The 57,671-nt window shown below is 64.9% G+C and carries 46 protein-coding genes and 1 pseudogene (1 of these 47 running past the window's edge); 20 read left to right on the top strand and 27 right to left on the bottom strand.

The genetic code is table 11. The features are described from left to right. Positions 1-586: the 5' portion of an ATP-binding cassette domain-containing protein gene (locus ABZ004_RS33705; protein ID WP_355685353.1), read on the bottom strand. It extends 398 nt beyond the left edge of the window; 586 of the gene's 984 nt are visible here — the first part of the coding sequence; its start codon is at positions 584-586; its stop codon lies off the left edge, out of view. Positions 587-807: 221 nt separating this feature from the next. After that, the gene (locus ABZ004_RS33700; RefSeq protein ID WP_355685352.1) at positions 808-1,308 is read right to left on the bottom strand and encodes a helix-turn-helix domain-containing protein; all 501 of its coding nucleotides are present in this window, start codon (positions 1,306-1,308) and stop codon (positions 808-810) included. 780 nt (positions 1,309-2,088) lie between these two features. Between ABZ004_RS33700 and ABZ004_RS33695 the strand changes: the two genes are divergently transcribed. Further along, a complete protein-coding gene (locus ABZ004_RS33695; RefSeq protein ID WP_355685350.1) occupies positions 2,089-3,801 on the top strand; it encodes a hypothetical protein in 1,713 nt (570 codons plus the stop codon). A gap of 71 nt (positions 3,802-3,872) precedes the next feature. On the opposite strand, the gene ABZ004_RS33690 is transcribed toward ABZ004_RS33695, so the two are convergent. From ABZ004_RS33690 to ABZ004_RS33665, 6 genes are all read right to left on the bottom strand, one after another. After that, the gene (locus tag ABZ004_RS33690; protein ID WP_355685348.1) at positions 3,873-4,568 is read right to left on the bottom strand and encodes a GAF and ANTAR domain-containing protein; all 696 of its coding nucleotides are present in this window, start codon (positions 4,566-4,568) and stop codon (positions 3,873-3,875) included. Positions 4,569-6,607: 2,039 nt separating this feature from the next. After that, a complete protein-coding gene (locus ABZ004_RS33685; RefSeq protein WP_355685347.1) occupies positions 6,608-7,204 on the bottom strand; it encodes a hypothetical protein in 597 nt (198 codons plus the stop codon). Between the two features lie 446 nt (positions 7,205-7,650). Then, entirely contained in the window at positions 7,651-8,472 is an 822-nt protein-coding gene (locus ABZ004_RS33680) for a GAF and ANTAR domain-containing protein (RefSeq protein ID WP_355685346.1), read from the bottom strand. Between the two features lie 195 nt (positions 8,473-8,667). Continuing rightward, entirely contained in the window at positions 8,668-8,910 is a 243-nt protein-coding gene (locus tag ABZ004_RS33675) for a hypothetical protein (RefSeq protein WP_355685344.1), read from the bottom strand. Positions 8,911-9,176: 266 nt separating this feature from the next. Beyond that, positions 9,177-10,139, bottom strand: coding sequence for an SDR family NAD(P)-dependent oxidoreductase (locus ABZ004_RS33670; protein WP_355685342.1), 963 nt, complete (start codon positions 10,137-10,139; stop codon positions 9,177-9,179). A gap of 28 nt (positions 10,140-10,167) precedes the next feature. Then, the gene (locus tag ABZ004_RS33665) at positions 10,168-10,959 is read right to left on the bottom strand and encodes an SDR family oxidoreductase (protein ID WP_355685340.1); all 792 of its coding nucleotides are present in this window, start codon (positions 10,957-10,959) and stop codon (positions 10,168-10,170) included. A 147-nt stretch (positions 10,960-11,106) separates the two neighbouring features. Here ABZ004_RS33665 and ABZ004_RS33660 point away from each other — a divergent pair, with 147 nt between their 5' ends. Then, positions 11,107-11,979, top strand: coding sequence for a helix-turn-helix domain-containing protein (locus tag ABZ004_RS33660; RefSeq protein WP_355685338.1), 873 nt, complete (start codon positions 11,107-11,109; stop codon positions 11,977-11,979). 1,021 nt (positions 11,980-13,000) lie between these two features. On the opposite strand, the gene ABZ004_RS33655 is transcribed toward ABZ004_RS33660, so the two are convergent. Next, a complete protein-coding gene (locus tag ABZ004_RS33655) occupies positions 13,001-13,435 on the bottom strand; it encodes an FCD domain-containing protein (protein ID WP_355685336.1) in 435 nt (144 codons plus the stop codon). 12 nt (positions 13,436-13,447) lie between these two features. On the opposite strand from ABZ004_RS33655, the gene ABZ004_RS33650 reads away from it, so the two are divergent. The 3 genes from ABZ004_RS33650 (at position 13,448) to ABZ004_RS33640 (ending at position 18,590) form a co-directional block, all read left to right on the top strand. Next, positions 13,448-13,747 (top strand): hypothetical protein, encoded by a 300-nt coding sequence (locus ABZ004_RS33650; protein ID WP_355685409.1) that lies wholly within the window; start codon positions 13,448-13,450, stop codon positions 13,745-13,747. Between the two features lie 591 nt (positions 13,748-14,338). Then, positions 14,339-15,283, top strand: a complete 945-nt coding sequence (locus tag ABZ004_RS33645; RefSeq protein WP_355685407.1) for a DUF2971 domain-containing protein — start codon at positions 14,339-14,341, stop codon at positions 15,281-15,283. Positions 15,284-15,623: 340 nt separating this feature from the next. Continuing rightward, a complete protein-coding gene (locus ABZ004_RS33640; protein ID WP_355685335.1) occupies positions 15,624-18,590 on the top strand; it encodes a DEAD/DEAH box helicase family protein in 2,967 nt (988 codons plus the stop codon). 19 nt (positions 18,591-18,609) lie between these two features. Here the strand turns inward: ABZ004_RS33640 and ABZ004_RS33635 are convergent, their stop codons facing one another. From ABZ004_RS33635 to ABZ004_RS33615, 5 genes are all read right to left on the bottom strand, one after another. Next, positions 18,610-19,767 carry a Wadjet anti-phage system protein JetD domain-containing protein gene (locus tag ABZ004_RS33635; RefSeq protein ID WP_355685333.1) on the bottom strand — a complete coding sequence of 386 codons (1,158 nt, stop codon included), beginning with the start codon at positions 19,765-19,767 and terminating at the stop codon, positions 18,610-18,612. Next, on the bottom strand, positions 19,764-21,395 hold the full coding sequence (locus ABZ004_RS33630; RefSeq protein ID WP_355685331.1) for an SbcC/MukB-like Walker B domain-containing protein: 1,632 nt from the start codon (positions 21,393-21,395) through the stop codon (positions 19,764-19,766). The genes ABZ004_RS33635 and ABZ004_RS33630 overlap by 4 nt, the downstream gene beginning before the upstream one ends. Positions 21,396-21,473: 78 nt before the next feature. After that, on the bottom strand, positions 21,474-23,129 hold the full coding sequence (locus ABZ004_RS33625; RefSeq protein ID WP_355685329.1) for an ATP-binding protein: 1,656 nt from the start codon (positions 23,127-23,129) through the stop codon (positions 21,474-21,476). Then, the gene (locus ABZ004_RS33620; RefSeq protein ID WP_355685328.1) at positions 23,126-23,701 is read right to left on the bottom strand and encodes a DUF4194 domain-containing protein; all 576 of its coding nucleotides are present in this window, start codon (positions 23,699-23,701) and stop codon (positions 23,126-23,128) included. The genes ABZ004_RS33625 and ABZ004_RS33620 overlap by 4 nt, the downstream gene beginning before the upstream one ends. Positions 23,702-23,784: 83 nt before the next feature. After that, positions 23,785-25,269 (bottom strand): DUF3375 family protein, encoded by a 1,485-nt coding sequence (locus ABZ004_RS33615; RefSeq protein ID WP_355685327.1) that lies wholly within the window; start codon positions 25,267-25,269, stop codon positions 23,785-23,787. Between the two features lie 122 nt (positions 25,270-25,391). On the opposite strand from ABZ004_RS33615, the gene ABZ004_RS33610 reads away from it, so the two are divergent. Then, positions 25,392-25,994, top strand: coding sequence for an OB-fold nucleic acid binding domain-containing protein (locus ABZ004_RS33610; RefSeq protein WP_355685326.1), 603 nt, complete (start codon positions 25,392-25,394; stop codon positions 25,992-25,994). A 162-nt stretch (positions 25,995-26,156) separates the two neighbouring features. On the opposite strand, the gene ABZ004_RS33605 is transcribed toward ABZ004_RS33610, so the two are convergent. After that, the gene (locus ABZ004_RS33605; RefSeq protein ID WP_355685325.1) at positions 26,157-27,014 is read right to left on the bottom strand and encodes a hypothetical protein; all 858 of its coding nucleotides are present in this window, start codon (positions 27,012-27,014) and stop codon (positions 26,157-26,159) included. Positions 27,015-27,584: 570 nt separating this feature from the next. Between ABZ004_RS33605 and ABZ004_RS33600 the strand changes: the two genes are divergently transcribed. From ABZ004_RS33600 to ABZ004_RS33585, 4 genes are all read left to right on the top strand, one after another. After that, positions 27,585-28,088, top strand: a complete 504-nt coding sequence (locus tag ABZ004_RS33600; protein WP_355685324.1) for a hypothetical protein — start codon at positions 27,585-27,587, stop codon at positions 28,086-28,088. Between the two features lie 140 nt (positions 28,089-28,228). Beyond that, the gene (locus ABZ004_RS33595) at positions 28,229-28,522 is read left to right on the top strand and encodes a hypothetical protein (RefSeq protein ID WP_355685322.1); all 294 of its coding nucleotides are present in this window, start codon (positions 28,229-28,231) and stop codon (positions 28,520-28,522) included. A 1,112-nt stretch (positions 28,523-29,634) separates the two neighbouring features. Beyond that, entirely contained in the window at positions 29,635-31,356 is a 1,722-nt protein-coding gene (locus tag ABZ004_RS33590; RefSeq protein ID WP_355685320.1) for a HEAT repeat domain-containing protein, read from the top strand. Between the two features lie 252 nt (positions 31,357-31,608). Beyond that, on the top strand, positions 31,609-31,758 hold the full coding sequence (locus tag ABZ004_RS33585) for a hypothetical protein (protein WP_355685318.1): 150 nt from the start codon (positions 31,609-31,611) through the stop codon (positions 31,756-31,758). 327 nt (positions 31,759-32,085) lie between these two features. On the opposite strand, the gene ABZ004_RS33580 is transcribed toward ABZ004_RS33585, so the two are convergent. Beyond that, complete coding sequence (locus tag ABZ004_RS33580) at positions 32,086-32,322, bottom strand: hypothetical protein (RefSeq protein WP_355685317.1); 237 nt, start codon at positions 32,320-32,322, stop codon at positions 32,086-32,088. 625 nt (positions 32,323-32,947) lie between these two features. Then, complete coding sequence (locus tag ABZ004_RS33575; protein WP_355685316.1) at positions 32,948-33,616, bottom strand: hypothetical protein; 669 nt, start codon at positions 33,614-33,616, stop codon at positions 32,948-32,950. Between the two features lie 436 nt (positions 33,617-34,052). Here ABZ004_RS33575 and ABZ004_RS33570 point away from each other — a divergent pair, with 436 nt between their 5' ends. Beyond that, the gene (locus tag ABZ004_RS33570) at positions 34,053-35,054 is read left to right on the top strand and encodes a helix-turn-helix transcriptional regulator (protein WP_355685315.1); all 1,002 of its coding nucleotides are present in this window, start codon (positions 34,053-34,055) and stop codon (positions 35,052-35,054) included. Between the two features lie 199 nt (positions 35,055-35,253). Here the strand turns inward: ABZ004_RS33570 and ABZ004_RS33565 are convergent, their stop codons facing one another. Then, positions 35,254-35,805, bottom strand: a complete 552-nt coding sequence (locus ABZ004_RS33565; RefSeq protein ID WP_355685405.1) for a pyridoxal-phosphate dependent enzyme — start codon at positions 35,803-35,805, stop codon at positions 35,254-35,256. Positions 35,806-35,859: 54 nt separating this feature from the next. Continuing rightward, on the bottom strand, positions 35,860-36,882 hold the full coding sequence (locus tag ABZ004_RS33560; RefSeq protein WP_355685404.1) for a DUF5937 family protein: 1,023 nt from the start codon (positions 36,880-36,882) through the stop codon (positions 35,860-35,862). 377 nt (positions 36,883-37,259) lie between these two features. On the opposite strand from ABZ004_RS33560, the gene ABZ004_RS33555 reads away from it, so the two are divergent. Next, the gene (locus tag ABZ004_RS33555) at positions 37,260-41,015 is read left to right on the top strand and encodes a hypothetical protein (protein WP_355685313.1); all 3,756 of its coding nucleotides are present in this window, start codon (positions 37,260-37,262) and stop codon (positions 41,013-41,015) included. Positions 41,016-41,049: 34 nt separating this feature from the next. Next, on the top strand, positions 41,050-41,793 hold the full coding sequence (locus tag ABZ004_RS33550; RefSeq protein WP_355685312.1) for a hypothetical protein: 744 nt from the start codon (positions 41,050-41,052) through the stop codon (positions 41,791-41,793). Positions 41,794-41,931: 138 nt separating this feature from the next. On the opposite strand, the gene ABZ004_RS33545 is transcribed toward ABZ004_RS33550, so the two are convergent. After that, complete coding sequence (locus tag ABZ004_RS33545; RefSeq protein ID WP_355685310.1) at positions 41,932-44,580, bottom strand: hypothetical protein; 2,649 nt, start codon at positions 44,578-44,580, stop codon at positions 41,932-41,934. A gap of 877 nt (positions 44,581-45,457) precedes the next feature. On the opposite strand from ABZ004_RS33545, the gene ABZ004_RS33540 reads away from it, so the two are divergent. Next, the gene (locus tag ABZ004_RS33540) at positions 45,458-45,592 is read left to right on the top strand and encodes a hypothetical protein (protein WP_355685308.1); all 135 of its coding nucleotides are present in this window, start codon (positions 45,458-45,460) and stop codon (positions 45,590-45,592) included. A 24-nt stretch (positions 45,593-45,616) separates the two neighbouring features. Here the strand turns inward: ABZ004_RS33540 and ABZ004_RS33535 are convergent, their stop codons facing one another. The 4 genes from ABZ004_RS33535 to ABZ004_RS33520 all read right to left on the bottom strand — a co-directional run bounded on the left by ABZ004_RS33535 (position 45,617) and on the right by ABZ004_RS33520 (position 50,321). After that, a complete protein-coding gene (locus ABZ004_RS33535; RefSeq protein ID WP_355685307.1) occupies positions 45,617-46,306 on the bottom strand; it encodes a hypothetical protein in 690 nt (229 codons plus the stop codon). A 318-nt stretch (positions 46,307-46,624) separates the two neighbouring features. Beyond that, entirely contained in the window at positions 46,625-47,437 is an 813-nt protein-coding gene (locus tag ABZ004_RS33530; protein ID WP_355685305.1) for a hypothetical protein, read from the bottom strand. Positions 47,438-47,615: 178 nt separating this feature from the next. Further along, complete coding sequence (locus ABZ004_RS33525; protein ID WP_355685303.1) at positions 47,616-48,560, bottom strand: hypothetical protein; 945 nt, start codon at positions 48,558-48,560, stop codon at positions 47,616-47,618. A 72-nt stretch (positions 48,561-48,632) separates the two neighbouring features. Continuing rightward, on the bottom strand, positions 48,633-50,321 hold the full coding sequence (locus tag ABZ004_RS33520; protein WP_355685302.1) for a histidine kinase: 1,689 nt from the start codon (positions 50,319-50,321) through the stop codon (positions 48,633-48,635). 115 nt (positions 50,322-50,436) lie between these two features. Here ABZ004_RS33520 and ABZ004_RS33515 point away from each other — a divergent pair, with 115 nt between their 5' ends. The 5 genes from ABZ004_RS33515 (at position 50,437) to ABZ004_RS33495 (ending at position 55,538) form a co-directional block, all read left to right on the top strand. Continuing rightward, on the top strand, positions 50,437-51,855 hold the full coding sequence (locus ABZ004_RS33515; RefSeq protein ID WP_355685300.1) for a hypothetical protein: 1,419 nt from the start codon (positions 50,437-50,439) through the stop codon (positions 51,853-51,855). Then, complete coding sequence (locus tag ABZ004_RS33510; RefSeq protein WP_355685299.1) at positions 51,852-53,330, top strand: ATP-binding protein; 1,479 nt, start codon at positions 51,852-51,854, stop codon at positions 53,328-53,330. The genes ABZ004_RS33515 and ABZ004_RS33510 overlap by 4 nt, the downstream gene beginning before the upstream one ends. After that, a complete protein-coding gene (locus ABZ004_RS33505) occupies positions 53,327-54,028 on the top strand; it encodes a response regulator transcription factor (RefSeq protein ID WP_355685297.1) in 702 nt (233 codons plus the stop codon). The genes ABZ004_RS33510 and ABZ004_RS33505 overlap by 4 nt, the downstream gene beginning before the upstream one ends. 357 nt (positions 54,029-54,385) lie before the next feature. After that, the gene (locus ABZ004_RS33500) at positions 54,386-54,778 is read left to right on the top strand and encodes a VOC family protein (RefSeq protein WP_355685296.1); all 393 of its coding nucleotides are present in this window, start codon (positions 54,386-54,388) and stop codon (positions 54,776-54,778) included. Between the two features lie 19 nt (positions 54,779-54,797). Next, positions 54,798-55,538, top strand: coding sequence for an endonuclease/exonuclease/phosphatase family protein (locus tag ABZ004_RS33495; RefSeq protein ID WP_355685294.1), 741 nt, complete (start codon positions 54,798-54,800; stop codon positions 55,536-55,538). Between the two features lie 12 nt (positions 55,539-55,550). On the opposite strand, the gene ABZ004_RS33490 is transcribed toward ABZ004_RS33495, so the two are convergent. The 3 genes from ABZ004_RS33490 to ABZ004_RS33480 all read right to left on the bottom strand — a co-directional run bounded on the left by ABZ004_RS33490 (position 55,551) and on the right by ABZ004_RS33480 (position 57,259). Beyond that, positions 55,551-56,255 carry a fumarylacetoacetate hydrolase family protein gene (locus ABZ004_RS33490; protein WP_355685293.1) on the bottom strand — a complete coding sequence of 235 codons (705 nt, stop codon included), beginning with the start codon at positions 56,253-56,255 and terminating at the stop codon, positions 55,551-55,553. 77 nt (positions 56,256-56,332) lie between these two features. Next, a complete protein-coding gene (locus tag ABZ004_RS33485) occupies positions 56,333-56,683 on the bottom strand; it encodes a DUF3140 domain-containing protein (RefSeq protein ID WP_355685291.1) in 351 nt (116 codons plus the stop codon). 96 nt (positions 56,684-56,779) lie between these two features. Next, positions 56,780-57,259: a DUF6098 family protein gene (locus ABZ004_RS33480; protein WP_355685290.1), complete on the bottom strand. Its 480-nt coding sequence runs from the start codon at positions 57,257-57,259 to the stop codon at positions 56,780-56,782. Between the two features lie 173 nt (positions 57,260-57,432). On the opposite strand from ABZ004_RS33480, the pseudogene ABZ004_RS33475 reads away from it, so the two are divergent. Further along, positions 57,433-57,671 (top strand): annotated as a pseudogene (locus tag ABZ004_RS33475) (transcription antitermination regulator); the annotation flags it as partial.

The following is a 57,671-nucleotide window of genomic DNA, read 5'->3' as shown; positions in this document are numbered from 1 at the left end:
TGGTGAGGAAGATCGTCGTGCCCTGTGCTGCGAGGCCGCGCACGATGTCCCACATGACGGCGCGTCCTCGCGGGTCGACGCCGGTGGTCGGCTCGTCGAGGAACACGATGGCCGGGTCCAGCATGAGGGACATGGCCAGGTCAAGGCGGCGACGCATCCCGCCGGAGTACAGCGCCGTCCCCGTCTTCGCCGACTCGCCGAGGTCGAACTGCTCGATGAGTTCCGCGGCGCGAGCCTTGGCACGTTTGGTGTCGAGGTGCGCGAGGCGGGCCATCATCCGCAGGTTCTCCTCGCCGGTGAGCATCCCGTCGACTGCCGCGAACTGCCCGGTGACACCGATAGACGCGCGCACCGCGTTGGAAGCGGTAACCACATCGTGACCGGCGACGCGAACGGTCCCGGCGTCGAGGGCGAGCAGGGTGGTGAGAATGTTGATCGCGGTCGTCTTGCCGGCGCCGTTCGCCCCGAGCAGGGCGAACACGATCCCGGACGGGATGTCGATATCGATGCCGCGCAGGACGTGCTTGTCCCTGAACGACTTGTGAAGTCCGGCGATCTGGACCGCCGGGGTATGGCTTTCGGGCATGGGGTTCCTTTCGATTGAATGTGGATTAGCGGTGGAAGGGCGCGCGACAAGTGAGAACCCCGCGGAGCGTTTGGCGTGCGGCATCGCATCGAAGTCACCAGGAATGTTTCAGGGCGTACTCGACCCCGGCATCGCACTTGTTCGGGTGCGCGGTGTGAAAGTGGCGCTCGCGTCCCGCTCGGGTTATCGGGCGGGATAGGCGCTATCGGTGCTCAGCAGAATCAGCTGCCCGGCACCTCCTCTGAGGAGGAAGCGACCTGGCTCGCGCGGTAGGCCAGCCATTCCTCCTTCAGCCTCGGCATCCTCTCGGCAAGGAAGTCGTACAGCGACGCGAACTCCTCTAGAGCCTCCCGGCGTCCGGAGCCGTCGTCGGACAACAGGGCGACGCCGCGGCGGAGGAGCGCCGCTGTCTCGATGTAGCTTGTTGGGTCGTAGTCCTGCGCGGCGATCAGGCGATCCAACCGAGCAGAGACTCGATCGACGCGATCACCCCGCGCACGGGAACGTTCCACCAGGCCGCGGCCCTCCAGGAGCACGACCGCCTGCGTGATCGCACTGCGACTGGCCAACAGCGCATCCGCCAGTTCGTTCACTGACTGTGCGGCCGGCTGGCAAACTCCCAGATAGCCCAACAGGCGACCAGCGACCGGCGGGGCATTCGTCTCCCGTACGTAGAAACGCCCTACGTGATCGGCGAAAGTCAACTGCTCATCGGTCGACACAAGACGAAATTAGCACAGACGACTGAGATGACACAAAAAAGTGTCATACAAGTTGCGGCCGACGCCCATGAAAGCTTCACAGACTACGGCGGCGGCCAGCTGCGCCTGGCCCGCGACCCCTTCGAGTAGGCCGTGATCGACACAGCCTTTCATCCACAACGGCTCCGACCTAAGCCGCGAACTCGACGCAAACCAAATCAACAGGTCCGCCAACAGCTTGGCCTCGCCCCCTGACGGACGAACCGAGCCGCCGCCGCGACTGACTCACCCGGCGCGGGGCACGCCGAGCGGATCACCACAAGGAGGTCGGTGCCGGTCAGGACAACAGCTACGTCGTCCGTTAGCCTTCGAAGGTCAGTATCGAACGTCGAACGAGCTCTTCCCACTTGCTGGCACCAGTTGACTAGTTCGGTGAAGGAACCCGTCCCATTTCAGCTCGAGCTGCGAGCCACCCGGCATACCGCCGCTCCCGGGCAGCTCAGACACCACCCGGGCCAGCACCGTCCCAACCCGGCCAAGCAGATCGGGAACCAAGGCAACCATTTGTTCAGTCTGCGCGGACCGGTCATCACTGTGTGCCCGTTCAGCGACGTTTTGCGTGTGTGGACTCAGCGTCGGCCGGGGCCCGACGGAGCAGCCGCAGTTCGACTGTGCAGTAGGGTTCGCAGTGGTGTGCCGGGAAGTCTGGTCGGCGATTGCTGATGCATGTTCCGACGAAAGGCGCACGGTATGGGCTCCCCGCAAACTGGCCGCGGTGGTAAAAGGGCAGGTTCAGCGGCGGTGTTGATGCATAGCCGGCCGGTGCTGCTGTTCGCGTTCGCGTTCGCGGTGATGGCCGATCCGGTGTCGTCGGTGGCTTATGCGATCGAGGCGGCGCTGCGGGCGCTCCACGGCGATCTGGCGTTGCTGCTGCCAACGATGGGCTTGGTCGTCGCGATCGTGGTGCTCGTCATCGTCAACTATCACCAGCTGGTTGCCCGCTATCCCCAAGGCGGCGGCGCCGCGGCGGCCACTGGTGAGGCATTCGGCGAGGGGGCGGCGTTCGTGCCGATCGGTGCGCTGATCGTCGACTTCGTTCTCACCATCGCCATCAGCTCTGCCGCCGGCGCATCAGCGGTCATCGCGTTCGTTCCGGCGCTCGCACCGTGGCGGGTCCTGCTCGCGGTTGCGCTGGTCGCTGTTGTTGCGGCAGGCACCTGGTTCGGACACCTCGGCCGGACGGTGTTCGCGGTCATGACGGTCGTCTTCATCGCCTTGACCGTGGTGATCTTGGTGTCCGGACTGTTCGTCGCCCCGCAACAAACCGGTGTCACTACTGGAGACCCAGGCCATTCGCCACTGCTAGCGGTCGCGTTGGCGTTTCCGGTCGCGATGGCGCTCGCGACCGGGATCGAGGCCCCGTCATCAGCGATCGCCCAGTTAGGGCAGCTCGACGACCCCGGGCGGCGCAGGTTCGGCCGCGTCACGCTATGGCTGACTCTCGGTGTTGTCGGCACGCTGACATTGGGCCTGACCGCGCAGGCAGTCCGGCTCGGCATCGGTGTTCCACACGAGAACACCACCCAGATCGCCGAACTCGCCCGGGCCGCGGCCTCCGGGCCGGTGTTCGCCGCGTTCCAGCTGGCCACCGCACTGCTGCTGTTGTCAGCGGCCAGCTCCTCCTTCCAGGCCGGACCCGGTCTGTTCAAGGCACTGGCCCGCCGCACCCATCCCAACGGCCCCAGCACCGGTATCCTGCCCGGCTGGGTCGGCCGGACCAACACCCACCACACCCCGTACTGGGCTGTCGTGGTGTTCGCAGTCGCGGCCGGAATCGTCACCGCCGCAGCCGGAGGCCGCGACCAGCAACTGGTCTTGTTCTACGCCGCCTCGGTGTTCGTCAGCTTCCTGGCCGGCTTGGTCGCAATGGCCCGCTTCTCGCTGCGTGAACGACACCACGGGTTCCTGATCATCAACCTGCTGGGCGCCGCCGCGGTGACCTTCACCCTCGTAGTCAACCTGACCCGAGGAGACCCCATCATCTCCATCGGCGCAGCGCTGGCCATCGCCGCCGGCCTCTACCGTTTGTGGGTCCGATCGGGCAGGCCACGCGGCATCCGCAACATCGCAGCCGAGGCCGAACTCGCGGATTGCCCCCCCCCGGCTACGGGCGAGGGGGCGGGATTGGCTGTGACTACCTCAACTTCATCCGCTCACGAGTGCTGGCAAGCTACGCCGCCAGATTTGACGAGTTCAGTGGAGGAACCCGTCCCACTTCAATTCATGTCTCGAACCGCCGGGCATACCGTGCTGCCCAGGCAACTGATCGACCGCCGGGCTAGCTCCACCGCTACCGGCCCGGGAAGATCGGACGCCAGCGCCCACCGTCCCGGTGTTGCTCTAGGCAAAGGTTCTGCCAGCGGTAGGCCCGGCGCGAAGCCGTACCGTCTACCGCGGGTCGCTCAAGGTCCCACGGCGCTCAGCACAACAGGCCGGCCCTCTGCTCTTACTTGAACGCTCACGACCTAGGAGGCAGACGGCCGGACGACTTCGGGCGCACCACCCGCCGCGTGTTTGGACCTCAGCTATCGGCCATTGGCCTTGGCGACGGTGTCGGCGATGATTCCGCACGCGACCTCGCGGAGCTTGACGTTGCCGCTCTGGGAGACACGGACCAGGAAGGCGAAGGCCCGGTCAGGGTCCAACCGGTAACGCTCCATGACGATCCCGACGGCCTGGCCGATCTGCGTGCGGCTGGCCAAAGCCTGACTCAGCGTCTCGTCGTGGCGTCCCCAGCCCAGTGCGATCGCGACCAGCCGCGCGAACATCTCCCCCAGCTGGCGAGTCTCACCGTCGATCTGGTCCGGCTGGCCGGCGTACAGGTTCAGAGCACCGCGGACATTTGGTTCGGCATGGAACTGGAAAGACAGCTGCGAGCCGATCCCGAACTCGGCCGCGGCCTTCGGACCGTACTCCGGCCAGCGCAGATCCGTCGCCAGGTCGTCGACCTGCACCACCGGCTCACCCGCAACAGCCTCGTAGCACGGTCCCTGACGCAGCTCATACTGCAGCTCGTCGGCACGTGTCGCCACCGCGTCGGTCGGCGCCAGTGTCTGGATCCGGCCACCCTTGGTGGTAACCGAGATGCTGGCATGGTCGATCCCCGGAGTCGCTTCAGCGGCGCTGCGAGTGATCCGGTCCAGCGTCGCTTCCAGATCCATCGGCAACTGCAGGGAGGCCGCGACCTCGTTGACAACACCAATGAGTTCATCCAGCTCCATAGCCGGCCCTCCCTGAAGGGGCCGGTTACCCGCCGGCCACGTTGTCCTCAGTCTGCACCCATGACGTCTTCACCGATCCTCGCCACCCCCGGTGTTCCAGTGACGTACCGTCAGGCCACGAATTGGAGGATGGGAAACGACTGACACCAGACCTGTGGGGTACTGGCCTGGTGTCGCCGGGCGGCGGCGGGCCGATTCCTCCGGCGCCGCCGACCGGCGACCCCAGGACTACGGCAAATCGCCGTCGGCGCCGAGGTTGCCCGCTGGGTCCAGGCCAGTCACATCATCCGCGACACTCACGGCGCCATCGAGGAGATCAACACCTACGGCCCCGGACCATACCCGCCCCGATCCCCCATCAAGACAAGCACCCCGACCCTCCACGTCCCGGCCTGTCCAAAGCCAACGTCCTTCCACTCCGCCTGACGACGGCCCACGAGGCGACCCTCCTGAACTGCCGACTTGACCAATCCATCCAGCCTCAGCAGCACTCAAACCGGACAATAGTCACTGACCTGCGGACATCGGCTGCTCCGAGGACTACCGTGAGGTCACCCCCCACCGTGCGGAGTCCGCCCCCCCCGTTGGACTCTGCACCAACGGGTGCCCTGGACGCATCGCGGCCCGGGGCACCCAGTTGCGCGGCAGCCCACACACAACGACTTGACGAGTTCAGTGAAGATACCCGCTTCGGCTCATAGCTCGAGCCTGACGGGGCGCGCGAATCAGGCACCTCCTTCGCAGGCCGGGCCAAGCTCGAAGTCCACCGGTCCAGACAGTCCCGGCGCGAGCTCGGCAACTGCGTCACCCGGAGCCAGCCTAACCCGTCACCGTCCGACGGACACCCGTACAGCTCAGCCGGCAACTTAGCCACCTTGCCAAGGTTGCCCTCGGCAAGCGCCGAGTGCTACAGCGAGCGATCTTCGACTCGGTTACTGAGTGATCTCAGCGCCATCGAACCGGGCTCAGCCATGCCGAGATCACGGATTGACGGGACCTGCTGCCTCGAGCCAACGCCGCTCTCCAGGCTTGCTGCCGAAAGCCCCGCTCCGTCAACAAGGTCATCGGTGCCACCAGCTACGCCACACGTGGCTAGATCTTGGCGCGTGGGGCCAGCACAACCATACGGTGAACTACCTTCACTATTTCGCCGGATCCTGTTCGCTCTAAGTCGAACACCGCTTCATGCATCTAATGTGTCGACGAGTTCAGACCGTCCACCCGCTGACCACTAGGTGCCTGGACGCGCGTGCCGATCGGACGGAGTGCCAGGGTTGTCCGGTCCAATCCGAGGACGCTGTCAGCAAGCCCGTTAGCAGCTGCGGTGAGTCTTCGGGCAGCCTCGAAGGTCACAGAGTCGCCGATCGGAGAAAACGCATGCTGACAGGTGCGCTGATCATCGAAAGCCTGCGGGTCGGCGCTGTTCTCGATAGCCCCGACCTGACCGTGCGAAGGTTAAGCCGCGCTCCTCCGCCCAACGTGACATCCGATCACCCCCCGGTCTGGACATTGTTGGAGTTCACCTCAGGCAGCGCCGGCCCCCGATCTGCTCGGCCAGAAATTGTCCGCCGTGCTCGACTCCCCCGGGTGGTATGCCAATTTCGACTCAGACGGCGAGGTGTACGTCGTGTTTCCCGGCCGAGTGTGTCGGTACGCTCGCGACGACGAGCAACACGAACTGGCGATGATCTACGCACGGTCCGCTGGCATACCTAAGGAACAATGCGACTGGCGATAGCGCACGGTCGGCCTGCATGCTTCTGCGGCGCCCCTCTGGCATCTCCTCATAGGTCCTGACTGGGCTGAGCGGCAGGCGGGAAGACACACGTCGATCCCCGCCCAGTGGCCGGCCGATTCGTGTCGGTCAGTTGCAGGTTGAACTCCCACGGCTCCTCACGGTCGGCGTACTCGATCCCCAGCCGGGCCGCCTTCACTGCGGCCTCGACCGCAGTGAAGTAGCCATCAACCGGGGAGCCCCCGGGGCCCTGCGACTGGTCCAGCTGCCGGTCCGCTAGCCATTTGCCTGCGGTGGCGGTGCTTCAGTCGGCGTCCGGCAGGGGAAAGACGAAGCGAAACTTGCCGTGGCCGGGCCCTTCGAACCCAGGGTTCTCCCATAACAACGCGGTCTTGCAATCGCCCTGATCCGTACGAGCGGCCGTCAATTGCACCACGGGTTGATCACCCAGCCGCACCGCCAGGTCCTCGAGTTCACGCTCGTCCCCTTCGCGTAGCGTCCCTGACGCCAAGAGCTTACCGTCGAGATTGATCCGCCAATCGACGCTGGCTTGCGGGCACCCGTACTCGATCCACAAGGTGCCGGACAACGACTCGGCATCTGCGGCATCGTCGACGGTGAACGACGTACTGACGGCCTTTCCAGAGTCCAGGTCCCACGTTTCGTACAAGGTGAGCCCGCTGGTCGAATGCTGCGGACGATCGCCGTCGCGGTACTCCAGCGGGTAGTCGGCCAACGCGTGCCAGCCCGACACGATGACCAGTCCGGACACCACCGCAACGGCCAAGCCGGGGCCGACGAACCAGGAACCGTCCGTGTATGAGACAAAGAGGAAAACGAAGCCGATCAGGACCACCGCCCAGATAACTCCGCTCGCGTAGACCATCTCCAGCCCGACCAACGATTCGCCTCCTCATCCGCAACTAAGTATCCCGGCCAGTCGGGCCACACGACGGGGAGCCGCTCAGCTCCTGAAGTGCGAGGGTCTTGCGGTTTTACCCAACCGGGCACCGACATAACTGGCCCGGCCGGTCTGGACCTGGACCTGTGGCGGCGCGCAGTCTGAAGGGCTGAGGTGCGTGGTGTGGAACTCGGCAGCACCTATCTGGTCGAGGTGCCTCAGGACCTGCCGCCGAACAGGTACCCGGTCAACGACGTGCACTCGACCGAGTCGCTTATGGCTGCGCTAGTCGCTGCTACGGGGACTCGGTTCGCGCTCACAATCGTGGACATCGACGCCGACGCTAGGCTTGTCGACCGCGCAGGGCGTCCGCGGCGTCACCGCGACTCACACCCGGGTGGCCCTCACGATTGACCAGGTCTTTGAGCTCAGCCTGCGCCAGGCGGCTACCAGATCAGTGGCGTGATTCGGACCGCGGCCGACGACCCGCAGCTGCCCGAGGTCGACGTCCTGACCTCGCCGGCGAGGTGGCTCCGGCCATTCGACGAAGGCCCGCCACCCCAACCCACCGAGACATCACAGGCCGCTACTGGTGATGCATCGCGGGGCGGGTCCGTAGGTCTTTCTCGTCCAGTCACGTTCCCGGTCTGGGAGGTCCGGACCAGGAAACTGAACGCACGATCGGAATCGAGCCGGTACCGCTCGACCACGATGCCGACCGCCTGCCCGATCACGGTCCTGGTCACGGGTGCTTCGTTCAGGCTTTCCTCCTGGCGGGTCCAGCCGAGCGCGACCGCGGCAATGTTCGCGAACAGCGCCGCGAGCTGACGGGTCTCCATGGTGATCTGGTTGGGCTGCTCGGAGTACAGGTTGAACCCGCCGCGCACGTGCGGCTCGGCGCGGAACTGGAACGCCAGCTGGGACCCGATCCCGAATTGCTTGGCCACGCGCGGACCGTACCTCGGCCAGCGCAGATCGCTGGCGACGTCGTCGGCCTGAACCACCGGCTCGTCGAGCACCGCCTCCAGGCAAGGCCCTTCACCGAGCTCGTACTGCAACTCGTCAGCCCGCACCGCAACCAGGTCGGTCGGTGCCAGCGTCTGGATCAGCCCGTCCCTGCCGGTGATCGAAATGCTCGCATGGTCGACGCCCGGGACCGTCTCGACCGCCGCTGCGGTGATCGTCTCCAAGGTGTCCTCCAGGGCGAATGGGAACCGCAGCGCTTCGGACACCTCATCCATCACGTCCAGCAGCTCCTGCAACTCCATCGCCCGGGGCCCTTTCGTTCGGGCCAGCGAAACACCGACCAGATGCCTCAGTGTGCACCTGTCTCCAGCAGGCGTCACCGCGGCTGGCGGCCCGATCTCGACTGGTTGCCACCGCAGAGATGCCGCCGGAACCGCTCAGCCCGCCTACCCAACACGCTCCCCCGGCTGGGTAGGCGACCGTCGCCGCGACAGTGGTCAGTCGACCCGCCGGCCGACCTGCAACTGCGCGGTCAACTGGCGGCCCTCGGACGGACCCGCCGTCTCAACCAGGGTCGCAAGGTACTTCCCACCGCCGACGTCGACCGGCGGTGACACGATCCGGAACGTCTGACCAGCGGTAGCGAACATCAAATCGACGGTGACCCGCTCCGCGGCAAGCAGGATTTGCCCCGGACCGACCCGGACTGCCTCCACCGGCTCGACCGGCTCGTCGCTCATTAGATCACCGTCGCACGTCAGCCGGGCCTCTGGACAACCCAAGCGAGCCGCAACCAGATCACTCGGGGGACTTCCCGGCGTCGCCCGGGTGCTGGGCAGCTATCCAGTAAGGCTAGGTGCCTCCAGCAACGGTTGCCGCGTGGCGTGGAAGTCGCATGGCCAGACCAACGCGCGATAAGCCTCGGGCGGCCGCACCTGGCATCAGCATTTCAGGCTTCGGGCCCCCCTAGCGGCAGAAGCTCAGAGCGCGAGCCGGGTCGTGGTCGTCACAGGCTGCTGGTCGGGGTCAGCAAGTCGGCGAGGCCCGCCCGATAGAGGAACTCGGCGCGGACCCGATCGGCGACATTCGCGACGACCTCGCCGCCGTTCCTGCTCGGGTCGACGTGGAGCCGGTATGGGCGATGTCCGGGCGGCGCGTTCACTGCGGTCACAACGGCGTCGGCGACGGCGTCAGGCGTGGCCTCGTCGGGGATGAGCGCGCCGAGGCGCTCGGACATCTGCCGCTGGAATTCGCCGTACAGGTCGTCGTACTCGGCTGCCCGGGCCGTGTCCGCCGGGCGACCAGAGTGGGCGAAATGATTCGTGCCGGACAGGTAAGCCCCCGGGACGACGATGGTGGTCTCGATCCCGAACCTGATCAGCTCACCGGCGTAGGTGACCGCCAGGTTGTCCATGGCGGATTTGGCCGCGAAGTACGGTCCCACGAAGGGCGGGGTGCCGCCGTGGACGCTGTTGGAGCTGATCCAGACCAAGTGACCGCTGCCCTGCCCTCGTAGCCGCGGCAGCACGGTCCGGTTGACGCGCTGGGTGCCGAGCACGTTGACGTCGTACTGTCCGGCAAGTTCCTCGGGGGTGAAGGCCTCGGCTGGTCCGAGAACCATGTGTCCGGCGTTGTGTACCACCACGTCCAACCGTTGCGTTGTCTCCAGGAGCGTGGCGATGGCCCGGTCGATGGTTTGCTGGTCGGTGACGTCCAGATCGACGGGGTGGATCGTGAAGCCGTTGCTGGTGGCGTAGTCGGTCAGCGCAGTGGCGGCAGCTGCGTTGCGGCCGTCGAGTTGTCTCATTCCGGCGTACACGGTGTGGCCCGCGGCCGCTAGGGCGCGTGCGATGAGAGCGCCGAAGCCGCTGGAGGCGCCGGTGATGAGCACGACCTTGCCGTCGGGCGAGGGGACCTGGCGCGGGTCGTCGTCAGCGCCGGCCCCGGGGTTCGCGATGGGATGCAGCATCGGGAATCTCCTTTGTCTGTGTGCGCGGTCAGAGGCGGTAGCCGCCGCTGGCCTCTATGCGCTGGGCGGTGATCCAGCCAGTACCTGTACTGACCAGCGCGGCCACTGCGGGGCCGATGTCGCCGGCATAAGCAACGCGGCCGAGGGCGGTCGCAGCGACCAGTGTGTTGTGAACCTCGTCGCCGGCCCGCTTGTAGAACCCGTCGGCGAAGTCGGTGAGGACCGGGCCAGGAGCGATGGTGTTGACAGTGATGCCGCGCCGACCGAGCTGCGCCGCCCAGTACCGGGTCAGTACTTCGATTGCTCCCTTCATCGAGGCGTAGACGGCGTTGGGGCCGCTGACGAACCGGGCGAGCCCGGATGAGAAGTTGACGATGCGGCCGCCGTCAGCCAGCAGCGCCGGCCTTCCCTCGGGCGCGACGGCAAGTGCCTGGGTCAGCAGGTAGACACCCTTGTATTGAACGGCGAACAGCTGGTCGATCGTTTCCTCGTCGGTGGAACCGAGGACGGTGCCGCTGGTGAAGCCGGCGTTGTTGACCAGGATGTCGAAACTGTCGCGTCCCCAATGGAGACGAACGGTCTCCCGCAGGTTCTGCACGAATTGCGGGAAGGTGTCGGTAAGGGTGGTATCGAGCTGGATGGCGGCTGCGGTCCGGCCGAGCTCGGCCACCAGGTCGACGACCTGCTTCGCCTCGTCCTCATGGGAACGGTAGGTGAAGACGATGTCGACACCGTCGGCGGCGAGTGCTTCAACCACGGCCCGGCCAATTCCGCGGTTTCCCCCGGTGATCAGCGCGATCCTGGGCGTCTGTGAGGACATGGTATTCCTTCTCTTTGAGGCTCTGCGGCCCGCGAGTGCGGCGCCTGCTTCGAATGTTGACCCAGGCTCACCGAATCAGGGAGGCAGCGCCTACCCAGGGGACGGCGACCCCTGCTTGCGGCCCGGACAGGCGCGCATAGTGGGTGTATGGACCTCGATGCACTTGGCTCGTTCTTGCGGAAGAGACGCGACCGGGTGCGGCCACAGGACGTGGGAGTGGCCGTCGGCCCGCGGCGCCGGGTGCCTGGGTTGCGCCGTGATGAAGTCGCCCTGTTGGCCGGCGCATCGACCGACTACTACATCCAGCTCGAACGCGGTGACGCTCAGCCTTCGGAGCAAATGCTGGCCGCGTTGTCCCGAGCGCTGCGGCTTACCCACGACGAGCGTGACTACCTGTTTCAGCTGGCCGGCCGGTCGTTGCCCTCGGCCACGGGCCCGTCCGCCCACGTGCCACCGGCGATGCTTGACCTACTGGACAGGCTGCAGACCACACCGGCGATGGTGATCACCGATCTGCACGTCACCCTGGTACAGAACCCGCTAGCCCGGGCGTTGCTCGGCGCCCCGGTCGCGGCCAAAGGGCCGCGAGCGAGCTTTCTGTACCGATGGTTCACCGAGCCCGAAGCCCGCCAGATCTATCCCGAGAACGAGCACGACCATCACACCCGAGCATTGGTAGCCGACCTGCGCGCCGTCGTTGGCCGCCGCGGCCGAGACTCCGACGTACGCACCATGGTCGACAATCTGCTGCGCTACAGCGAAGAGTTCACCGACCTGTGGGAACAGCAAGACGTCGCAATACGCCGCGATGACCGCAAACGCCTCCTGTACCCGCCACTGGGCGTCATCGACCTCAACTGCCTCGCCCTCCACAGCGCGGACGGTCTGCACCGGCTCCTCTGGTTCACCGCACCGCCCGGCACAGCAGCCGTCGAACAGCTCGAACTGCTCGCCGTCATCGGCCTACAGCAACTGGACACCGGAACCACCGCACCTCAAGCCCAGCCACCGCACGGCTGAGCGGTCAGCAACCGCGAGGCTCCCAAGTACCCCATCCCTAAGGGACGGACTACTCCCTACTGCGTAATCGTGCACAGCGGCTACGCAGCAGCGCTCGACCGCAGGGGTCAGCGACCTACGAGCCCGGCGCGGTCGATCCTCTTCGTGGCGGATTCTTCGTAGAGGCCGTGCGGAACTACGGCTGCGGGGCCTCAGCCAGATGGAGCACGAACGGATCGGCCAGGTACTCGCTGTGCTCGCCGCCGGGGTCAACCCCACGGTTAGCCATTGGACAGGCTGATGCTGTGGCGGATCTTGTCGGTGGCCGGCCGCTGTCCAGGGAGTCATCTTGAGCAGGATCGGCGGAGCAGTGCGGGCGACCAGGACGCCGGTTCCGAAGGGGAGGGTTCGGATGACGTCGAGCGGGAGGGTTGCGATTCTGCGAGTGCTGATGGAGAGAGTTCGTCCGCAACACTCCCGCGTCTCTATGAGCCAAGGTGACCGCGACCTGAACCTGGTCCGCGAACTCGACCCGCAACTCCAAACCTTCCGCGACTGGCTCGCCGAGCACAAGATCGCCATCCCGCTGGGCTGACGGTTCAATGGTCTGCGGCGGCTTCGGACCTCATCCAGGCCGCTGCGTCTATCCATCCGGTGCTCACAATCTCGCAACCGTCAGTATCGTTTGCCAGCACGCCACGGAGCAGATCCCCACCAGCACCCGCCTCTTCCGATCCGCCCGGGCCGGCCGGATCCACGTCCTCCTCGGCTGCACAGGCACGACGGGCATTAGCAGACCGGGCTGCCGCCGTGCCCGGCCTGGGATGCCGGCGTCATTGTGCGCTCGGATTGGCAGCGGTCCCCGGCACCGGCCTCTTTCGGCCACGACGGGGCCGGCGGTCTGCGATGCGGGCCGGTTCCTCCGCCGAGCGGTGCGCAACTGGTCGACGATCCGATGGGCGGAAAGGCCCAACTCGGCCAGCCACTCACGCTGGCCCAACGAGACGTCGGCATGGTCAACCGGCGGAGCGGAGGTCGACACTCAAGCAGAGGTTCCGGCGATCACGTCGACGGCGTGGCGGCGGTGCGCGGCGAAGAGGGCGAGGGCGGTCTGGGCGTCGCGGGAGCGTAGGGCGGCGACAAGCTCGTGGTGCTCCCGCGGGATGCTGTCGAGGTAGCCCTCGGCACTGTGGCCGATCCGGGTCAGTAGGAACAGATGGACCTGGCAGCGGACAGCGTCCCACGCATCGGCAAGCCGCTGGTGGCCCGCGGCGGCGAAGACGGCGTCGTGGAACTCGATGTCGCAGCGCACCATCTCGTGGGCGCGGGTGGCACGCTCCATCGCATCTGCTGTCTTTGCGATGGAAGAAAGATCCTCGTCCGAGGCCCGAGCGATCACCTGCCGCACGGCGAGATCCTCGAGCGCGCCCCGCAGGCTGTCAAGCTCAGCCACGTCCTCGGGAGACAGCGTCGTCACGGTGGTGCCTCGGTGCCAGGCACAGTGGACCAGGCCGTCGCGTTCGAGCAGCCGGATTCCTTCGCGAACCGGACCACGGAGATGACGCTCGGCTCGTTCTCCGTCGCCGTGCCGATCCTCGACTCGAGTGGGACGGCCGCCGCCGCGCTCGGGATCGTCATACACACCGTTCGCGCCGACGCCGGGAAGCTCGTCCCTCCGCTGCGCGCAGCCGCCGACGGGATCGAACGCCGCCTCAGGGAGAGCGCCGACGACCCGTATCCGACCCTGCTACACGACCTACCGCGTTCAACCTCACCCCACAGCGCCTGACCATCAAGGCCACACTGATCGAGAACTCGCGCCTTCGTGAACCCTTGCGGACAAGCATATTTGAGCTCACCTGACGTCTTGCCCAGGAGCCGTCGCGCGACGATCAGTTGCTGGATTTGCTGGGTGCCTTCGAAGATGTCTGGGATCTTGCTGGTACAAGCGAGCGCAGATCGGCCACTACCCTCGATCTGCGCTCTGACCTGCAGTTTTGTCCTCATCTGTTCTCAACCCTATGCACCGCTTCTCAGCCTCCCACGGAGCAGCGACGGAGCTACGTTCACCAGGTTCTGTGTGCATCGGACCAACGTTGTCCTGGTCAGACTCGATCGAGCACCCAGCGACAGTGGCGTACACCGATCACCTGTTAACGGGCGCCAAGCCCAGGCCAATCCGCTGTCCGGCTCTGTCGATGTGTCTCGGATCTGTACATCCAGCCAAGTCCGCCCCGCTTGGGCCTAACTGGCATCGAAGCAGCGCCCGCAATCGGCTCCATGAAACATCGACCGAGGGGACCGACGACTGATCGATCGAGTTCAAACCGGAGCAAAATGGTCCCGCGAGCGTGACGGGCGATACGGTTACGTCGTGATCATGGGGAACCCGATTATGCCGACAGGCGTGCGCTTAGCGACAGAACCAGTCTTCCACTACACATCATCCGGCGGCCTGATCGGGATCCTTGAGACAAAGCGCCTCCGGGCCTCTGAGGCGTCGGGTATGAATGACCTGGCAGAGGTCAAGTCTGGCTGGGGCACCATCAAAGACTGGCTTGCCGGGCAAGGAGAGCCAAAGGCCATCGACCTGCTTCAAGACCTCGCGGAGAACCCGAGAAGACGTCCACACGAAGTCTTCGTCCTCTGCGGCTTTCTACTTCCCGACGATGCGAACCAATGGCGCTTGTATGCAAACGGCGGCGGCGGATACGCCATAGAGCTGGATCCGTCGGTCCATCTCGTGGCGTTCTCCGAGCATCCGGCTAGCGAAGACGATCCAACCTACGGACTGCGAGCGAGAGACGTCGCCGAGGTGAGTCCATGGCTCCACGTGATGTATGACGACAGCGAGGTGGTTGCCGCACTGGAAGAGATCGTTGCATCGGTCGAAGATCGTCTCCTAGAGATCGAGGCCAAACGCGAAGACGAATATCGAGACCATCTTTCCGAGCAGTTGGAGGGGGACACTTACGAGGCCCTGGCCACTGTTGCGCACCTCAGGAAATCGGTCGGATTCTCCGGTGAGAACGAGGTACGAGTAGTCACAACCTTCTTCTGGGGCAACTCGAACATCAACTACCGCCCAGGTGCATATGGGGTCGTCGGGTACGCCGACCTCACCGCGACTTCCGCAGGCGAGGCAACGTCTCGAGTACTTCGCCCACGACCTGATGGCACATCTCCGGAGACAACCCTCCCTGTGGTCTCGATCCGGCTCGGCCCATTGCTCGACGACGGCAATACGAAGACCATCGAAAGCCTGCTGAGAAGCAACGGATTCAGGAAAGCTCCGGTATCGACCTCTGACGTACCCTTGAGGTGACCTGCGGTTGCCGCCTCGACCAGGGGTCCGGATCTGGCAATGCCTGCGATGTTGTCGCCATAACCATCGCCATGATCAAACGCAGGCGACGGATGCCGGGAAGCACCTCCGGCTCAAGGACGGATCTCGCGGACCCCAGCTCTGAACACACGCTCCTCACCCAGTTGAACGGCGAGGTCTCTACGAGCCGGTTGTCAAGCTCCCGCAGGTCAACGGCAATTTCACCTGGAAAAATCCACTGCAACACCTCCGATTCATTCCACGAATCGACATTCGCCTCGGTAGAATCTAAGGCCATGGATCCGCGATCGACCTACGGCTCCGCGGTTGGGGGAAACTAGTGGCTACTGAAGAGCCGGGATATTTTGCATCAAACGCTGCGAAAATTCAGGTCTTCGGCGAAGTTAAACTCCGACGCGACCGTCCTGCTTCGGACAACGCCCTCAGGCGCGCGCAAGTCGCCGCTTGCCTCGCTGTGGGAGCGCACTTCTCAACTAGTTCCGAACCCGCGATCGTCTCTATGCCGACAGGCTCCGGGAAGAGTGCGGCAATGTCGCTACTGCCGTTCATACTGGCGTCGAGGCGAGTCTTGATGGTGACGCCTTCACGGCTACTAAGGGTGCAGCTGGCCGCCGAGCTTTCAGGACTCCTCGTGCTACGGCGTGTTGCTGCCGCGCCCACGGACCTGCCTGCGCCAAGGGTGGTCGAGGTAACGCGCCGCCGGAGTACAAGCGAGTCCTGGAGCGAACTCGAAACCGCCGACGTGGTGGTCGGTACACCGAACGTGTTGTCACCGTCGTATGCCGAGGTGACGGCCCCACCGGAGGATCTGTTCGATCTCGTCATCTTCGACGAAGCTCACCACACACCTGCAACTACCTATTCTGAAGTTCTGAAAGCGTTTCCGGCGGCCGCTGTTGTGCTATTCACGGCGACCCCGTTCCGGCGCGATAGACACCCGCTGCCTGGGGTACCCGCGTACACCTACGGGCTCGCTCAGGCGCTCGAAGAAGGGGTTCTGGCTCCTGTCACATTCATCCCAGTGGACGCCGGCAGCGAGAATCAGGCTGATCGGGATCTCGCCCTGGCCACGCGAGCCGCCGAACGAATGCACAGTCCCGAACATCAGCGTGCAGGGAGCCGGATTCTGGCACGGACCGCGAGTGTCGATCATGCAACGCAGCTCATCGACGTGTACCGGGCAGCCGGTCTTGAGATGGCACTCGTAACTGCATCCACAACGGCCAGGGGCCTCCGTCGTGCGCTCGACTCTGTTCGAGACGGGTTTCACGCGGGATTCATGAGCGTCGGGGTACTGGGCGAGGGATTCGATTTCCCGGCGCTCAAGATCGGTGTCTACCACCAACGACATGCAAGCTTGCCAGCGACTTTGCAGTTTCTCGGCCGGCTGAGCAGACCGCTGCCACTTGAGGTACCGGCAGAGCTGCTAGCCGTCCGACAAGAGGTCGACGATGAGACGCGCGACCTCTATTCAAGCGATGTGGCATGGGCTTCACTCGTGCCCGCACTCGCCGACGCCGCCGCCGCTGGCGAGTCAGAGAGGCGAAACTACGTCCGCTCTTTCGATCCAGCTCCAAAGGATCCGCTGAGCCTGGCCGCGATACGGCCTCGGAAAGATGTGCAAGTGTTCGAGCTGAGCGACTCAGCCGGCCTCGATCTGGCCGGCGACATCGCGCACATCGCAGGTGCACCGGTGATGTACCACGGCACGGATGCCGCGCAGGAACTCGCTGTCATCGTCACGGAGCATCTTGATCGGCCCGCATGGCTCGATGCCGATACTCTTGACAGGTATCGCTATGAACTTCATGTCGCCTACTACGACAAGCAGTACCAACTGTTGTTTGTGCACGGAACCAGAGACGCCACCATTCGCCAACTGCTGGCCGCTTTCGGGTACGCAGACCCGATACAAGTAGATCCGGCGTGGCTCGATCGCCTGCTAACCAGTGTGGCGATCGCGGACTACCACTCGGTCGGTATGCGCAGTGCCCGCGCCGCCGGCGGTCGTCTAGCCGCTTATCGCATGATGGCCGGCGCTGGAGTCAACAATGCGGTACTGCCATCGGAAACGCGGAGCTACGGAACAGGCCACGCCATCGCAAGAGTTCGCAATCCGATGACTGCGACCAGCGCGACCGTCGGCGGTACTGCGGCGGTGGCGGCCGGCATCACGAGTCTCGGCGTCTCATATGGACGGGCAAAGGTGTTCAGTCCGGACCTCGCGCAACTCTTGGACTTCAAGCGATGGTGTCACCGACTCGGTGAGCTCGCTAGCATGCACGGATCGGTCGCGCCATCCGGACCTCCAGGACTGGCCATCCTCAGTCCAAGAAAAATTTCCGCCTTCCCGGACGACCCTTATCTCGTTCTTGTCGATCCCTCGTTGATCGGTCGGGGCCTCACCCTGGTCGATCCGGTGACGGGAGTTCTAGCCGCGTTGGAGGAGACGCAGTTCTCAGCCAATAGGGAGGCACCGCATCTACTGGAACTCAGGGCGCAGATGCCCTCTGGTCCCACCTGGCTGGCGTCCCAGTCGACAAGCGGTGACATCGGCACCGAGCAGGATTGGGAAGTTCAGGACCCGAGCGGAGACGTAACTCTCCTTAGCGAACTACTCGCGGACACACCTATCACGGTCTTCTACCCATCGGGCAGCAGCACAATGGGACATGTCCTGTTCCAACCTCGGAGTACCTACCCTCCGATACCCGCCGCAATGGTCGAGGATTGGCCGTATTCAAAGTGCGACATCACTGCTGAGCACAAAGACGCAGCACCCGGCTTCAAGACGGTCAAGGAGTCAACGCCGGACACATTGGGAGCCAGCCATCATTTTGTCGTGGACGACGACCGTGCAGGGGAGGTTGCGGATCTGGTCACCATCGATAACTCGAATCCGTCCCTGCCGACAATCTCGCTTCTGCATCTGAAGGCCTCATCCAAGGCTCAGCCTGGAGCGCGAGTCGACGATCTGTACGAAGTACTGGGGCAGGCGTGCCGCAGTGTCGTATGGCTTGACACTGCACGCCTGGCCAAGCGCTTGCTAGCGAGACTGGAGACGGGCAGCGTCGTGCGTCGCGGCGATCCGGTCGACGTCACGAAGTTGCTTCGGCTCTGGGTCGAGACGCCCGTCGCCGCCAAGTGGATCATCTCGGTCGTACAACCCGGCCTAAGCGCCGCGGCGGTGAACTCTGGGACGAATATCCACATCATGCTCAACGACCTTCTGGAATGGGTCGTCCAACATGACGCGACTCCCCTAGTTCACCCTCACAGCGTTTAGCCGATCTGGTCCGTCTCGGTCAGCCGGGTGGACAGCAGGCCTCTTGGAGACGGTCCAGTGCTGCGGTGAGTGAAATTCGTTCCTGTTCGATCCGGCGATAACGTGGCCACTCCGGTGTGGTCAGGTTCTCGTAGACCTCGCGCTCGGCCGCTGTAAGGGTTGGGCATGGCTTGCGTGGCCGGCAGGGCAGAAGCTTGCCGTGCTCGTCGGTGTTGGTTCCGAACCGCTCGTATTCGTCGTACGCCGTCTGGTCCATCAGGATCGTCTGGACCTCGAGGCCGGCTAGGCGCAGCCTATCGACAATCTCGTAGCCGCGGGAATCCATATCGCCCCAGTAGATGATGTTGGCGGCTGAGCTGATCCATGACAGGAGAGGAAGCAGCCGTGGTGCGGCATCACCGTTGCCTTCGACCGCTATCGCCTGTTCGAGCGAAGGAAAGAACACCGCCGTGTCTTTGTTCTCCAGGATCACGACAGTGTTCGGCTGGTAGGGAAGCTGAACGTTGTCCCCGATCGTGAACGAGTCATGTTTGCGACCGCCGGATTCGTGATGGGCTGGGTCAAGGTAGGTGAAATGCACGCGAGTGGGCCGTGTCAGGAGACCTAGGTCCGCCTTTCCCACCAGCGTCGAGATGAGTGCGTGGTGGCGATCGAACCACTTTCCCTGTACGCCATCGACTGACACCTGGCGTGGAGTCAGACCGGACGCATCGTTCGCGGAGAACCAGTCCACGGCCGCCAGTAGTATCTCGAAATCGACGTCCTTCCACTCTGAGACTCTTTGGAGGACGGACGGATTCGCCGTCATCTGGGCTGCCTGCTGAAGTGCGGCCCATCGCGCTCGGAGGACTTCCAGGCGCTGCGGCCAGCCATCCCCTGCGAACTCCGCCGTCGCGACCAGAGACGCGAACCGGAGGTGGGTCGGCAGCGGCTGCTCGCCACGATTAAGGCGCCTGGACACCCAGTTCACCTCTACCCCCGCAGGCAGTGAGAAGCGGCGCCAGGCGAGCGCCTGATCTCGAGTCTCCTGCCATGTCTGCAACAGAGTTGCAGCGGTTGGCATACCTAGTGCGACAGATAGGACCGGACAATCAAGAGCAGAAGCGGCAACCCGCGTCGCCAGGTGTTTGTTGAGCCATTTCAGTACCTCGGCCCTGGCGTTCTCGACTGTCTTCATCGCTGATCGCTCTGTACAGTGCTTGAAGCAGCATGCGGTCTCATCCAGTCGAGACGCGACCTTCCGGCGGCGTCCTTGGACACCGACCAGCACAAGTCGGCCTCGACCATGACCGACTCATGCTTGTCGAGCGGAACCGCGATGATCGGTTGGAACCCGAGGCGCTTCCATACCGAGGCGGCTCTCTGGGTGGTCTCTGGATCTGCCTTGACCATGCCTTCATCGAGGAAAACCGGTGCGAAGCGAGGCTTGTCGTCTTCGAGCGAGCCGACCTGGTACCGGATCGCGGCCGCGATGATGAACATCGTGAGTTCCTGGCTTTCGCCGCCGGACTTGCCGGCCAGCGTGTCGTGAATGGCGATCAGCGCACCTTCTTCGTCACGATGCTGCGCCTCGAGCCGGAGATGACGCCGCACATCGAGCAGCGGATCGGCGGTGCGCGAATCCTCGAGTTGTTCGACGACGTCCTTGAATAGGGTGAAACGCGCTCGAGCCTCGTCGTAGCTGAGGTCATGGGTGCTGTGCGAAGTGATCTCGCTCAGCCGATGAAGGAACGTCACTGCCTCGTCGGGCATCCCGCCGGGCCTGACAGCGATGCTGATCCTGCCGCGACCGTCTGCACCGTATGGTTGATCGCGCAGGATGCTGTTGACCTGCTCTAACCGCCTGAAGATCATCTCGGTTTCGTTCTGGTAGGCGGTGTTAAGGTGCATCACCTCGAGGCCCGCAAACGTGGTCGTGTAGTCGGCGAACGTCTCCTTGGCCTTGTCGACCCCCGATTCCAGGTGACCGTCGAGGATCGCCTTGAACTCCTCGTAGGACAACTCAGGATCCGTAGTCAGATCGGGATCCTTATAGACGCGCTGATACGTGGTAAAAGCGTTGACGAGTTGGTCGTAGGCAGCCTTCCCCTCGCTGGCGACGGCGTTCGCTTGACTGTTAAGCACCTTGACGAAGGGTCCGAGTATGCGGGGTTCGAAATCGTCGGCGGCGACCGGCCGACCATCGAGATGCTCGCGGAGTAGCAAATCCATCCGGTCCAGACAGGGTTCTTCAATTTCCTCGAGGCGTAGCAGATGACGCCACGCGGCATCAGTTCGATCTGCTAGAGCAGCGTGTTCCTCCTCGGCAGCTGTCAGCCGCGCCTGTTCCTTCTGCTCCGCATCCCTGCAGTCCCGGCTCCGCTCAACGAGTTCGAGCCGTTCTTCCTCGAATGCCTTCAGCGCCTTGTCGGCCAGTGCCTCTTTCCGTTGCTGGGCGAGCCGATCAAGCCGTTCGGTCAGGGTCGCGACATCCAGGTCGGACCAAGTGGTCCGGAGGAACAGCTCATGCGCTCGATGCTCCGATTCCAGCTCCTTGAGGGCTTTGTTGGCCTTGTCCTCCACCGAGTCCGCCTCGCCGAGGTCGCTCTCCAATCGGCGCAAGTCGGCTGCGATCTCATCCAGTCGCGCTTGCGGCGAAAACCCAATGATCGGCTGGTGTCCCACCTGGCCGCCGTGCGAACCACGCCGGCCATCTCGCATCTGGCCGGCCTCAGTCACTCCTCGACGTCCGGACGGCAATTCGCTCAGGGCACGGCCGTCCGGCACACAGAGGTGGTCGTACCGGTCACGGATCTGTTCCGACAACCATCCGGCGTACGGGTGGTCGCTGAATTCAAAGCGACCAGCCAGACTCTCGGGATCACGTTCGCAGACAGAGCGGCCCTACAGCGGGACAATGAGGCTGGTGACCCGTCGCCCTGTTCGCTCGGTGTCTGTGAGTACACGGAACCGGGTGGCACGATCCGCCGGGACCAGCAACTGAAATGCGAACCCGCCAAGAGTCAGCTCAGCAGCGGTCCGCCATCCCTGCCATCCGGGACCCATGTCGATCAGTTCAGCGACAAACGGTAGTTCTCGCTCGGGGATGCCGGTCAGATCCGAATAGCGTCGCCGGATCTTGGTCAACGGTTCAGGCACCAGATCCTTTCTGCCAGTCAAGTAGCGCTGTTCGTTGACCAGATCGGCCTTGCGTGCAAGTCGCGGGAACTTCGCGCCGACGGCCTTCTTCCAAGCGTCTTCGGCGGTAGCATGCCGCTCGAGATACGACGTTTCGAAGAGACGTGACGTGGCCACCTGTCGGTTGTAGGCCTTAGCTGTCGCCGGAACACCAAAGTGGCTGCCGCACAGGTCTTTGATTTGAGCCCGGTTGGTGTCCGCTCGCTGATGTGCATCGCTGGTTTCCCTGATCTCGTTGTCGATTCGATCAATACGCGCCCCACCATTTGCCTGCCGTTTTGCCTGGTTGGCAGCGAGGAGACGCTCGATTTTGTCGACCTCCTTGGATGCCAAGAGAGCGGCCGCCTGGGCATCTTTGCGATCAGCCGAGTTTTTCTGCTCGCGAACGGCCAGAAGGTCGTACTCACGCGAGCGTGCCCACTTCCAGAAGGGCGTCAGCGCCTCAGGGTCGGTTGATGCGGCCAAGGAGGCGTAGAACCGGCCTGCGTCCTGGCTGGTGCGGTAGGTGTTCCACCAGTCCGGGATTCCTCCCAGGATCCTGACCTGGTCCTCGATCAACTCGACCTTGCCGTGAGCTTCGTCGAGCTTTGCGAAGTGCTTCACCGCGTCAGCCGCTTTGGCGAAGGTCGACGGCTTGTCGAGGACGAGACGGGTGAACAGTTCGTTGACCGAGGCGATGCCGTCGCTGGACTGCACTCGATGCAGCAGCTCCATCGCGCGGCCGCCATCGCCGTTCACGCCGATGCCGAGGCGTTGCCACAGGACACGATGTAGCGCCGGCAGATTGTCCTCGAAGGTCACACCTGCGTACTCCCGCTTGATCGCCCTGGGCATCATCGGCCTAGCCAGGTGCTCCCCTTGAGTGAACTGTTCGAGACATCGTATGTCGAACTCGCCATCGACATGGGCGAACCGCTTCACTGACGGCGTGGTCTGGTCATCTGGACGAGCGAAGTAGACCACGAACGCGGTAAGCACCGCGTTGTCGGCGTTCCGCCAGGTCTGAGCAATTGCGGACCAGACGGTCCCCGCCCGCAGTACCTTGTTCACTTCGTCCGCGCCGTCACGGCTTTTGTCGAGCATGCCGCGCATGTATGAGACGACGTTGCGTTCCGCCTCGTTGCGGGCGTGTCCGGTAGTGGCGGCGTTTGACGCTCGGTTGAGGCGTGTTTTGGTTGGCTGCATCAGGACTGTGTTGGCGTCCAGGTAGGTGGACTTCCCCGAGCCAGTCCTTCCGCTGAACATCGTGACGCCACCAGCCGCGGCGAACGTGGTCCGCCAGTAGCCCTCGAAGCAACCCCAGTTGATGGTCTGCTGGGAGTCCAGGCTCCATTGCCGGATCGGCTCCTTCGATGTCGTCATGAGTCCTCCTGATCGTCATCGACCTCGGCCTGATCTGTACCGGGCGCACGATCAGGTTCGGTCAGCCAATCGGCCAGCCTGCTGATCGCCTCAGCGGAGAAGAGCACTTGGATGGCCGGCGAGACCTCCCAGTCGTCAGCCTCCTTTCCTCCGATCAGGAGGTCCTGTTCGACGAGACCCCGGATCGCGGCATTGACGTTTCCCGTGCGGGCCTTCCGGTTCGTTTCGTCGTCGGGCCAGAACGCCTCGATCTCTGCCACTAAGTCAGACCGGCTCACCTGGACCCTCTCAGCGCCGGAGTGGGTCTGCCGGTTGTACTCCGAGCGCAGGTAGAGCATCGCCGTGCTCAGCTCCCGGGTAGCACGCTGCTCACGCAGCAGTACCCGGTAATCCACGCCATCTGGATAGACCTGCCGCTTGAGGACCACCTGGGCGCCGCGATCAACGGTCAGGTCGATGTACATGTTGTGGAAATGTCTGGTCACAGCAATCTCGTTGTCGACGAACGTCTCCCACAGCCCCGGATCGCTGCGGCCCAGCAAGACGCGGCGATTCATCAGGTTGGTGATCACCGCACGGACGTCCGCTGGAAGATCTCCGCTGTCTCCTTCGAAGTACGACCTCTGCGAATAGTCGTCTGGCTCATCGTTCGACATCACTCGTGATCGCCTTCCTCGCGTCGCATCAGTACGAGTGGGATCTCCACGTCCCGCACGGTGCCGTCCGGAGCCAAAGTCCTAACTCGATCGCAAGAATCCATGGCATAGGTGGTACCGGGGCGCCGGTGGGCTACATCGAAGTAGGCGACCAACTCGACGGCCCGGCGGAGGTCCGCCGGCGCCGCCTCCCAGATCGCGGCAAGCCCGACCTCGCCCGTCTCATCGGCGAGTACGCGGGCGACGTGATCGCGGATTGCGGTCACGTGTGGCCCGCCCCATCGACGAACCTCTTCCTCGGACACTGGCGTCGCGTCCGACACCGGCACATCCATGAGCCGAACTGGTGGCGGCACCGGCCTTGGATCGTGCAGCCGCTGAATCATCCGAGGCATGTCGACACGCGCCACCGTCGGAACGACGCCAGCCGGGATCGTCCGGCCTTGGTAGGCCAAGAGGCCTGCCCGGGCGGCCCGGATCGCCTCGTCGACGCCGCTTCGCGAGTCGCCCCGGCCGACGTGGCGCTCAAGGGCGCCGTGTACCGCGACCGAGATCTTGCGAGGCCCGTCGAGGACCGCTTCGACGTTCCCAGTGAAGACTGCTGTGATGTCGGCAAAGGTCGCGCGCTCCGAGGCGGTCAACCCGTCGGCGAACTCGTGCGCCATGATCCGGGTGATGTTGCCCCGTAGCTCAGCAACCGTCGAAGAATCGCGCAACAGGTCGACAACGCCCTCGAACGCCTTACCGGACTGGGTTCCTCTGATCACACCAAGTGCGTCGCCTGAAGCTTGCGCCATGATTCCGCCGGCCGGATCCTGCCCAGTAAGGAGCAGCTCGAAGATGCGTCGCTTCGCTGCCGTGAAACTCTCGGCGACACTCCGAAAATCCGCTGGGATGCTAGCCATCAGATGAGAGATGTGGTCGAACCGCTGGACGAACTCGTCGAGCGTCGCCTCTTCGAGCTGCGCCCCCTTCCTGAGCCGCCGCAGTTGTGCGGTCTGCTCCCGGATCCGCGCCTCAAGACGAGCGATCGCAGACGCGCGATCGGGATCGACAAGCTCGGCCATGCTCTCGATGGCTTCCAGAATGGTGCTGACCCTGGTGGCTGACACCATCCGGCGGTTCGCCAGGCCGGTTGTCCAGGCGATCGTGTCCTTGCTCGCCGAGGTCAGGAAGTACACGCCGGTGCCATCGGGCTGTGTGTCGTAGAACAACCACCCCTCCGCTACCCACTGGGCGCAAAGCTCTCGGGCGGAGGCCGACGGAATGCTGTGTCCAGCGTCCCGCAACGTCCCCAGCACGTTGCCGACATGGCTTCGCAACTGGTCGTCAGGGACAGTCTCGCGCCCAGGAGTGAAAGCAGTGGTGAAGACCGTCAGCACTACCTCGCCATAAGTCTTGGCAAGAAAGGTGACTGCAGGCCTGCGGTGAAAGACATCGTCGGCCACGGCGTACGCATCGAGGATGCTGGTTTCCAGCGCCATTCCGGCCTCCCCTTAGTCGCAGCGCCATCACTTACCACTCGCTCCGACGGTAGGTGACACCACCGACAGAATTGCGACTCAGCGTGATCTCGTTACACGAATGGACCGCTAGGTCGCAAGACATGGCCGACCTCGTACGGCGTACCGGAATCACCGCGCCACAGATAGAAGCCCTCGCTACGGCCGGGGTGATCGACTGCTTCGGGCTCAGCCGCCGCCAAGCCTTGTGGGAAGCCGGGCGCGCCGCCGAGGAACGACCCGAACGGTTCGCCGGCGTCACCGCCGTCGGGCCACCACCCACCCTGCCCGGCATGAGCGACGACGAAATCACCATCGCGGACCTCTGGGCCACCGGCATCACCACCGGCAAACACCCCATCCAACACCTCCGCCAACAACTTCAGGCCGACGGCATCCTGTCCGCCAAAGAACTCCGCACAGCACCCGCCAACACCCGGGTCCGAGTCGCCGGTGTCGTCGCCCACCGCCAAAGGCCGGCCACCGCCTCCGGCGTCACCTTCATGAACCTCGAAGACGAAACCGGCATGATCAACGTCATCATCTCCATCGGCTGCTGGAACAGACACCGCAAAACCGCCAGTGACTCCGGCGCCCTCATCATCCGCGGCCGACTCGAACGAGCCGACAACGTCACCAACCTCATCGCCGAACACCTCCAACGCCTCCCCCTCACCGCCCCCACCCGATCCAGAAACTTCCGGTAGGCCAGGCTGGCCGGCCGACGAAGACATCCAGAAGCGGCACCCGGTCCTACCTGGCCGCTGCCGACAAACGTCCCGATCCTGCGGACCTAGTTGCTGGCGGGATGGATCGCTCTCGTAAGTCGACCGGTTCCAGATCTCGGTGCGCCAGTCAGAGATTTCAGGTCAACGGCTGCCGGTTTTGAGGCCGAGGACGAAGAGGAAAGCTGCGACGACCAGCGTCACAATGGTGGTGGCAAGTTGCTTGATGCCCTCTTGGCGAAGGGTCGCCTGGAATTGTTCTCTCACGGTTTCCTTTCGGCCCTTGTTCGTGAAGAGGTCATATCTGAGACTGGCCATCACGCCGGCCGGGGTGCGCGGGTCTGCAGACAATCCAAGCCATTCACGGTTGAGCAGGGAGATGACGGTATCTGCCAGGGCAGGCTGGCCGTCGTTGGTCATCAGGGTGCGGCAGTGGTAGCACACATGACCGAGGAGCACTTTCTGCCGGACATCGGTGAGGTCCTCGGTAAAGTCGAACAGACAGCCCTTGGTGCCGAGATGCACGGATCCGCCAAGGCTCGGGCACATGGCCCCCACCGCTTCGCGAACTAACAGCGCCTGAACGAACTCCACGAACGATGGCGGCGCCATGGTGCGCTTCCAGTCGCCTAGCGCGAGTACCGAGACCTCGTCTCGCCTGGTGGAGTAGTAGTGGTCGCTGAAGCAGCACTGGCTGATGACCACGAACTGGCCAGGGGGTCTCTCAACGAGGCCGATCTGAATATTGCTGATCTCGATATAGGCGCTCGCAAAGCTGGCGAAGTCAGGCATTAATTCTTCCGCTTGCGCCCGATCCACCGATTCGTGCCCCCTGAGGAGTCTCAGCAGAAGTGGAGCGGAGCGAAAGTTGTAGAACTCGAACTGGAACAAGCTCTGTTCCTTGTTCATCGCCAGGATCAGGTACTGCAGGGCACCCACATTCATCCTGCGCGCAGGCACGACGACAACCCCGATCCGACAGGGCACACGCTCCTGAGCCATCGCGCCATGCTAGCTGCGCGACCACCAGTACGCGCGACAATCGGGCGAGCCGACCCGCGCTCACCTTCACCGTGTGGTGAGTGCGTCCATCCCCCGCAGCAGCGGTAGAAACTGTCGGCGGCTGCTGGGTCGTTCGTAGTAGGAGGGTCACCGGAGGACAATTTGGAGCCAAGACCGCCGCGCAACCTGCAGCGTGAAGCGGCGGTGGTGTGGGGTCGAACGTGTTACGGACCGTTCCGACGGCAGGCGCGGCGGGAGCCGGCTACGTGGCGACGTCGACGCGATCGTGCGCCAGGCTCTGCGAGAGGCCGACCGACCCGGACGTTGCCTGCGACGTAGTTGCAACTGCTAACCAGGACCCGCCGGACTCTCAGCCGCTTCGAGCAGCAGCACAGTTACTGTTAGGTGCTGGCACCCGCGGCCTTCTGGTGCTCCATCTCGGCTCACAACCGGGGCCCGTCGCCGTGGGTCGATCGATCTGTTTAGCTCGACGAGCAGCAGGTGCCGCCGCACATAGCCCCGTTGGCCCTAGCCCGGGCGGTGAGACTTCGGCTGGCTAGGCTTCCACGCATGACTGACGAGGTGTGGCCGTTGGAGTCTGATGAACGAGTGCGCCTGTCGTCGTTCAACGGGATCGGATTCGACCTCAAGGGCTTCACCCGTAAGGACGCGACCGGCCGGTACTTCGCCACCCGGTACTTCACCGTCGTCTACCTGCCTGTGATCCCGCTCGACCGGTTCTACCTGGAGGAAACTTCGATCCAGTATCAGAACCTCGGCCTGAGCTCCAACACTGTGACGAAGTACCGCATCGCCGGCTGGTCGCGCCTCCGGGGCAGTGAAATCCTGCGTACTTATCTATTCAGCTGGATCATCGGACCCGGTGTGGTCCTGGCTCCGATTCTGCTGTGGCTCGGACATGCCGACCAACTGTCCGACCGCATCGGCATCGGCTGGGTGATCGGCGGATTCATCGCCTGGCTTCTCGGCTCAATCGTCGCTATCAGTTTCCTTCTCACCATCTACCGGGAACGCTGGGCCCCCCTACGCCAGGCCATCATCCACGACTACTGAACTCGGTCGCGTCGCACCGGCTATCGATGTCCGAAGCAGTCTGCGCAGATCCAGCGCTCCACATTGGCCGACTTGCAGGCGAATGCGAGTCATCGCGGTCGACCGAACGTGAACCCGAAACTGCTCGTAACATTGGAGGCATGCGTGGCCCGTTGCCCGTGGCAGCGGTGCTGATCATGCTGGCTTGCGGCTGTACGCGCGAGGAGCCCCAGCCGTTGGAGCTCGGCACCGGCGCCTCGCTGCCGATCGGTAGTTTTAACGGTGGGCAGGGCGCGGTCACGATCACACCCGAGCGGGTGCGCCGAGGCGAGCCGGCCGATCTGGCGACGGCGATCGTGCGAAACAACGACGGAAGCACCGCGCAGCCACCCACCGGTACGCCGTACTACGTCCGGGTAGATCTCTGTCGTGAAGCTCAGGGACGAGGTTGCTGACTCGTGCTCTTCGCAACATGGTCGCCGCCCGCGACGACCGCGGTGAGCTCCGGGAGTCGCTTGAGGACGTCGTCTGGCGTGATCACAGGCAGCCTTGTGGTGATCTCAACAACAGCTCCAGCTCCGAGGCCGAGTGTCTCGTCTACGTCTTGCCCGCCGGCACCGAGCTGCGGAAGCTGCAAGTCTCTTCTGGGCCGGCCAACGCGTCAGCTGGGCGGCCGAGCCCAACTAGACGGCGACTTCGGCCGGAGGCGTTTGAAGATCGAGCAGAAGTCCGTGATCCGCTCGGTACTCGTGACCGCCGCGACCATTTTGGCGGTCGCGCTGCTTGTACCTTCTCCGACACCAAGCGATCGGCTGATTCCGCGAAAGCCGGCTCGAGCCCATCCCTCGCACCGACCACCCCAGGCTCGCAGACGTTGCCTGCGCCGAGTATCCGCCGATCCCGAACCCGCCTGCACCTGCCTATCACGGCCGCGGACCCATCTCATCACCCCGGGCAGCCCGCAGCGGGCTTGGGTGGAAGGCTCCACGTCTTGGACATCGGCGAGGAATACCTGCCGCGTGCCTGGCTGCCGGTCAACCACACTGACTTCACCAGTCACTGGTGGAACTCTTCCATGCCCTCACTGATCATCTCTCCCACGGCAGACCGGCAGCAAGCTGGTCGGCAGCTGCGCATGGATCGGGTTCGCGCAGACCAAGGTCTCCCAGCGATCTGGACCTTCGCCGTCTACGAGTTCAGAACGGGCGCCTGGTCGCGACCTTCTCTCTTCCCAGCGACACCTCAAAAGGCCCTACCTGTCCGGACAGCATGCAAGCACCCCCGCTGGACAGTGCTCAGCCACCTAGTTCCAACGCCCTCGAAACGGTTCTGCGCCCGGTCGGCACCAAAGATGTCCCCTGCCCCGAGCGATTCCGCCGCTTCGACGATCCAGCAGCGCCGTCAGCACGCCACGTTCAGGTACCTCGTGCTGCCCCAAAGCCGCGTCTCCCAGTGAGATCCAGCGATGGATCAATCCCCGTGATGCTGACAGCTGCGAGTCCGGGCGATACGGTCACGAGTACCCGGCTAGGACGAACATGCACGCTGTGCCCGCTATGGTCCCTGCATGGGATGGCATCAACGCTGGAGGGACTTCACCTCGGCTACGCCGAACGTAGAACGGCTCAAGGACCGCGGCGACGTGCCGAGACTGGTCAAAGCGCTGCATTTCGAGGGCAACGAGGCAGTCCGCCGGGCTGCGGCGCAGGCGCTCGGCGAGGTGGGCGATCGCCAAGTCATCCCCGTACTGGTCACGGCGATGGCCGGCGACGTCTGCATGGTGGCCGCCGCGGCAGCCGGGTCGGTAGCCGCGCTCGGCGCCGATGGCCTGTCGGTCGAGGATCTGGCCGGCGCATTGGTCAGCTCCCGTCGCTGGCATGAGGACCCCAATCGCGAGTGCAGCTGCCGGTGGCAGAGCGAGTTGATCATGGGCATCACGCGGATGGTCCGAGCGCGCGTACGGCCCGACCATCTGCAGTTGATGGTCGGACTGCTCAACGATCGCGACGAAGAGCTCCGCGAGTTCGCGGCGATGATCCTGAAGACCATCGGGCCGCCCGCGGCGGTCAGCCCACTGGTCGCCAGGTTGCCGAAAGAATCACCGAACCTGGTCGTGCGGCGGGTGATTTTCGAAACGATCGCCTCATTCAGCGATCCGTCCACCCTGCCGATCCTAGTGGCCTGTATCAGCGAGACACCGCCGGACGACTTCCGCGCATTCCGCTGGATGGCGGAGGCGCTGGCGAAGTCGAACCTGCCCGGTCTCGCCGACGCCTTGGCGACAGTGATTCCCGAGCTGCGCTCCGTCGACCGGCGAGAAATCCTGGCCAACATCGTCCGGCGTGACTTGGGCAGTCCAGTACTGGCTGAAGCCGCGAACGCCAAGGCGGAAACAATCGACCGGCGCCGACCAGTGGAGCAAGCGCTCGCGGCGCAGCACATTCAGAGCCTGATCGACCTTCTCGATACTGAGTTCTCCGAGGAGGCCCAGCGCGGGCTCAGCGGGATCACCGATGACCGCATGTACGACGAGCTGATCCTGCTGCTGCGCGGAGACCATTGGGAGTTCGCCGCCGCGGAGCTCGGCCGACGCCGGGAGCACGAGGCGATCTTCCCGCTCATCGATCGTGCTCTGAACGGCAACTGCGACGTTTCCGGCCCCCTCGCTCAGCTCGGGGTCGCCGACCAGGACGAATTCCTCCTGGCGGCGCTGGACCAGCAGGACTTACGCTCCCGAGCTGTCAGCCGAGTGAATCCGGCCCTCGCCATCGATCGCCTCCAACGAATCGCCGCCGACGAAGACGTCCCGTACCACGTTCGCTATCTGGCCCAGTCGCGAACCGCGACGCCACCCACCGGCGACCCATACCAGATATCGGTCGACCTACTGATGAGTGCGCTCACCGACCTGGGTCTCGGGCGCCATATCGGGACTACCCCATACCAGCCAGGCGCAGTCCTGGACGCGACCCTCCCGCGACCCGGGTACGTCGACGCCTTCCAGCCCAGCGGCCGCCTCTTCCAGGAGGAGTACACCTACAACAGCCCCGAAGACGGCTCCTGGCAACGCTGGCGTACTCCCGGCTACCACTGGAACGCTCGCAGAGCGGGCAACTCCTACGGCGGGGTCGGTACCTATTTCACCGCCACCGTCCGAGCCGACGGCCTGGTCGAGTTTGACGGCGGCGGCATCGACGGCCCCTATCCCGCCGACCGCACCGGCTGGCACGCCATCACCGCCGCCCTCAATCACTTCGCGCCCGGTCTGCAAATCCGCCTCTCGTCTTAACTGACTCTCCGGTCAGGCACTCGGACCGGTCGAGATCGACAAAGTAGCCGAGAAATTGCACCTGGAACTCTCCGCCTCCCAGCCGTCAGTCCGCCCGGCCCCGCTGCAGCCTTCCCATGCCCGACCACGGGTAGACCGTGCCGCTATCTCGGTCAGGACCCGGCCCATAGCGGCAATGAAGACTTCGGATACCGAGGACGGTTCCGGAGGTGATCGGCGCATCGTCCGGCAACCCGGCGTGGTGCTCCGTACATGCGTGATCCGCCGGGCATGGCCGGGCCGGGGATCTGCAGCCAGCCGGTGTCCTGGTCCGCGGACAAGGTCCAGCTGCTCAGTGCCTATGGCAGGACTCACCACAAGGGCACCTGGTACTGCGCCCGCCACCCGCGCACCGACGCCTGACCATGATGACGAACAGCGGGCGGCCGGCCCGAGCGCGCCCGCGAAGAACCCAGCATCTATAGACCATGCGTCATCTACCTGGCCAAACCAGGCTTAGCTCACCCTGCGAGGCATCCCGATCCTCCACCCCGAACCCGCCGCTACCGGCCCCCGCGACAAGACCACCCAGCAGGAACAGGCCCACGCCCTCCCCGCGGTCAGACCATCGCAGCGAACCACCCCGCAAGAACGACCGCTGGGTGGCGACGCCGGCGCGACCCGTAGAACCAGCGAACGGCTCCGACCAGCTGAACTGGTCGGAGGCCGTCGTCGTACGCGAATTCTGGGCTACTTGGCCAGTACGCCGGATTTGCCGTCCGGGGCCGCCTTCCACGTGGCACTGTTGACAAGCTCGAGTGGGACGACCCTGTACGTCGTGTCCTTGCCCTGGTTCAGGTCGATCTGCCGCCAGGTCGCCGCGTCCTGCTCGGCGGCCTCCTCGTTGGTGTAGGCGGTGGTGGTGAAGGTCGTTCCCGGAGTGTCCGGCTCGCTGATCGTGAGCACATACACCGTCTGGTTGTGCACCGCTGATCTCCCTGTCTGGTCGGTCTCCAACCCCTACATCTTGACCGACGGCAGCCCAAACAACCCGCACAGGCGCGCCCCGTAGAGCATCATGAGATCCAGATGCCAACACCCTCCCAGCTACTTTGCGGCTCGGGTCACGTTCGGGAGTTCTGGGCCGAATAGCTGCGGTCGAGGTAGATGTTGTTGCAGATCTGCTCCGGTGACAACTGTTCTCCAGGCCCTACTCGACCTGTACCCGCAGTACGAGATCCCAGGCCAGCTTCGAGGCCTTCGGCCGGACCCGGGCCGAACGCCGCGATGACCTGCTCCCGCACCGCGTCGGTGATAACCACCCGTTTGCCGGTGCCACGACGAAGTGCCCGCAGGATCTCGTAGCCACGTCCACGCGTGATACCGAACGACTCAGACGCCGCAACTACCGCAGCCCCCGCCACCCACCAACCGCACCAGAGGATCCACGTGACACTCGAAGTCCCCACAAATGACATGGTCGTCGCAACTCCTCAAATCGAGGGTTGCGACGACCAGGTGAACCCGCCCGCCCGAATGCACCTCCGCTGGGACCGGGGCGAGTGCGCGCCGAGCGCACTCACCCCGGGTCACCAGATCCTCAGCCCGGGGACTAGACCCAGAACCAAACGGGAACGGTGAATCCCTGCTTGCAGTCGTGGCTGCCCGTCCAGCTTATGTCGCAACCTTCGACAGTGATCTTGTACTCGCCCGGAGGGAGACCGTTCCAACCGGCGAATCCCCAATCCCGGCCACAGAATAGGACTCCGCCCACATGCTCGCCGCATTCTTGGTCCCGGCCGATGTTGTGGGTTTGTTGGCCGTCCCATGACTCGATTGTGAGCAACCAGGCGTCGTAGTTGTAACCCAAGCTGCTCCCAAATTGAAATGTGGCGTTCCCTCCGCTGCTGTATACGGACGTGACCATTCTTTGCTGGTCGCCGCTTTGTCGCGGCGACCAGGCCATCGACCCGTTGGCGAACCACTGGTAGGTGCCGCCTGCGTAGGCGAAGACGTCGCTGGTCGAGCACCCGAAGGGATTGATACCCTGCGAGGTGTTCTGGTTCCATCGGTCGAGGAATAGCCCGTTGACGTTCCCTATACAGTCGTTGGGTCTGATCGTGGCCGCGTGTTTGCTAGGCGGTCCGGGCTGGGCCTGCGCCATGGGCGCATGCTTGACAGGCGGTCCGGGCTGGGCCTGCGCCATAGCCGGTATGGCTGCGGCCAAACTGAACACCGCCGCGATGGCGACAATCACCGCTCTGAAGTTCGTGCGTTTCACCAACTCCACTTCCTTTCGTTCCGACACAACCCGGACAACCCTTCAACGTTGCGTTTCCTGCCACCGCGATGCGGTTTCGGCTTTCTCGAAGTTCTCACGTTTCTCCTGTTTTTATGGCCACGCAGCACGAGCGACTGACGCACAAATCAACTGTGGCCGCATGTTGAGCGCCAACAAACCCCGATAATTGAGGATTGACATGGGTCGTGCTCGTGTCGTGCCAAGACGGGTTGGGGAGAGGCGCCACCGCGGGCACCAATAGGTGCCTCGCTCGGGCAATACATCCCGACCGATTGGGCGGGATGTACCCCGTACGGCCGAGCAGGACCTATCGGGCTGACATCCTGATCCGCGGGGATCTTCAAGAACTTGGGCTTGAGGGGGCATCGGGTTGGACCGTGACGAATCTCGATTGGCTCAGCGGCTAGGTGACACCGTGCGCCATGGCGTCGCACCCAGCGATTTGGGTGAGCAGATCTCACGCGCCATCGACCCATGGGTGCGACATGACGCACTCAGGCTCAGTGGACTCAGCCCCTCGATGGGAATGGGCCTGGCCGCATTCAGTTTCTGGCACGGCCACGAGACGGCCCTCGGTCAGGCACTGGTGCGCGACTCCCACTTGACGGCGAACTTCAGGTCTCGAGGTGGAGCGGCCTTTGCGGACACTGTTGCCGGCATCAGCGCACCGCATCGCGAAGACACGTCTTGGCAACTGCTGTCAAACTACGGTCTGGGTAGTGAGCTGCGGCTGCTCCTGCGCGATTCCCGTGGTGTCTGGGGATCGGTCGGCTTGGCCAGGTCACAGGAAAAGCAGCCGTTCCAACGAGACGATCTGCGCCGCGCGGATCGTCTCGTCCCCACACTCATCGGCGCGCTGCGCCGATACGTGACCACAGGTCCGCTGACGCCGATGGTATCGGCCCTGCCCGCAGGTGTGATCGTCATCGGCCCCGATCATGGCGTCAAGGCGATCAGCACTGAGGCACGTGATTGGATCCAACTCGCGTGGCTTCCAAAACATCATCGCCTGCCGGACTGGATCGCCGTCGCAGCCGCCGAACGGCTCTCGATCGACACCCAAGCCCATCTCCGAGACCCCCGTGCGTGGCGCCCCAGGGTCTACGCACCTCCGACCAGCGTCGGCCGGTGGATCACGCTCCACGGACAGGCTCTGGACGAGGACGGCACTGGCGACGTCGCCATCATCGTCCAAGCGGCCAGCGGCGCGCTCTTGATACCGACGTTCTGCGACTGGTACGGCATCACCGCACGCGAACGGCAGGTGCTCGAATCCCTGTCCACCGGACGGGCGTCAAAAGAGATCGCCCGGCAGCTCGGCGTCGCCGTAAGCACCATCAACGACCATCTCAAAGCGATGTTCCGCAAGACCGGCGCGCACGGACGCGACGAACTCCTTGCCGCGATCACCAACTGACATTCGCCAAAAGGCGTTTCAAGATCGGTGTTTGTGGCCCGCCACCCGGGGTGAGGTCCGGCGGAAGGGGCACAGTGAGTGATGCCATCTGCTGTTGTGAGTCTGCAGAGCGCCCTAGTCCTCGTCCCCTAACAACCCCAAGCCCCGCTGGCCTCCGCCCGGCTGCCTGAACCGCAACGTGTCGATGGGTACCGTGCTATCAGCGTTGATACATGTCGGTGCTCAGGTACTTCAGACCCGAGTCGACCAGCAGAGTGGCGATCCTGGCCTTGGGCCCGAGCCCCCGGCCGATCTGAATGGCGGCTAGGACGTTCACGCCGGATGACGTTCCGGCGAACAGCCCCTCTTCCCGGGCAAGACGCCTGGCCATCTCTTCGGCGTCGGCAGTGGAGATAGCGACGATGTCGTCCGGGAGCGCGGGGTCCCACATCGGAGGCGTGTAGCCGATGCCGATGCCCTCAATGAGGTGGGCGCCGGGCCGACCGCCGGAGAGCACGGCGGATTCAGCAGGTTCCACCGCAATGACCCGGAGCCCCGGATTGTGGCGCTTGAGGGAAGTAGTGGCTCCGCGCAGCGAGGCCGTTGTACCGATCGACTGGACAAAGGCATCGACCCGCCCGCCCGTCTGCTCCCAGATCTCCTCACCCATCGGGTGGTAGCCGGCGATGCTGTCGGCGTTGTTGAGCTGATCAGTCCAGTAGGTGCCCGGCTGCCGGCTGAACTCCTGAGCTTTCTCGATCATGCCCTCGATGAGGGCCTTCGCGCGCGCGACCTCACTCGCCCCACCGACTGCTGACTCGGTGCGTCATCCTTCTCCGGCCTGCTGGGAGTACTGCCGCCGGCGAACCGACGGGATCTGGCCGCTGTCGGCCGCAGCCAGCAGCAACTCCGTGCCCAACGGGGTCCGTTGGTGCAGAATCCAACGGCCGGATCGCCGTGACGTGATCAGACGGCATTGGCGCAGGACCGCAAGCTGCTGACTGACCGCCGGCAGAGTCATTTCGACCTCTTTTGCCAGTTGGCTGGTGGACAGCGGCAGGGCCAGATTCGCCAGCAGTGCGGCGCGACTTCGCCCGATCAGCGCTCCCATCGGTTCGACCGCCGGCTGCCGCCCGGCCCAGATCTCGCCGACGCCCCGCGGCGGATACGTCAAGGTCGGCTGGTAGGGGTCTTGGTGCAGGACGATCAGCTGGGGCCAAGCGAAGACGCACGGGATCAGCACCACGCCCAAGCCGCGCGCGACCCGGGAAGACTGGTGCTGGGGCTTGTGGATGACCAACCTGTCGCCGGCATACTCGACCTCCTGATGCAGGTCCGCGAACACCCTCGCGAAACCACCGGTGGTCAGCTGCTCCATCCGATGAGCAATGTCCGCGTCGTGTACTGCGCGGATGCGGGCCCAGTACGGCTCGATCGCGACCTGCCAGTAGCTCCTCACCTCGTCGACCAAGCGGCTCAGTCCTTGCTCCGGCGAATCATAGAAACGTCTTAACAAGGGGGACAACGACTGCCTCGCTGCCAATTCGTCCAGATCCGCGATGACCATGGCGGGATCCGTCGAGCGGATCGCGTCCAACTCCTCGGTGAACCCGCCGGCGGACCGGTTCGGCGGCGGACCGAGGAAGTCGGGGAGGAATTGCGCGTTGCCTACCAGTGCCCTGAGAAGTTCCAGGTTCAGCCCGGCCAACTGAGGCCGGACAGCCGCGGCCCAGGGCCGGTGCAACATGTTGCGGTTGATACCGCTGATCACACGGACGCTGTGGATCACCTCTTCGACCGGCGAGCTGACGAAGCGGGTCCTGGCCACGTCCTCGGCAGCCAACGCCATCTCGATCACGCCCGCACAGTAGCCACTTAAGCCACGGCTGAATAGTCCCCGATCGTTGTGGTAGGCACCCAGAGTGTCCTCGCAACTGCCGACAACCGTTGGGGAGAACTATGCGGGACACAAATTTACGAAAGGGCCGCGGCCTAGTTGCCGTGCTTGTAGCGGTGGGGGCGGCGTCGGTTGGCCTGCCTGCGGGAGCTGTCCCCGCGGATCCACCAGGTCAGGGAGTCGGCAGGTACGCCGAGGGCTCGCCGAGTGCCTCTGCGACTAGTAGCTCCAGCGTCGCTCCGGGCGAGCGGGACGCAGTACTGCCGACGGGTTGGCGCTCCTCGGCTGATATCTCCTGGACAACCTTGGGCGATTCCAGGGGATTCCACGTGCTGGCGGCCACTGCACAGAGCGGGTATTCCTGGCGGACCGTTGCGACCCTCAGCACCCCGGGTACCGAAACCGACCAGTGGGTGGGAAATGCCTGCCTCACCGGCTCCGGACGCCGCGTCGTGGTCGCGTTCGCGCCGCGCGCTTTCACGAACTCCGAGCAACGCTTCGACCGGGGAGCAGCGACCGCAGTAGTCGATCTCGTCAGCGGCCTGGTCACCAGGCTGCCCCTGACCTCAACCCTGGCGTACTTCAGCCCTGGCTGTGGCAGCGGCGAAACGGCGGTGATAACCCAGTCCAAGACTGACGACCGGGCGCAGACCCGACTGTTCACGGTTGACGCTGCCACCGGCAAGGTGGCCACACCCGTCGTCGCGGAAGGCCAGCTGACTTCGGCTGTGCAGACCCCGGACGGGCTGGTGGCGGCCGTGAGCGACGGATTGGTGCGGGTGACGCCGCAAGGCCGGCTCACCCGGCTTGCCGGCTCCAACGGAGTGCCGTTCCACCTGAACGTCGATGGTGACGGCCAGGTGGTCTTCATGGACCGGGCGGGCGATCGGGTTCGGATCCGGCGGGCACCTCGGCAGCCCGGCGTACCGGCAGCCACCTTGGCTTCGGGTGCACTCGGTGCGGTGGGTATGACGACCGGAGCCGGCGGCCATGTCTTCATGACCGGTACGGCGACCGTGGCCGGTTCATTGCCATCCACCGTCACTCAGCTTCAGGCCCCGCGGGATGCGCAGGTGTCGTCTCTGGGTCAGCTAGCAGTCGCTCCGGTGAAGCGGTCGCGGGAATCCGTGGGACCGGGCGCTGACGAGCCGGTGGCAAGTATCGGCGTCACCGTGATCGGTACCGGTAAGAAGCTCTCCTTCACGGTCCCGTTCAGCGCTCCCCCACAATCCGTGGCCGCACCGCGGCCGACCACTCCGGGCCCGAAGGCCTCGGCGACGACGTCCACAGCGCTGCAGGCCGCGACGGTCGCCGGTTCGCCGACAAACCCGGTGGACGACGACCGATGGTGTTCGGTGCCACGCAACGATCCAGCCAATCAGGCGATGCAGCCGCTTCCTCGCCAGGTGGAGTGGGCGGTCGACCAGGCTGTGACCGGTTCCTTGACGGTCCAGCGGACGGCCAACTGGAAGAACCTCGGAATGCCCGCCTACACCCCGCAGGGGTTGTTCCCCCGGATCGGTCTGCTTGGCGGCGGCCGAGTCCCGGCTCAGATTCTGCTCGGTATCGCTGCGCAGGAGTCGAACCTTTGGCAGGCCTCGCCGCACGCGCTCCCGGGCGTGACCGGCAACGCTCTGATCGGCAACTTCTACGGCCGCGACGTTTACAACGATGATGCCACTGACGACTGGGACATCCACTGGGACCAGTCGGACTGCGGCTACGGCGTACTGCAGGTGACAGACGGGATGCGGCTGGCGGGCCACGAGAAGCCGGGCGAGACGTCGTACCCGTACCAGACCCAGCGGGCGGTGGCGCTCGACTTCGCGACGAATGTCGCGGCCGGTCTGCGGATCCTCGAGGCGAAGTGGAACCAGCTCAAGAACGCCGGCATCACGATCAACGACGGTACGCCGGACCACGTCGAGAACTGGTTCTACGCACTCTGGGCCTATAACAATGGCGTTCACCCCAAGGGGACCGGCAGCGAACCGTGGGGTCTTGGCTGGATGAACAACCCGGTGAACCCGAGGTTCCCAGCCGACCGGACGCCGTTCATGGCCGTGGCCTCCGATGCGACCCACCCGCAGGACTGGCCGTACCCCGAGAAGGTGATCGGCTGGGCCGGCAATCCGATCGACTCGCTGGTCGCTCCAGACACGTTCGAGGCGGGCTACCGGCCGGCCTGGTGGACCAGTGATCTCAACAAGTCCACGGCGAAGCCGCCCGTCGACATGTTCTGCATCCCACTGAACGACTGTCATCCCGGTAGCCGAATCACCCCCGACGACCCGTCGGTGGCGGGCGAACCGGCCGGACCGTGTGCGCACAAGAACGCGGCCGGCTTCTACGACCTGCAGTGCTGGATCAACGTCCCGAGATCCTGGAAGAACTGCGTCAGCGGCGAGTGCGGGTACGAACTACTCCGGTTCGATCCGGGCTATGCCTATCAGCCCGACGCGACCACCAACTATCCACCGACCTGCAGCCTCACCGGCCTGCCCGCGGGCGCACTCGTGGTCGACAACGTCCCTACTGGCACAAGCTCCGTCCGGCCTTGCGCCAAAAGTTACAACAGCGTCGGCCGATTCGATCTGAGGTTCGACGTGAACGGCTCGGGCCTCTACCGCTCGAAGATCGACTTCCACCAGATCGGCGGAGGCCTGGGCGGCCACTTCTGGTTCGCCCGGACTTGGTCGCCAGTGGCAGCGTCCAGGCTCAACAGCCCAGGCCTCACGGGCACCTGGTCCCTCGACCGCCGGATCGACGGCTGGTCCCGGGTGATGGTGCACATACCCGATTTCCATGCCCACACCCAGCAGGCCAGATACAAGATCGATCTGGGCGACGGCCGGCCACCCCGGGAACGGGTTCTGCTGCAGCGGACAAGGCAGCAGCGGTGGGTCTCCCTCGGCGTATTCAAGTTCACCGGCGTCCCCAAGGTGTCGCTCAGCAACATCACCGCAGACGGCGAAGGTGAGGAAGACATCGCGTGGGACGCGATCGCCTTCCAGCCGCTGCCGCACAAGCCGGCCAACCTGGTCGTCGCCCTGGGCGACTCGTACTCGTCCGGTGAGGGTGCGTCCACCGACGAGGCTGCTGACTACTACCCGGAGACGAACAACCGCGGTGGCGGCATCAAGACTTCCATCGCCGGCGATACCTACGAATGGCGTTACGGCAACGCCTGTCACCGCTCTCGCTATGCCTGGCCGCGGCTGGCTCGGCTGAGCGACAGCAGTCTCTCGGTCGGGTCTCGCGCGGATATGTGGGACCCGGAGGTGGATCACCAGCTCCTCGCGTGTTCCGGAGCGCAGACCGAGAACGTGCTGCCCAGCACACCTGCCTTCGTCGGCGAGAAGATCACCAACGCATGGGGTCAAGGAGCCACCGGCCAGTACCGCGAACCGTCCCAGCTCGACCGCGGCTTCCTCGACGAGAACACCACCTTGGTGACGATCTCGATCGGCGGCAACGACGCGAGTTTCGGCCCCATCCTGGAAAAGTGCCTGCTGTCGATCAGCCCGCCGGCCCCGGCCTGCCAGGAGGAACCCCTGGCGCCGGACACCCGGCCGCTCAAGATCGCCGGCCCGGCAGATGTCAGCGCGAAGGTCAAACCATCGGTCGAGACGGTCCTGCGGGCCATCCACCGGCGCGCACCCAACGCGAAGATCGTCTTGATGGGGTACCCGCGGCTCATCTCCGACGGAGGCTCCTGCCTGCGGCAAACGATCATCATCAAAGGCGTCCAGACCCAGCTCGGCCTGTCCACCACCGAGGCGGCCTGGCTCAACGGCTCCGCGGACTACCTCGCCGGTGAGCTGTCCGCGTTGGCCACCTCACTGAGTAGCCAGTTCGGCACCCCCGTCGTCTTCGGGGATCCGCGGCCGGACTTCCAGGGCAAGGCCGCCTGCGGTACGCCGGAAAGTCTGCACGCGGTCATCACAAGTCTGACCGAAGGCGAGAGCGAAGGCTGGCCCTTCAAGAGCTTGGGCGCTTCCCAGCAGTCCTTCCACCCCAACAGGCTCGGCACCCCGCTCTACGCGGCGGCCATGAACCGGGTCATCGACCAACTCGGCCGCTGACCACCCTTCCCTGCAACGAAAGGCAGTACAACACATGTTGAACAACAAGTCTCTCCGGCTGGCGAGCGTCATAGCGGCGGCCGTGCTCTCAGTCGCCGCCCTGATCACCGCACCGCTGTCGGCTCAAGCCGACGACTGGGACAGCCGGCACTGGGTCGAGTACAACGGCGGCACCACAGGCGTGGTCAACATCAACTGGAACTTCGGCGCGACCAGTGTGTACGGCAACCTCTGCGTCCACGACACCATCGCGAACGGAAAAGGCGTCTACGTCCAGCTGAACGGCAACTACCAGGTCAGCGGCCGCGACTACTGGGTCGGAGCCGGCAACTACTACAGCGAAGGCTGCTACAACTTCAACATCCCGATGCCTGACCATGACGGCCGGATTCACGACCTCAACTACGTCTACGTCAACATGGGCAACTACTGGGGCAGCACTGTGGTGTGGCACAACTCGGACAAGATGGTCAACCCGTACGCCGGCGGTTCGACGCCCACCTACACGCTCACCGACACCGCCCCCATCTATCCGACCACCGAGCTCTGCCAGGAGCCGTGGCAGAACCTGACCGAAAACTGCAGCCCCTTCGTGCGGCAACGCGGCGAAAGCGTCATGGTCGACGCACAGCGCCTCGGCAGGACGGTCGGAACCAATCCGTACTGGGTGCACGTGAAATTCTGGCCTGCGGACGGCTGGATGAGGGAAGGCTGGATGCCCAGCTGGTACCTCAACTACGCAAAGAACTTCGTGGACGGTGTCGTCGTCTACACCTGACCTACACTGCCGACCCTGATCTTCACGTCGGCGCAGACCGCAGACGGACGCCGCAGGCCCCAAACCTTGGCGGTTAGCGGTTTCTGAGCGGAAGGACCGCACGGCGTGTATGCCGTGCGGTCCCTCGCTGGTGTCAGGTTACGAGCACAGGAGCCCGAGCACCGTCGCCGTGCCGGGATGCCCCGGGCTCGGCGAGTAGCCGGGATTCACTCGCACGATGGCGATCGCAGTCTTGGGCCCACTGAGGATGTTCCCCTTCTTGACCACCTTCGACGTGACCAGTACTGCGGTGTACTGCGGAAGGGCACTCGACGGCGGCGGGCTGTTCCCCGGCAAGGTACGCCAGGTCCCACCACAGGTCGTCCGCCCAGGCGGGTCGTTGGAGAAGCCCTTGAAGCTGCTCGGGGCAGTCCCGCCACTCAACGAGTTGGCGAGGTACCACGTGTCGCTCCAGAAGGTCGCCGTTGCCCCGACTGCGTCATTGCCGTCACCGATGACGAAGTTGCCGCCCGGTGTCCAGGTGAACACCACGACGGACGCGCTCGTTGTCGATGGCAAGTAATACGCGTCGCCGGCGAACGCGGCCGAAACCGTCGTCGGTCCGCCGGGTTGGTTCACCGATGCGATCGTGCAACCGGCGATACCGCTGGCGTTCGTGATTCCGGAGCAGGATTGCGCGCCGGGTCCCGTGCCGAGAGTGAGTTGGACGGTCCGGCCGGCGACCGGAGTCGGGTCGTCTTCGGTGAGGCGAGCCGACAGAGTTGCCGGATCACCGTTACCGACGAACGCAGGCCCTGTGTAGGTGAGCGTTGTCTGCTCCTTGTTCAGGGTGAACGCGACGCCAGGCGAGGTGGTCGCCTCGTACTGCGCCGAACCCGCGAAGCCTGCCGTTGCGGTGTACGGTCCCGGCACCTGCTGCGGGGTGAATCCACAGGTCGCCACGCCGCTGGCGTTCGTCGCGCCGGTACAGGTGTCGGTACCGAACCCGATCGTGAGGGTTTGGCCCGGCAGGGCTGCCGAGGTGAGCGCGTCCCGCAATGTGCCGCTGACCGTCAGCGGATCGTGGTAATCGCCGCTGGTAGGCCCGGTGTACGCCGCTGTGGTCGGATGCCGCTGCCAAGTCACCGTTACCGGGGTGGTCTCACCGGCATCCTGGGTTGTGTCCTCGTCGAGATCCGCCCAGATGGTCACGGTGTCCGAACCTGCGGTGCCGTTGGAGTACGAGAAGGTCGCCTGACCGGCCGCGTTCGTCGTACCGGTTCCGGTCGTGGTCGAGGGCGTGCCGCTGCTGGCCACCGTGAAGCGAACCGGGATGAACTGTTCGTTCTCTCCGTGCGCACCGGTGACCGTCGCAGTCACGGTGGTGGTCTGACCCCACGCGAGCGGGTTCGGGCTTGCAGCGCCCGCAATGGTTGTGGGTGGCGAGAAGTCGACCCGCGCGCTCCAAGCGTCGGTGGAACCGCCCACTCCAGCCCGGCCGTCACCCCAGGACGGGTGTACGACGTTGTCCGGGCCGACGTCCACTGCCAAATAGTCGCCGAGGAAGCCGGTCGCCTCAGGCGTCGGCTGCGAGTTCACCTGCACCGCTGTGAAGGCAGGGGTCGCGGCCACAGCGCCGTACGACACGAAGACGTTGTAGTTGTTGGTCTCGTCGTCGTTGCTGTAATAGGCGACGTGCACCCGGCCCTGTGCCACGTCGACCCACGGCATGAACTGACCGTCCGGGTCTGCCTCCACGTCCACGTCAGCGGGCGCCGTCCACCCGCCGTTGTCGATCGCGGACGAGATGAGGATGTCGGCGTCACCGCCGTCAGCGTCGGTGTAGTCGGCCCAGACGACGAAAGCCCGGCCGGTTGCCGCGTCGACGTCGATGCTGGCGAACGACCGTGTCCGGAAGCCGGTCGCGATCGCCGGGTTCACGTTGTCCAGGGTCGCGACCTGGACCGGCGCGCCGAAGTTCTGCCCGTCATCCGTCGATCGCGCCACCCATACTGACGAGTCGGCGCCGTCTCCGATTCCGTTGCAGAACGTGGTCCAGGCGACGTACAGGTCGCCGCTGTTGGCCTCCTGAGCAAGTTCTGCACCGTGGTTGAGGCAGCCGTCCTGCGCTGCGGCGGTCGACAGCACCAGAGGTGCCGAGAAGGCGAAGCCGTCGCCCGCTCCGTTGAGATCGCGGGAGAACACGACCTCGTTGTCGTTCGTGCCGCCGAACGGCGTCCAGGCCACATAGACGTTGTCGTTGCTGGCCCGGTCGACCAGGATGAATTCCTTGTCGTTGCAGATGGTCGTGCCACCGGCCGCGATGACACCGTTGGCCGGATCGGTCCAGTTGGTGCCGTCATCGGTCGATGAGGTGACGAACAGCGTGCAGGGATCCTCGCTGTCGCGGTGCGCCAGCGCCGAATAGTAGATCCGCCCACCGGCGCCGAAATCGACCGCCGGGTCGCTCATCAGCAGGCCGTCACCGTCGCCACCGACGTCGGTCACGGTCAGCGTGCCGAAGGGCAGGTTGCCGCTGGTCCAGTTGCGTCCCCCGTCGGTGGACGTATACCACTCCTGGCTGTTGCCACCGCCACGCTCGTTCGCGCCGGCCGCCAGATGATTGGCGTTATTCGGATCGACGGCGATATGCAACTCGCGCTCGTTCGAGGCGAGATTGGCCATCGACACGTCTCGGATGACCGGTGTGCTCACATGGTTTGCCGCCGCCGGCCCGGCGCTCACGCCGAGCCAGGTCAGTGGAATCAGGCTGCAGGCGACTGTCGCCCGCACTAGTCGGTGTTTCACAGTTCCCCCCACTTGTTGGTGTCAACAACTCTTTGATCGCATCGCCAACCGTCCGTCGACTACTTGTGACGGAAGCGCCAGCCCACGCCCGGACCGCCAGCCTCCGGTCTGGTCGCGGAACCACAACTTGTCGTCGCCAGTACGGTCAGTGATGCGTGGCGTCCGATCGACCTCGTCTCCCTCGCGCGTGCTCAGAGCGACGGTGTCAGCCGACTCGAACAGGCGGCCATCTGGGAACAGCCGAGCCGCGCCTCCCGACGGGATCGCGGTGCCGATCGCAATACGTGCGGAAATACCCGTCGATTCGGATCGCACGGTCCAGCAGGCGAGGTCCGCCGCCTTGCTGGTGCCGTTGAAAAGCAGCACATATTGCCCGCCAGGAGAGCGATCCTCAGAGGCGACCTCCACCGCGACGATACGGACTAGACCATCCGGGCGAGGGGTGGCCTGACTCGCCGGCTGCGATGCCTCAGGCGAGGACGGAGAACGTGATGGGCTGATGGCTACCCGCGACGAACTTGCCGTCGGCAAGCTTGTTGGAGACGTGCCGGGGGCCGGCGTCGGCCCATGTCGGCCCGCGTCATCGCTACACCCAGGCAACACGAGCAACGCGCCGCCGGCGAGCAGGAACGCAACAGCAAATCCCCGTACAGCCATAGCCCAGCCCCTAGCCCGAGCGCTGCCGCACCGTCCGCGCGGTCCCCCGACACGGGCCCTAGAACCGAAGGTAAACCCCACTTGAGGACCCGGCAATAGCTCGACCGTTGCCCTGCCTCCCCTACGCAGCCCCACCCTGGGCGCGATAGAAGCCTCTCGGGTACACCTCAGGTAGAAGGTGGAGTCGTGGGCCGGTGAACGCTCTTCACCAAGGGCCCCGATGCCTATCGAGGCCGGCCGGGCGGAACGGCAGGTGGGCGAGGAGAGCCGGCAGTCGCTGCTGGACGGCTCGAAGCACGACGGCCAAGACATTGATCTGTCGGACCATCGCGTCGGGACCGCTGAGCTCGCGTAGTCAGGCCAGCCTGCTCTGCCGGGTTCAGTCCGACGGGAAGTTGCCGTTGCCGTCGCCTCGGATGAACTGGCCCCACCCGTTGTCGGTGATTTCGTGCAGCCGGGCTGGGCGGCTCGGAGCAGCGTCGTCGGGTCGAGGAGCGCGGACCTGGCCGAGGTCGAATGGGGTGTCGTAGATGCGTCCACAGTGCTTGCACTCGAGGACGAGTTGATCGTCCACGATCGCGATCAGCAGCACCCGATCATCGAAAGAGCACGAGTACGCGGCCGGATAGTAGCCCGCCGGACGGTTGCTGTGGGCATCGTCTGTTCCCGGCGAGAGCTCGCGGCGCGGCTCGTGTTCGATTTTGATGGTCCGGCAGATCACGTCGTACCTGCCGTGCTCGTCGAACGAAATCCGAAAATGCCGCAGGTCTTCATCGAACCCCTGCTCCACCAGAGCCCTCACCCGCTCCGACCCCTCGAGCTCGCCCAACTCGAGGCCGAAGTCCTCCGGTACGCCGCTTTCCTGCACATCCCAATATCTCCAGCGGTACTCCACGACATCGTCGAAGACCACCTTGGTACGGCGGGCGACCCAGCCCTCACGGACCGGCTCGGTGGCCCACCACAACTCCATCGTCCCGAAGGCATCACCACGATTGGTGACCACCAAAACCGGCTCAGCGTCCCACCGCGTCCACAGGTAGTCACCGGGAAGAACACGGTATGCCACAGCCTGGCTCCTTACGGTATCTGAATTTCGAACGGGGAGTCGGGTGTCCAGCCGCTTTCGCCAGCATCCAGCTGGCGCTGGAGATCCCCTACCGCTGGTCTGCTCCGCGGCTGATCTACGTCAACAGCATGTCCGATCCGTTCCATGGTCGGCTCGAGCCGACGTCATCCGCGACGCTTTCCGCGTCGTGGAGGAGACGCCCCGTCAGTGTCGACTAGATCTCCATCGTTCCCCGGGCTCGCACGGTTTGTTGCCTGACTCCAACGTCGGCCCTTCGACAGTGACCATCTCCTTCGAGGCGCGGTGAGGTGCCGGCGATTATCCGATGGCTTTGTGAGCCGCCGTACTCGGTGCCGCAGCCCTGGGTCGGGCGATGTCTCGGCCCAGCCAGATGGCTACTGCTGGACCCAACAACGCTCCGCTGGTGAGGCCCAGAACGTTGTAGGCGGTGTCAAGGCGAAGGACGGCGGTAAAGGCGACGCCCACCAGGGCTACAGCCTCCGCGTAGGCGAGGATGCCGAGGCGGGAAGACAGTGCATCGTCGAGTCGGCACAATCGCCCGACGCAGCCCAGGCCCAGCGCTAGCACAACGAGTCCGGCGTACTGCGGGAAAGTCGTGACCTCGTGGATCGCCTCGGCGGAGCGTCCGACTGCGATCATGTTCTCGGGAGGCGTCGCCTCCCAGTCACTGTGTCGCCAGTAGCTGGTCAGCGCGAGGTAGATCAGATCGGTCACCGCGACCAGGACGCCACCGACCACGAAGAACAGCATGAGCAGCTGTGCCTCCGGCCGTCGGGGACCGACCATGTTCACCAACGTCACCGCCAGCACCATCAGGGCCAGGAACGCGATCGGGCCGAGAGTGTCGCGAACAGCTATGTCCCACAGGATCGAATGCTGGTGCTCGAAGTAGGAGACGTAATAGTCCGCCAGGTCTCGCGCTGCCCCGGCCGAGGTCTGCGTGTACGTCGGGCCCTCACCGAGCAAACCGCCGGCGGCCACAAGAAACAGCACCGTCTGACCGAAGATGCCGAACGCCGCGACAACGCTGGCAAACCTACCGATCCCGGCCCAACTCCACGCCCGGGCAGGACCGACGGAATCACCACCGGCGTTCGAATTGGCTGCCATCTCGACCCCGCTTTCTTGGTTCTTACCGGGCGACAATGAGCAAAGTCGGCTCGGGGTGAGAACCCGGCGACCGCTGAGGCCACGGTAAAGCCGCCCATGCCGATCAGGAAAGCCTGCTTTGGCCGAACTTGCCGCCTAGTGCCCCATGTCGTCCGACAAGGGCGGTTGCCGGAGAACGCTAGTTATTGGTGCGATGGATTCCCCAGTCGACGTTGCCCTCGTGTTCGGGTGTGTTGGTCACCTGGGTGACGCCGGTACCGTTTGCGCGAGCGGTGTAGATGTCGTCCTGGCCCAGAGTCGGGTCCCACAGGCTGAAGGCGATGTGACCGCCGTCGGGAGACCACACCGGCTCGAAGGCGAACGCGCCGCGTTTCACGTCGAGGTCGATCTTCTTCATTCCGGTGCCGTCGGGGTGGACCTTCCACAAGCGCCCGCGATAGTCATTGAACAGGATCCAATTCCCATCGGGTGACCAGCTGCCGCCATTGCGCACCGCTCCCCATGCCGTGATCTGGCGGATTTGGGCGCCGTCACTGTCGATTACGAAAAGAGCTGACTCACCGCCTTCGCCGCCCTGATCGCGGAACAACACGATGTGCTTTCCGTTAGGTGAGTAGTCCATCACCAGGTCCGTTCCGCCCTGGTACGGATTGGTAGTCAGTCGACGCAGACCTCGTCCGTCGCTTGAACGGACGGTGAAGACGCCAGAGTGGAACGACTCGTCGGCCAGATTCCACACCTCGCAGGCCAGCAGTTCGGCATCTGGCGACCACACGTTGCACCCGGCAACGAGGTCGGGGGCAGGACGCGGCAGGATCCGGAACCCGGCGCCGTCGGCGTCCTGGATCGCCGTACCCGTGCCGCCGGTCTCGGTGTTCATGGCCGGATAGGCCAACTGCAGGCCGTCAGGTGACCAGCGGGCGCAGCATCCCTGGCCGTAAGCCGGCGTCAGCTCCCGGACCCCTCCCCCATCGGGATCGGCGATGAAGATCTCGCTGTCACCGCGATCGAAGACGAGTTGACCGTTGGCGGGGTTACGGGCGGCGATCGCCGTACTGGACAAGCTGATACTGGCGGCTAGGAGCGCGGCGGTGGCAAGCAGCGCCGGTGCGATTCGGTTCATGGTGACGTCTCCGGTGGTGGGCTTGGATGACGCTCATCGTCCAGCGCCTCTCGGAGCCACGCCTCCGTGCTGTCACTGAGTCGGCGTGATCTGGAGCCTCGCGACGAGGTGGGTGCGAGCCCCGGCCGAATTCTCGAAGCACAGGTCGCCGGAGAGCGCGTCGACGCGGTCCACGGTGTCACCGAGGGACGACTGCCTCAGCTCGCCGTCGATGTCGAGGCAGATCAGGAGACAGCCCCCTTCAAGGCTCAGGCGCGCATCGACCGGCCACACTGCCGAGGCTCGGGCGACGAGCAGGTAGGCGGTCGTCTCGACAAGCCGGGGAAGCCGGTGGTCAGGCGCCTCGAGAAGCCGCAGCGGTGCTGACTCCGTGAGGGACGTCAGCGCTGCGCGTAGGCCTTGTTCGAGAAGCACGACGGGGAAGATTCCCCGGCCGAGCGTTCGCAGCTCGTCGAGTGCCTGTTGGACCGAGCCGAGTGCACCGACCAGCCGCTGCGAATCAGGGCCGGTGCGGCGTGCGAGGAGACTCATTGCGAAGGAAAGGCCGACCAGCCGTTGCTGGGCACCGTCGTGCAGGTCGCGCTCGAGCCGCCGGCGTTCCTCGTCGCCGGCGTCGATCAGGCGGAGGCGGGACGCACGCAGACTCGCAAGCAGAGCCAGCGATCTTGCTCGCAGCCCTTCGCTTTCGAGTGCGAGGTGGCCGGCATCCACCAACTCACGTGCCAGTACCGGGTCGTCGAGTAGACCTGGGCGGTGCACCACGACCGCGAGTTCGCGCCCGGCGTACGTGAGCGGCGTACAGCGGGCTGGGTCGGAGGGCCGCTCCAGCGGTGTGCCGTCCGGATCGACGTAACCACCGTCGTTCGTCTGGTACGCCAGCCGGAGCTGTGCGTCGCCGACGCGGCGCGCGAGCTCTGCCTGAACACCGCCGATCCGGTTACCCGTCTCCAGGTCGAGCACGAGGCGGGCGAGCGCGGCGCGTGTGCGTCGCGCGCGAACCATTTCGGTTGCGACGCCGACTGCGAGTACGAGGAGCGCGACGGCCTGCAGCTGCCACAGCGCACGCTCAACGGAGGTATATCCGCCGTACCCGGTATCGCGGTTCATCCACAGTCCGATTGCGGACGCCGCCAGGTAGGCGGCGCCACCGACGGCACAGACCGCGCTCTGGCGCCTTCTAAGGGCGCTGACATGCCTAAGCCGGACTGCGACCAGAGCCACCGTCACGATGGTCCATGTCAGGAGCGAGGCCAGGCCGGCTCGAGCGATCCACTCGGACACGCGGGCCTCAGGATGCAGCAACAAGAGATTGGCCGGGCAGTCGCCGCAGCCCTCGCCGACCGGATCGAAGAACAGTGCAGGTCCCAGCCCGAGGACGGCCACCGCGACGTAACCGGTGGCAACCAGTACGCGCAGGTGCCGAGCAGACGAGGTGGCCAGTAGGACGTGGCCCATAACGGCCGGGCCGAGGTGCGCCAGGACGAGCCCTAGCGTGAAGGTCGCGGCCCACCTGTTTGTCGGGTGCTGCCAGGACATGGCGAACCAGGCAACGGAAGCCGCTGCCGCCAGGCGCGCCGGAACAACCGGAGAGTGCCAGGCGAAGACCGCGGCGGCCAGCAGCGCGAAGCCGGCCACCGCGAACAGCAACAGGTCGCGGTGGCCTTCCGCGGCGAACGCATACCCGACAGCCCCAGCAGCGAGCCAGGTCGAGTAGGCCCCCAGCGCGGCTCCGCACCACGCAACGGCGAGCCGAACCGGCATGAGCGCATTGTTCCGCTGGAGTTGTCGAGGTGTCACGCTTTAAGCGCTCAGTGCCTGCACGGATCCGTCCCGGCGGGGCTGTCCCTAGCGTCGGTGGCGACGAGAGGAGATGACCATGCCCAAGTATGTCCTCGGTCTCGCAGCCACACTCGGCCTCCTGGCCGGCAGTTGTTCCGAGGCACCAGATCGTGCCGCCGGTAATGCCCACCAGGATCCGACGGTGCTGACGCTAGGCCACACCAACCGCGGCGGACCTTTTGACCAGCTCCTTCAGTGGGCCGAAGAGGTCGAGCGCCTGTCGGACGGCGCGCTGAGGATCAAGTTCGAGAACGCCTGGCGCGCCGACCCGAAGAGTGAGCAGACGTTGCTGACCGAGATTCGCGCTGGCAGGTACGACCTCGGTTCGGTCAGTGCCAGGGTGTTCGACCAGGTGGGATACCGCGGGTTCGAGGCGCTGTCGGCTCCGCTGCTCGTGGACAGCTACGAGCTCCAGACAGCTGTCTTCAAGCGCGGCATCCCGCGGGACATGTTGTCCGGCGTCTCTTCGATCGGCCTTGCCGGTGCCGCCGTCCTGCCGGGCGTCCTGCATCGTGTCGCCGGCAGCGACTTCGCCCCGACTTCGCCGCGGCTGCTCGCCGGAAAGGTGGTCGGTACACCGGACTCGCGGGTGGGCGAGGCGACGATCAGCGCCTTGAAGGCGAGGGCGCAAGGCCTCTTCAGTTCCGGCGACGTGAGCACGTACGACGCGATCACGGCCCAGCCGGCAGCGGTATCGGGCAACGGCTGGCAAGATCGGTTCCGGCACCTGGCGGGCAACATCGTGCTGTGGCCGCGCCCGCTCGTGATCGTGCTGGGGAACAAGGCCGCAGCCTTACTCGACGCTCGCCAACGCGAAATGCTCACCCGTGCTGGTGAGCATCTGTGGCCGTCTGCCATACAGGCCGCCCGCGAAGACGACAAGGTGGCGGTGCGGATCCTGTGCAGCGCCGGGGTGGTCCTGGACTATGGGTCCGGACCGGATCTTGCCGCGCTGAGAGCGGCACTTCAGCCGGTGTACGACGCGATCGCGCGTGATCCACAGAGCAAGACGTGGCTAGGCCAGATCGAGGCACTGAAGGTCGAGACCGCGGCGGCGACCGACGTTCTGGCCTGCCCCGGCAAGGCCGCGCCGGCGGCGACTGCGCACGACGGCATCCCAGCGGCAACCTACGAACGAACCGTGACCCTTGCGGAACTGAAAACTCATCCCCTGTACCAGGACTGGTGGCCGGCAGGAAGGAGCACCCTCACCTTCAAGGACGGCGTGATGACCCAGGTAAATCCCGTAGGCAATCTCCAGACCCACACGTACACGCTCTACCGAGGGCGCATCAAGGCCGAGACCAGCGGCCCGGTCGACTTCGTCGCGAGCTACCGGATCGACGGGGAAAAGCTCTACCTGACCGACTTCTCGTGGCCTGACTGTACTGATTGCGGTACCGACGAGGCCGCGTACGGCACGACCGACACCAAGCCGTGGATCAGGGTGCGGTGACCGCCCTCGCCGCCGTCGACCTGGCCATCGGGATCGTCCTCTTGGCCACCGGCGGCGCCGCGTGGTGGCGGCGTGCCGACAGCCGGGTCGGTCCGCTGCTGGTGCTCACCGGCGTGGCTTGGTTCGCCGGCTACCTGTCCTCTGAGCTCGCGTTCCTTCACCGAGGGCCGCTGGTTCAGGTGCTGCTGTCGTACCCCACCGGTCGCGTACGAGGATGGCTCGCACGCGGAACGGTGCTCCTCGCGTACGCTGCTGCGCTCACGGACGCGTTCCACGCATCACCCTTCCTCCAGATCGGCTTAGCCGGTCTCGTCGCTATCTCTGCAATGCGCGTCTTTGGCGCCGCTCGCAGAGCAGCACGGGCCGCGGCACGGCCCGCCCTCCTTGTGGCTTTCGCCTTCATGGGCGTTCTGGTGGTGGGCGGGCTGAACCAGGCGGCCGGCTGGCGGTTCGACACCGTTGTGCTGTTGGTGTACGACGCCGTGGTGGCCCTCGTCGCCGTTGTCCTCATGACAGACCTGTTTCGCGGCCGCTGGACGCAGGCAGCGTTGGCCGACCTCGTGACTACCGTCGGCCAGGACGTGGGGACCGGACTCGAGGCCGGGCTGCGCCATGCGCTGGGTGACGACAGCCTGCGCGTCGGCTACTGGGACGACGAGCGCCGTACCTATCTGGATGAAACTGGTTCGGTTGTGGCCGGCTCCGAAGCGGACCGGGCGGTGACGGTGATTGACGACAACGGGCCGCTTGCCAAGCTGTTCCACGACCCCGAGTTGCTGCGCGACCCCGCCTGGGTCGAGGGCGCCGTATCCGTCATACGGCTGGCGATCCGCAACGCCCGGATGCACGCGGAGATCGAGTCCGCCCTCGACGAGCTCCGCGACTCGCGGCGTCGCATCATCGCCGCGGGAGAGGACCAGCAGCGCGGAGTGCTCGACGTACTGGCCGCCGGGCCGCTCAACCAATTGACCAAGGCCGAGCACCTTGTCGCGGCATGCGATGAGTTGGACGGCGAACGCAACCGTCTCCTCACCGAGCTGACCGCCGTCCGCGCAGACCTGGACTCGCTCGTGCGCGGCATCCTTCCACCAGCACTCGCGGCCGGCGGTCTACCTGTGGCGCTGCGCCACCTGGCGGATCGATCCGCTACCCCGGTCCACGTGACAGTACGAGCCCAACGGCTTCCCAGCGAGACCGAGGCGGCGATCTACTTCTGCTGCGCCGAAGCACTCACCAACATCGGCCGGCACGCCCGGGCAACCAAAGCGACCGTCGAGGTCACCTCGGATCGAGACAGCGTGCAGCTCATAGTGGAGGACGACGGTGTGGGCGGCGCGGACCCTTCCGGTTCCGGACTGCGCGGCCTGGCGGACCGCGTCGAGGTCTTGGATGGCACCTTGCGGTTCGACTCACCCCTGGAAGGCGGCACCAGGCTCACAGTGCGGATCCCACTGCATGGAAAGGACCCATCGTGAAGGTTGTCATCGCCGACGACTCGATGCTGATCCGTGAGGGCCTGATCCGCCTCCTCGCCGAGGCCGGCGTCGAGGTCGCCGGAACAGCCGAGGACGCAGAGGGACTCCTGCGTGAGGTCGCCTTGTCTGCACCCGACGCGGCAATCGTGGACATCAAGATGCCGCCGACCCATAGCGACGAGGGACTGACCGCGGCTCGGCGGATCCGCACCTCCCACCCTCAGGTGTGCGTCCTCGTTCTCTCGCAGTACCTTGAGTCCAACTATGCCCACCGACTCCTCGCCGAGGCGCCCGGGCGGGTCGGCTACCTCCTCAAAGACCGCGTGCGGGACGTCGCGGTACTACGTGACGCGCTCGACCGGCTAGCCGCCGGCGAATGCGTGATCGACCCGGCGATCGTCGCCCGGCTGATGACCAAGCGCCGTGATGCCAACCCACTGGACTCGCTGAGCGAGCGGGAGCGGGAGGTGCTCGCACTCCTCGCCGAAGGGCGAAGCAACCGCGCAATCGCCGAACGGCTCGGCCTGAGCACCCGCACCTTGGAGACCCATGTCCGGCAGGTGTTCCTGAAACTCGGCCTCCTCGAGTCAGCCGAAGACCATCGACGCGTCCTCGCCGTACTCACCTACCTACGCACTGACCGCTCCTCACTTGGTTGGCGGACCCGCGACAAGGATGGCCCCACGCCCGGAGAGTGACCGAACCGCATGCTCTGACCAGCGTCGAGCGGAGTCGACAAGCGACAACCGCACCCCAACGTCGCTGAATGCTGGGGTTGACGGCTCGCGGCTACCGCGATGCGCCCGTCGTCGGCTGGGTGGCCCCGGCTCGGGCAGGTGACGGTCGATCCGGCGCAGGAGCCGCCCCACGACCGGCCACTCGGGCCAGCCCCGGCTAATCACCCGCTGCCCGGCCTACCGTGGATGCACCCGACCGAAGCGCGTGGCTCATGGGTGAGAGCAGCACCAGGATCGTTCGCCTTCGGGCGGATCTCGGCCGGTTCAGTAGTTGGAGCGTTCAGGGTCAGGGAACGGCTAGCTGGGTACCTCGGGGGCATGAACCAGATAGCGGGACTGGACCACGTCATCATCGGAGTGTCTGACTGGGAACGGTCGACCCGGTTTTACAGGGATGTGCTGGACGCAGAAGTGATTGAGCTGGGAGGCGGTCGGGTGGCCTACCGGTTCGGTAGTACACAACTCAACGTCCATGGCCCCGGAGTCGATTTGTCCAAGAATGTGGCTCGCCTGCCGGTTCGCCCGGGGAACACTGACTTGTGCCTGCGTTGGAACGGGTCGGTTGCCGAAGCGATCCAGTTTCTCGAGGATCGAGGCGTGGAGGTGGAAACCGGCCCGGTTGAACGTCCGGGTGGATCAGGCTTGGGAATCAGTGTGTACTTCCGAGACCCCGACGGCAGCTTGCTGGAGCTCATCGTCTATGAACGGTAAATGCGGCCGGGTGCGTTTGATGACACGGAACGTCTGGGGTCGATTCGGTGCCAACTGGCCGAAGCGAGAGGACGCGATCGTCTCAGCCATCGAAGCACTCGAGCCCGACGTGATCGCCCTACAGGAGGTCTGGTCAACCTCGCAGCTCACTCAGGCCGACGTGCTTGGTGCCCGCCTTGGGCTGGACACAACTTTCGCGAAGTCGCGTATGCCACAAGATGAGGACCCAGAAGTCGAGCTGGGCCTGGCGGTGATGAGCCGTTGGCCTTTGTCGGCTGTCCACCAGCACCGCATCGGGGGCGAAACGATCGCCCTGCACGCCGAGTTGGCACTGCCCGGCCACCAGGTCCACTTTCTGACGACTTGTTTGGACTGGGAAGAAGATCACGACGACGAACGGATGGCTCAGGCGGAGGCGCTGGGTGAACTGGTCGGCCAGCTGCGATCGGACGACCACCTGGTGGTGCTTGCTGGGGACCTGAATGCTCCTCCGGACCGGCCCGAGATCGGTGTCCTGAAGGCGGTGATGACCGACTGCTGGTCGGGTGAGTCCGACGCCGGCCATACCTACAGCTCCGGGAACCCCTACCTTGGCCACGGCGAGTGGATCGAAGACCATCGGATCGACTACATCCTCGCCGCTCATCGCGACCCTCACCGCTTCGAGGTTCTGGGAGCGGGACTGACAGGCCGGGCCGACAGCTCGGATCTGACACCTTCCGACCACTACGCCGTTTTCGCAGACCTGACCGTCGAATAGCCTGCAAACTGCTTACGGGGCGACGTGTATTGAGGTCTCACCTAGACCGGCGATGGCGGCGGTGACGCGGTGACCGGGTTGGATCGAGCGGTGGATCAGTGAACCTCCGATGACACGGTCTCCCGCCCGGAGTTGCTCGCCGAGCCCGCCGAGTAGCCGTGCCATCGCCCAGACTGTGTAGGTCGGATCGAGCTCGACCAGGGGCTCGAACTTGGCCCGCCCATCAACCTCAAGCCTTGCCCGTACAGAAGCGACGCTGGCGAGCTTCTGAAGGGGACCGAAGCTGACCGCGCGATGAAAGACATTCGAGATGATGGTGTCGGCAGTAGGGGCCTGCTCGTCGACGTCCACGATCTCCAGTGCCACGGCGAGGCGAGCGATTGCTTCCAAGGCCATGGCGGGACTGGTATCAGGCGGTAGATCGTGAGCGATTTCCACGGCAAGTTCAACCTCGGCGCACAGATCGACCGTCGGGCCGGCGATCATCGGCGTTGATCCGGCGATAACTGTCTCGCTTGTCAGATACCCGAAGATGCGACCGCCGGCCCCCTCCGAGGTAGTCACACCCGGCATGTCCGCGGCGATCTTCCAGCCCACAGAGGTGGCACCGTCCAGCAATCTGCGCTTACGGACCTGCAGCTGTCTTTCGAGCGCGCGCTTGACCGATGCCGAAAATCGGACGGGACCATCGCCATATCCACCAGCTACTGCCGCCACCTACCGCCTCCAAATCAGTACAGTGCGTAGTCTGCTGCCACCCCGGTTGCCCTCTCTGTGCGGCGTGGGGTGGAAAGTCAGCGGAGGTTTTCGCCGACCGGTTTGAGGGGGTCGTGGCCGATTGACATCAGCTTGTGGCGCCAGGCCGCTTGTCCGGCCGTCGGTTCCAGCTCCTCGCCCCGCTCCCGGCGTACCCTCCGGACCACCCGCCGCATCAGCTCGATGTCCTCGTCGGCCAGGTCCGACCGGCGCTTCCCGAGAATCCGCACCACCTGATCACCCAAGTCGTGTCCGGTGTCGCCACGCAACGGTTCCACCGACCGCCCCGCCGAGCCGGTCCGCAGCCAGTCCTCCAACTCCCGCGAAGTCATGTTCACCAGTTCGTGAAACTCGTTCCACAAGTCATCCTCGATTAGGTTCTTGGCCATCAGTGCGCTTCCTCCCTTCTTCTGTCTTCAGCTCTGACGCCTGTACCCAGACATCCGAACTCCACCCGCTAGACGACATCACCCACGCGAGTCTGTTCAGGGGCTTGCGTTCGACTGCCAGGCGCGGCTGCGGGAGGTACGGCCGACGTGGAAGTGGCGGCGGTAGTGCTGCTCGGCCGCGGTCAGTGCGGACTCACCGATCCGGGCGACCGGATGGACGTCGACGACGAGTGGCTCGTGATCCGGGCCACGGCCAACCATCCGGCCGGTCAGCAGCCAGGGAAAACGCTCGGGTTCGTCGCCGAGTTCGGCGTACAGGCAGACCCGGCGGGCGATCCAGTCGGCAACCGACCGCGGCCACCAGGGTTCCGGGCTGATCGTCGTCGCGGACAGCCCCGGCAGCCGGACCTCCCCCTCGTAGTCGATGCTCGGCCCGGCTTCGGCATCCGGCGCGGGACCGGCCGAGTGCCTCAGGTACATCCCCGGGCGTTCCTCGACCAGGCGCACCAGTTCTTCGAAGTCATCGACCACCGGTAGCTCTTCGTTCTCGGTGGCGGGCGGCCGCGGTGATCTCAATGGTTTCACCTCTCTTCAATACGCCGAAGGTCCTGTCATGACGGACTTTCATGCCGTTGGGTACCCCGAGCGCAGCGTGTCATTCAGGCCGGCCACGCTTTTGCCGGACCGTTGAGGTGGAGACTGGGATATCGGTCGGTAGTCAGCCGGCCTTGTACGAGGCGGTGACGCGAGTGGAGCAGAAGGAACTGATCGCGGTGGTGAGCGAGGTGGCTGCCTCGTTCAGGTTGCCGATGGACCTGGACGAGGCACTGGAGCGGATCACCAGCAGCGCGGTCGACACGATTCCAGGAATCGACCACGCGAGTCTGTCGGTCACAACTAAGGCCGGCAAGATCCAGACCCTGGCACCCACCGACCCGGTCGCTACCCGAGCCGATCAACTGCAGTACGACCTGCGCGAAGGGCCCTG

The organism is Kribbella sp. NPDC006257 (assembly GCF_040613535.1).
GTDB lineage: Bacteria > Actinomycetota > Actinomycetes > Propionibacteriales > Kribbellaceae > Kribbella.
Note: the sequence above shows the minus strand (reverse complement) of the source record. Positions and strands in the feature narration are given on the sequence as shown.

Excerpts from the sequence above, each read along its gene's own strand:
- ABZ004_RS33690 (WP_355685348.1), bottom strand. The coding sequence starts at position 4,568 with ATGGAGCTGGATGAACTCATTGGTGTTGTCAACGAGGTCGCGGCCTCC.
- ABZ004_RS33680 (WP_355685346.1), bottom strand. The coding sequence starts at position 8,472 with ATGGAGTTGCAGGAGCTGCTGGACGTGATGGATGAGGTGTCCGAAGCG.
- ABZ004_RS33675 (WP_355685344.1), bottom strand. The coding sequence starts at position 8,910 with ATGAGCGACGAGCCGGTCGAGCCGGTGGAGGCAGTCCGGGTCGGTCCG.
- ABZ004_RS33670 (WP_355685342.1), bottom strand. The coding sequence starts at position 10,139 with ATGCTGCATCCCATCGCGAACCCCGGGGCCGGCGCTGACGACGACCCG.
- ABZ004_RS33665 (WP_355685340.1), bottom strand. The coding sequence starts at position 10,959 with ATGTCCTCACAGACGCCCAGGATCGCGCTGATCACCGGGGGAAACCGC.
- ABZ004_RS33660 (WP_355685338.1), top strand. The coding sequence starts at position 11,107 with ATGGACCTCGATGCACTTGGCTCGTTCTTGCGGAAGAGACGCGACCGG.
- ABZ004_RS33645 (WP_355685407.1), top strand. The coding sequence starts at position 14,339 with ATGGGGAACCCGATTATGCCGACAGGCGTGCGCTTAGCGACAGAACCA.
- ABZ004_RS33635 (WP_355685333.1), bottom strand. The coding sequence starts at position 19,767 with ATGAAGACAGTCGAGAACGCCAGGGCCGAGGTACTGAAATGGCTCAAC.
- ABZ004_RS33625 (WP_355685329.1), bottom strand. The coding sequence starts at position 23,129 with ATGACGACATCGAAGGAGCCGATCCGGCAATGGAGCCTGGACTCCCAG.
- ABZ004_RS33615 (WP_355685327.1), bottom strand. The coding sequence starts at position 25,269 with ATGGCGCTGGAAACCAGCATCCTCGATGCGTACGCCGTGGCCGACGAT.
- ABZ004_RS33610 (WP_355685326.1), top strand. The coding sequence starts at position 25,392 with ATGGCCGACCTCGTACGGCGTACCGGAATCACCGCGCCACAGATAGAA.
- ABZ004_RS33605 (WP_355685325.1), bottom strand. The coding sequence starts at position 27,014 with ATGGCTCAGGAGCGTGTGCCCTGTCGGATCGGGGTTGTCGTCGTGCCT.
- ABZ004_RS33600 (WP_355685324.1), top strand. The coding sequence starts at position 27,585 with ATGACTGACGAGGTGTGGCCGTTGGAGTCTGATGAACGAGTGCGCCTG.
- ABZ004_RS33595 (WP_355685322.1), top strand. The coding sequence starts at position 28,229 with ATGCGTGGCCCGTTGCCCGTGGCAGCGGTGCTGATCATGCTGGCTTGC.
- ABZ004_RS33590 (WP_355685320.1), top strand. The coding sequence starts at position 29,635 with ATGGGATGGCATCAACGCTGGAGGGACTTCACCTCGGCTACGCCGAAC.
- ABZ004_RS33585 (WP_355685318.1), top strand. The coding sequence starts at position 31,609 with ATGCGTGATCCGCCGGGCATGGCCGGGCCGGGGATCTGCAGCCAGCCG.
- ABZ004_RS33560 (WP_355685404.1), bottom strand. The coding sequence starts at position 36,882 with ATGGCGTTGGCTGCCGAGGACGTGGCCAGGACCCGCTTCGTCAGCTCG.
- ABZ004_RS33550 (WP_355685312.1), top strand. The coding sequence starts at position 41,050 with ATGTTGAACAACAAGTCTCTCCGGCTGGCGAGCGTCATAGCGGCGGCC.
- ABZ004_RS33540 (WP_355685308.1), top strand. The coding sequence starts at position 45,458 with ATGCCTATCGAGGCCGGCCGGGCGGAACGGCAGGTGGGCGAGGAGAGC.
- ABZ004_RS33530 (WP_355685305.1), bottom strand. The coding sequence starts at position 47,437 with ATGGCAGCCAATTCGAACGCCGGTGGTGATTCCGTCGGTCCTGCCCGG.
- ABZ004_RS33525 (WP_355685303.1), bottom strand. The coding sequence starts at position 48,560 with ATGAACCGAATCGCACCGGCGCTGCTTGCCACCGCCGCGCTCCTAGCC.
- ABZ004_RS33520 (WP_355685302.1), bottom strand. The coding sequence starts at position 50,321 with ATGCCGGTTCGGCTCGCCGTTGCGTGGTGCGGAGCCGCGCTGGGGGCC.
- ABZ004_RS33515 (WP_355685300.1), top strand. The coding sequence starts at position 50,437 with ATGCCCAAGTATGTCCTCGGTCTCGCAGCCACACTCGGCCTCCTGGCC.
- ABZ004_RS33500 (WP_355685296.1), top strand. The coding sequence starts at position 54,386 with ATGAACCAGATAGCGGGACTGGACCACGTCATCATCGGAGTGTCTGAC.
- ABZ004_RS33495 (WP_355685294.1), top strand. The coding sequence starts at position 54,798 with ATGACACGGAACGTCTGGGGTCGATTCGGTGCCAACTGGCCGAAGCGA.
- ABZ004_RS33485 (WP_355685291.1), bottom strand. The coding sequence starts at position 56,683 with ATGGCCAAGAACCTAATCGAGGATGACTTGTGGAACGAGTTTCACGAA.